Origin of the sequence: Vibrio hibernica, from assembly GCF_015223435.1 — a bacterium.
GTDB lineage: Bacteria > Pseudomonadota > Gammaproteobacteria > Enterobacterales > Vibrionaceae > Vibrio > Vibrio hibernica.
On sequence record NZ_VHKO01000012.1, the window covers coordinates 1 to 57,671 of the forward strand.

Below are 57,671 nucleotides of genomic sequence, written 5' to 3' on the forward strand. Positions count from 1 at the left end.
ATCTCGAATTAATGATAATTTTCACGTTCTAAAATCTGCAACTTCAAGTTAATTGGGTATATGCACTGCCACGTTAGGATTGATGTTGGCTTCAATAAGTACACTTACAATTGCGGATGAAGGTATCAGAACCAATACCAAAGTACCCTCTTATACAAATAATTCTGATATTAAAATTGGTGGGGCATTTGATCGAGGCACTAGCGTTACCGCTCAGTTTAATAATCAAATTAACCTTTCTATTGGCAGTGATGGTATCGCGAGTGATTATATTTTCTTAACCGGTAAATTTAGTCCTCAATTGCCTTTTACTTGGTATGCATCAGTGGGGGGATTTTATGATTGGGATGAGACCTGTCACGATGATTGTGGTAGATATGATAGTAATGGTAATCGGCACCATGATTCTGATCATGACTACGGTATACGTGCACCTTTTGGGCTTGATTGGAACTTTGCTAGCCGTTGGGACACTTATATACAGTTGGCTCCTGCTATTAATATACCTGATGATTTTGATCTGGAATTTCAAGGAGCGATTGGCATTCGCTATGCCTTACAAAACCTTGAGATGATCATCAGATAAAAAAGCCCATTAACTTCTGTGAAGTTAATGGGCTTTCAAGTTTTTATTATCTATTTACTGTTCATTGCTCTTCGAATGCAAAGGGCAGCGCCGCCCCAGGTAATTCCAAGACCAACGATCATCATAATGATTGCACCTGTAGTCATATTAGGCCTCTTTTGATTTTTTAGAATTAATAACGATAGCAATAACTAGCATGGCACCAATTAAGCCCCAGCCTAGTGTCAGTAGATCTGATATCTCGTAGCCACCATAACCATCAGTTACAGTTGTAATGATTTTATTGGCGAGGATAATCGCAATCATTATTGGGCTTAAGAAGCGAATACATAGATCAAACCAAACCCCAATAGTCACTTCAGAAATTTTATTTGCGTACTCACGGATATCAGCTAATTTAAATAACCAGCCAACTAGTAACAACTCAATCAAGCAACTTGCTAACAGAGCGATATTATTGATAAAGAAGTCAACTAAATCTAATAGTAATAAACCACCGTTTGTTGCAAATGAAAGAGAAACTAATAAACCAACACCACAGACTATCGAGGCGGCTTTTTTGCGTGACCATTTTAACTTATCGATAAATGCTGACGTGACGGCTTCAATGATGGAAATATGCGAACTAAGGCCTGCAACCACTAATGCTAAGAAAAATAGTGGGCCTAAAATGTAAGGAGCAGGCAACAAATTAATGGCAGCAGGAATGGTTACGAATGCAAGCCCAACACCTGCACTGACTACATCAGTTAATGCTTTACCTTGCTCTTGAGCCATATAACCCAGTACAGAGAAAATCAAAATACCTGCAACAATTGAGAAACCACAGTTAATTAAAACCGTCATTAAAGCATTGTTACTGATGTCGGACTTTTCTGGTAGGTAGCTCGAATAAGCGAGCATGATGGCAAAACCAACCGATAGGGTAAAGAAAATTTGCCCATAAGCCGCTGCCCATACGGTAGGATCGGTTAATTTGCTGAAATCAGGTTCAAATAAATAGTTCAAACCGTCTAATGCACCAGGTAAGAAAATCATACGACCGATAAGAGCAATCACCATGATAAATAATACAGGCATCATAATTTTACCTGCGCGCTCAATGCCACCTTTAATACCACTGAAAATAGCTGAAAAGGTAATGCCCCAAGCGACAATCATAGGAATCGCAATGTGCCATTGGATGCTACCTAGTTTACTTGGGCTGTTGTCTGAACCTAGCTGTAGGTATTCGCCAAAGAAATAAGCGTTAGGATCGGTGCCCCAACCTTGATTAACGGCAAGGCCTACATAAGATATTGCCCAGCCAATTATAGCGATGTAGTAAACACCAATCACCGCTGCAATCATTACTTGAAACCAACCAAGCCATTCAAATTTAGAATTGATTTTAGACAGCGTCTTTGGTGCCGCGCCACGGAATTTGTGGCCCATGGTGAATTCTAAAATCATAAAAGGAATACCAGCGGTGAGCATGGCAAAAAGGTAGGGGATAAAGAAAGCACCGCCGCCATTTTCATACGCCATGTATGGAAAGCGCCAAATATTTCCTAGGCCGATGGCTGAACCAACTGCTGCTAGAACAAAGCCCGTACGTGAGCCCCATTGTTCTCGTTTCATATTTACATCCTCTGTAACTGTATCCGTCCAAGTTATTTATCCATTTTTTTTGGATTTTTATTCTATTATAGAGCTAACTTTTTAGATTATTATGCTGATAGTGTGAAAGTGTCGTACAAGAAAGTGGTGTTATTCACTTTACCCTAAGATAAGGGTATCGGTAGAGGGAAAGTAACGCAATAGGTAACAACAGTGCTGGGGTTTTCTTGCCGTAAAGTATCGTACTTGATATTTTTATCATTATGTTATGATTAACTGCTTGCTTGCTTGCTTGCTGGTGGGTAGTGTTATTATCTGTTTTTTTGTTTATTGTCATTATTTATATGATGTGAAAGTTCGTGATCTATATGTTGTTTAAATGTTCAGTTTTTTGATGTGTGACGATATTTTGTGCTAAATTATTAAATGTCCTGCATATTAGAATTTCCATTGTTTTTACCTTTAGGAGTATTATTATGAGTTGTGATTTTAAAATTGCCTTATCTATTATTGGCAGCATTATAGTTGTCTTAGCTGCGTTCGTGACTATCGTAACTATTTATTAGATTATTAGATTATTAGATTATTAGATTATTAGATTATTAGATTATTAGATTATGTAAACTGTTGGAGGTTATGTGAATAACAGTGGGATTGTGACAAATGAAAATACTTCTGTTGATCATGACATCTTAAACAAATACTCAAAGGGAAAACATGCTTTAGTTGCCCAGGGTGGGGGACAAAAAGGTATTTTTACTACTGGAGTATTAGACAGTTTTCTTGCTGCTTCTGTTGATCCATTTGATGTGTTTTATGGTACTTCAGCGGGCGCTTTAAATATTACCTCTTTTCTTGCAAGACAGGTCGGTTTAGGTAAAGCCTTTATTACCGATTTAACTACCACACCTGATTTTTTCCGTTTATTTGCCCATGTTCGAAATAAGCAAAGGCTTAACCTTGATTGGGCTTTTGAACAGCTTCATTCTCCACCTTATTGGTTAGACATGGATGTAGCTCGTTATTCTCTCGGTGAACGAGATGCTTTTGCTGCAGTGACAAACATTACTGATTTACATGATGAATATTTACCTATTATGGTAACCGACTGGCTTGATGTGCTAAGAGCGACATGTGCAATTCCCGGTCTTTATCGTAAAGAAGTACAAATCAATGGGAATCGATATATTGATGGCGGTGTGTCGGCATCTATTCCTGCACAAGAAGCATGGCGACAAGGTGCACGTTTGATTAGTGTTATTAGGACGGAACCTATTGGGTTACCAATAGAAGTCGAAGATGAAACGACAGAGACATTTTTAAATCGTGTTGGCTTGAATCATCATTTTGAAGCTCTGCAAGATAGAATTGTTAAACGTACCGCTGGTTGGAGGCAAGATTTAAGTAGTTTTGTTCAACAAAGAATTGAGAAATCATTACAAGTGATTACGGATAAACATAAGCCGTTATTAAATGGTGGTCGATGGCTCTTTGGTGGAAGTGATGTTTATCGTTTGTGCCATTTAATGGGTGATCAATTTGATGCAGGTTTAATGGATATGCTTTTAGTGCATCACCAAACTTATTCGATGACACATAACTTCATGATCAATCCACCGGATGATTGCTACGTATTACAAATTGCCCCAGAGCAACCTTTAAAAGCGTCATCACTGTTAAGCAAGCTTGATGATTTAGAACATGATTATCAAATGGGGATACAAGCTGGAATTAAATATGTTGAATTGCTTTCTAGCTTAAAGAATAAACCGGAGATGATTCATCCATCAGCCTATATTCGCTCGAATAAACGTTGGTTAGATACTAAGTAATTACCAGTTATGAGCCAATGCCGTTGGTTTTTAATCAATGGCATTGGCGTTCACTAAAGTATTTTATTATATTCAGACGATTTATTATTCGACTTCAATAATCCTCATGCAGTTAGTTGACCCGACTAAATCCATCACATCCCCTTGGGTAATAATGACAATATCGCCCTTAGTTAATAAGTGCTTGTCTTTAAGTGTTTGAATTGCTTGATTGGCAGACGGTAGACCAGATCCGGCATCATTATCGAAATAAACAGGTGTAACACCACGATAAAGTGCAGCACGGTTTAATGTGCTTTCGTTACGAGATAAAGCAAAAATCGGTAGGCCAGAACTTAAACGAGACATCATTAACGCCGTACGACCAGATTCTGTTAATGAAATCATGGCAGTAATCCCTTCCATGTGGTTGGCAGAATACATGGTTGCCATTGCGATGGTTTCTTCAGCCGAGGCAAACTTGCGATCTAGGCGATAATTAGAAACATTGATGGACGGCATCTTTTCTGCACCAACACAGACTTCTGCCATGGATTTCACTGTCTCAACAGGAAATTGTCCAGCCGCGGTTTCTGCAGATAACATCACTGCATCGGTACCATCTAAAACCGCATTGGCCACATCCATTACTTCTGCTCGAGTGGGCATTGGGCTATTAATCATAGACTCCATCATTTGAGTGGCTGTGATCACATTGCGATTTAAGCTACGAGCACGACGTATTAACTGCTTTTGAACGCCAACAAGCTCAGGGTCACCAATCTCTACCCCAAGATCGCCACGGGCAACCATCACCACATCAGAGGCAAGAATAATATCGTCCATTGCAGCCTCACTGGCGACAGTTTCAGCGCGTTCTACCTTTGCCACCAATTTGGCTTCTAAGCCAGCATCACGTGCTAAACGGCGAGCATAATTCATATCTTCGCCATTACGAGGGAAGGAAATGGCAAGGTAATCAACTTTAATTTTTGCGGCGGTGAGAATATCTTGTTTGTCTTTTTCGGTTAAGGCATCAGCAGATAGACCACCGCCTTTTTTATTGATCCCCTTATTATTTGATAAAGGGCCTGCAACGGTTACTTCTGTATGAATTTTAGTTCCTTCAACAGACAGAACTTTAAGCTGTACTCGACCATCATCAAGCAACAATATGTCACCTGAATAGACGTCGTTAGGTAGTTCTTTATAGTCTACGCCTACAGAATGTTGGTCGCCTTGCCCTTTTTCAAGTTCGCTGTCTAAAGTGAATTTGTCACCAATGCTAAGCTGAATTTTTCCATCTTTAAATGTGGACACCCTAATTTTAGGGCCCTGTAAGTCACCTAAAATAGCAACATGGATACCGAGTTTTGCGGCGATAGTACGGACTTTTTCAGCTCGAATAATGTGATCTTCAGCTGAGCCATGTGAAAAGTTCATTCGTACGACACTAGCACCTGCTTTAATAATATCTTCGAGCACATTATCTTTATCTGTCGCAGGCCCTAAAGTGGTCACGATTTTAGTACGTCTCAATTTTATTGACATGAAAACTCCATTTTTTGGTTACTCGATTAATCATAAACGTCAGTGATACTTAAGCTTAAGTTATCATTAAATAGCGGCTTGTTTATGAGTAAATGTCTATTTTGTGGTTTACGCAGCATAGTCATATCAGACTTATATTATGTTAATTGTAAGCGTTAGCGTGGCAGTCAATAATGGGTATTATGATGTCCATTTAGCATTTTGTTTCGTTAAAATAGGTTATAACCGTGATATCTATCACGCTCCTCTACCATCAGGCTTCACAATTACTTCGCAGTGTAAAAAAATTGCATTCTAAACTTTATTAGGAGTACGTTATGTACATGGCTCAACCTGGTCATATTGATCAAATAAAGCAAGTAAACAGTGGGCGTGTATATAAATTAATCGATCAGTATGGACCTATCTCACGTATTGATTTGTCAAAACTTAGCGGCCTTGCGCCGGCCAGTATTACTAAAATTTCACGTGAACTGATGGATGGGCACTTAATACATGAAACGGTAGTGCAAGAAACGACCAGTCGAGGACGACCAGCGGTTGGGTTGCAAACTAATAATGAAGGATGGCAATTTCTTTCTATCCGGTTAGGAAAGGGATATTTAATTATTGCTTTACATGGATTGGGTGCAGAGGTCTTAGTTGAGCATCGTGTGATCATAGAAGAGCGAGATCAAGTTTCGCTGCTTAAAAGAATACTCCTTGAAATCGAACAATTTTTTTCAACATTTTCAGATCAAGTAGAGCGTGTGACCAGTATTGCTTTAACCTTACCTGCATTAGTCGATTTCTCTCAAGGTATGGTTATTCAGATGCCTTTTTATCACATTGAGAAACTGGCCTTGGGTCCTGCGATTTATGAAAAAACGGGGCTTCCAGTTTTTATTGCGAATGATCTGAGCGCATGGGCCTTAGCTGAAATGTTATTTGGATATTCTCAGGAAGTCGATAATTCACTGTTGCTTAGTAACTTTCAAGGCGTGAGTGTTGGCGTCATTGTAAATGGTCGTCTTATTTATAATCGCTTTGGTAATATTGGTGAGTTGGGTCATATGCAAATTGATCCCAATGGAGGCATGTGCCATTGCGGTAAAAAAGGCTGCTTAGATACGGTAGCATCGGCTGAATCGGTCTGTGAGTTTGTCATTGAAGCATTAAATGCTGGCGTAACATCCACCTTGGATATTAATAACATTACGATTGAAACGATTTGCAGTGCCGCATTGAGTGATGACGCATTGGCGGTGCAAGTCATTGAACAGTTAGGCCGAGATCTTGGCAAAGGTATCGCGATGATGGTTAATATTTTCAGCCCCGAGAAAATCTTATTGGGCGGAGCTTTAAATCAAGCCAAATCAATTCTCTACCCAGTGATCCTTGATACATTGAGGAAACAAACACTTTACCCAGAACATCGAGAAATCCCATTAGCCGAAAGCTGTTTCTATACTCAAACCACAATGCCTGGCGCTGCACTGATTAAACAGGCTCTATATAATGGCGATTTATTATTAAAGGTAAATGAAGGGTAATCATCATTCGATCTAATTCTTATTAGTTCTGATCAAAAAAACAACCACGACAGTCATTACTGCCGTGGTTGTTTTGTCTTAAGAGTAAAAACCTAAGTTGCTTAGATTACTTAGGTTGAGCGTCAATACATTGTCCTTGTACGGCTACGCATTCATTAGACATTAAATATAAATAAAGCGGCATGATTTCTGCGGGTGTTTTTAATAAATGAGCATCTTCTGCTGGGTAAGCAGAAGCACGCATTTTGGTACGAGTTGCACCGGGATTAATTGCGTTCACTCTGACATTGGTATCGGTCAACTCGTCAGCTAAGGTTTTCATCATACCTTCGGTAGCAAACTTAGAAATAGCATAGCTTGCCCAATAAGCCTTACCAACATGCCCAACCGTTGAAGAGGTAAATACAATGCGGCCATGCTCTGAAATAAGTATTAAGGGTAAAACAGCTTGAGTCATTAGTAGCTGCGCTTTCACGTTAATTTGCATGACTTCATCAAAAGTAGATTCTTCAATTTGTTCAAATGGAGTCAGGACGCCCAACATACCGGCGTTGTGTAAGATGCCATCTAGTCTGCCAAATTGTTGCTTAATGGTGGATGCCATATCAATGTAGTGCTGTTTAGTTGCTCCTTGCATATCAAGAGGAATGATTGCGGCTTGAGGATAACCTTTTGCTTCAATTTCATCATACACAGCTTCTAATTTGGCTACGGTTCTCCCTAGTAGAATTACGGTGGCGCCAGATTGGGCATAATGCAAAGCGGCTTCTTTCCCAATACCATCACCAGCTCCAGTGACTAAAATGACTTTATTGACGAGCGTATTGGCAGAGACGTTATAATTCACGAAGTTTTCCTTATGGCAGATCTTTTATCTCGGGCGAGATACATTGAATTGTGAAAATAGGGGGTGTCTAGCCCTATTTAAGTTTATCTATATTTAAGTGTGGTTAGATGCGTTCTTTGCGCTTTATTTTAGGCAGACGCTGCACCTTAAGTTGTTTCGGTATACAATACACCAATTGATTGTATATGAGGAAATGACATTGGAATTTTTGTTGGATTACGGATTGTTTTTAGCCAAGATTGTGACATTTGTTGTTGCGGTAATTGCATTGATTATTGGCATTAAAATGTTAGGTGGTAAAGGAGCAAACTCAACTGGTGCGCTCAAAGTTACGGACTTATGTGAAAAGATTGATAATACAATTTCACAATTGGAAGCGCATATACATGATGAAGCTTATTTAAAAGCTCGTCATAAAAGTGAAGTGAAAGCCGAAAAAGAAAAGCTTAAACAAGAAGCTAAACAAGCGAAAAAAGCCGCTAAATCAGGAGAACTAACCAGCCAACGTAAACCGCATTTATTTGTCTTGGATTTTAATGGCAGCATCGATGCCAAAGAAGTGAGTAGCTTACGAGAAGAGATTACGGCTATTTTATCTGTCGCTAAATCTGACGATGAAGTATTACTGAGACTCGAAACTGGTGGCGGAATGGTGCATGGTTATGGTTTAGCATCCTCTCAGCTTGATCGCTTAAAGAAAGCGAATATACCGTTGACCATTTCAGTTGATAAAGTTGCCGCAAGTGGTGGTTATATGATGGCGTGTGTGGCCGATAAAATTGTTTCGGCACCTTTTGCTATTGTGGGATCTATCGGTGTTATTGCTCAAATTCCTAATTTTCATAAAGTGTTAAAGAAAAATGATATTGAATTTGAACAATTAACGGCGGGTGAATATAAGCGTACGCTGACCATGTTTGGTGAAAACAGTGATAAAGCTCGTGAAAAATTCAAGCTTGAGTTAGAAGAGACGCATGTATTATTTAAAGATTTTATTCATGAACATCGCCCAGATCTAGACTTAGAAAAAGTCGCGACAGGTGAGCACTGGTTTGGTTCTAAAGCACTTGAACTAGGCTTAGTAGATGAGATTAAAACATCTGATGATTTGATTGTTGAAGCGACAAAAGAGAAAGCAGTCTTAGCATTGCATTATGTAAAAAAGAAAAAATTATCAGATAAGTTTGCAGGTACCGCGGCGAAAACGGTAGATAATGTTTTTTTGAAATTATTATCACGTGGTCAAAGGCCGATTATTTAATCTACCTCCTTAGAGTTAAACTGATTTATATCAACCTTTATGTAATTAAGCCCACTCTATAGTGGGCTTTTTTATAAAATAAAATATCGCACTTTCATGTTTTTGTGCCATCTTTATTTCGTATTATTTGTTTTCCATACAAATTTATGGTCATTTATAATGAAAGTGCAAAAAAAGAAGACTGTTACTGGTCGACATAAAGGCTTGAATTCAAATACGGCAAAGAGCAAGATCGATGCTTACCCATCTGTTTGTATCAAAATGTTACGAGAGAGAAATGGAAAACAATCAATTTGAATCATTAATGCCAGCAGAGATGGCACAAAAAGCCGCAGAAGCTGGCGCTTATAAAGTAAAGAAGCCATTTTTTAAAACCTTTATGCTTGCCATTACTGCAGGTATGCATATTGGGATTGCCTTTATTTTCTACACCACAGTAACAAGTGGCACTCAAGATGTTGCGCCTGGATTGTCACACCTTGTCGGTGGCATTGCGTTTAGTCTTGGTTTGATTTTAGTGGTTGTGACGGGGAGTGAACTATTCACTAGTTCGACCTTGACTGTCGTGGCAAAAGCAAGTGGTTTGATTACATGGGGTCAGTTACTTAAAAATTGGATTCAAGTGTATTTTGGTAATTTTGTTGGGTGCTTAATTCTGGTTGGTATTATGCTTGTCGCTCAACAATATATGAGTGATAACGGTGGAATTGGCTTGAATGCTATGCACATTGCACAACATAAAATGCACCATAGTTTTGCTTCAGCGGTTGCTCTTGGCACCATGGCTAATTTATTAGTTTGTATTGGTGTTTGGATGTCTTATGCAGGGCGTACTGTGACCGATAAAATGCTTATTTTGATTTTACCCGTTGCCATGTTTGTTTCTTCAGGTTTTGAGCATAGCATCGCCAATATGTTTCAAATCCCATTTGCGATTGGTATTAAAACGTTTGCACCGGATAGTTTTTGGCAAATGACAGGTGCCACTGCAAGCCAGTTTGCTGATTTGAATATGATGGACTTTCTTATTAATAACCTAATTCCGGTTACTATTGGCAATATTATTGGTGGTAGTGTGTTTGTCGGTATTTGGTTCTGGTCTATTTTTTTGCGTAAGTATAAATAAAGAACAAATCGGCATTAGATCTAATATTAAAATGCCCAATTGATTTGAAGAGCCCCCAATCGTTAGAAGTGTAACGTTGGGGGCATTTTTTGTCTTAAATTCGTAACCGTTCACCGGGAGTGTATTGACAAGCATTCTGGAGTATGCCTCAGAGCATTTTAATGCTTATTCTCTGGCATTTAGAAAAGTTTTAATGCCCGTACGTTATAAAAACACATAATTCCTTACTTTTCACCGTTGTCAAGCCCCTCCCGGTGAACGCTTACTTAAATTCTATTCTTTACTATTTTGTAACGATGATTATTTTGTCGTAATCAGTGCACTGTGTGTTCTAACGTAAATTCTTTTGAAAGATGCAATGCGAGATATTTGAACATATTAAATACCGCTGTGCTTTTGGCCGTCGGTAAGCCTTGAACATCTAAAAAATACTCACCTTTAAAAATTAATACGTCATCTTTTTCTGTCACTGAAGTGGCTCGCATACCTTCAATATAATTGTCATTTTCTTGGATTACTTGGTTTGCGATAAGAAGAAGATTGAATTCTGAAATGCTTTTTTTCTCAGTCATAATAAACCTGTCTGTAGATTGGAGATGATGAATATCAAACCTTAGTTGTTCTAGTGTAAAACGAAAGATTTATGAAGTTAAATTAAATTTGGCGGTAAATATTGAGCCAGATCATCGTTTAGTGTATTGAAAGGAAAGTGGCTTTTTTGTTTAGTTGTCGAGCATTTAGTACGAAAAATGAAAAAACAGGTTGATCTTATTCAAAACTCACTCGATAGTAAAAAAAGAAGCAGTTTTATAAAAGTGCATGCAGATAATAAAAAATGCAGCCGATGAGGATGTTTAGAATTAGTTATGGGTAAATCTCTTGTTATCGTGGAGTCACCAGCCAAAGCAAAGACGATCAATAAATATCTTGGAAAAGATTTTGTAGTGAAGTCGAGCGTTGGGCATGTTCGTGACTTGCCAACTGCCGGTCAGAGCAGTGGTAAAAAAGCAGCGGCTATCTCAACCAAAGGTATGAGCCCAGAAGACAAAGCTCGTATCAAAAAAGAGAAAGATAAAACCGCACTGATTAGAAAAATGGGTATTAATCCTTTTAATGGCTGGGAAGCGAATTATCAGATCCTGCCAGGTAAAGAAAAGGTGGTTGCTGAATTACAAAAGCTTGCCAAAGATGCCGATTGCATTTATCTCGCAACCGATTTGGATCGCGAAGGAGAGGCCATCGCGTGGCACCTTCGTGAGCTCATCGGTGGTGATGATTCGCGATATAAACGAGTAGTATTTAACGAAATTACAAAAAATGCCATTCAGCAAGCGTTTGAGACTCCAGGCGAGCTCAACATTGATGGTGTTAATGCTCAGCAGACTCGTCGTTTTCTCGATCGCGTTGTTGGCTTTATGGTTTCACCGTTACTTTGGAAAAAAGTGGCACGAGGCTTATCGGCAGGTCGTGTTCAATCGGTAGCCGTAAAATTGCTGGTGGAACGTGAGCGTGAAATCAACGCATTTATTCCTGAAGAATTTTGGGATATTCATGCTGATACAAAAACTCAGGATAAAACGGATTTTCGTTTATTAGTCGCGCAAAAAGATGGCGTGTCATTTAAACCCGTTAATGAAGCCGAAGCAAAATCAGCTTTATCGGTATTAGAAAAAGCGAAATACGAAGTCTGTAAACGTGAAGATCGTCCAACGTCAAGTAAGCCATCTGCGCCTTATATCACGTCTACATTGCAACAAGCTGCCAGTACTCGTTTAGGTTATGGTGTGAAAAAGACCATGATGCTAGCTCAGAGGCTCTATGAGGGCGGTTACATCACTTACATGCGTACTGACTCAACTAATTTGAGTTCAGAGGCTGTAGAAGCTTGTCGCGGGTTTATTCAATCTGAATTCGGTGATGTTTACCTTCCGGAAAAAGCACTGACTTATGGTAGTAAAGCAGGCGCACAAGAAGCGCACGAAGCAATACGTCCTTCAAGTGTTGATGTCAAAACTGATGATCTGCAAGGTATGGAAGCCGATGCGCATAAATTATATTCATTAATTTGGAATCAATTTGTTGCATGTCAAATGATGCCTGCAAAATATGACTCGACTACGGTTAGTGTCAAAGCCGATGAGTACACACTCAAAGCGAAAGGCCGTATTCTAAAATTTGATGGTTGGACTCGTGTTCAACGCCCAATGGGTAAAAATGAAGATCTGATCCTGCCTGCGGTTAGTGTTGGTGACACATTAGCCTTGCAACAACTCGATCCTAAACAGCACTTTACTAAGCCGCCAGCCCGTTTTACCGAAGCCGCATTGGTAAAAGAATTGGAGAAAAAAGGTATTGGTCGTCCTTCGACTTATGCTTCTATTATTTCAACGATTCAGGATCGTGGTTATGTCAAAGTCGATCAGCGCCGTTTCTATGCTGAAAAAATGGGTGAAATTGTTACAGACCGGTTAGACGGTAGTTTCAATGACTTAATGAACTACGACTTTACTGCACGGATGGAAGCAAAACTAGATTCGATTGCCGAAGGCTCAATTACTTGGACCCAAGTACTGGATGACTTCTTCAATGACTTTACCACCGATCTTGATAAAGCTGATTTGGATGAATCTGAAGGTGGCATGACACCAAATAAGATCGTTGAAACCAACATTGAATGCCCAACTTGTTCTCGTCCAATGGGAATTCGTACCGCATCAACGGGTGTATTCCTCGGTTGCTCTGGTTATGCTTTACCTCCGAAAGAGCGTTGTAAGACAACGATCAATTTAGGTGATGAAGACGGTATTATTAACGTTCTTGAAGAAGATGTTGAGACGGCTGCACTTCGTGCGAAAAAACGTTGTCCGATCTGTGAAACCGCGATGGATGCGTATTTAATCGACGATACGCGTAAAATGCATGTTTGTGGTAATAATCCAAACTGTGATGGTTATGTGGTCGAATTTGGTGAGTTTAAGCCAAAAGGTTATGACGGTCCATTGGTTGAATGCGACAAATGTGGTTCAGATATGGTGCTGAAAAATGGCCGTTTTGGTAAATATATGGGTTGTACCAGTGAAGACTGTAAAAATACCCGTAAGATTTTACGTAATGGCGATGTTGCTCCACCGAAAGAAGATCCTGTGCATTTCCCAGAACTGCCTTGTTCAAATTCGGATGCTTACTTTGTGTTACGTGATGGCGCATCTGGCTTATTTATGGCCGCGAGCAATTTCCCTAAATCCCGTGAAACTCGAGCACCACTTGTGGCGGAAATGGCTGAATACAAAGATCGTATTTCGCCTAAGTTCCAATACTTAGCCAGTGCACCAGTGGCGGATCCTGATGGATTACCAACCGTGGTACGTTTTAGTCGAAAATCGAAAGAGCATTATGTTCGCTCTGAAGTAGATGCAAAACCAACCGGATGGACCGCTTTGTATGATAACGGCAAGTGGGAAATCACAGACAAACGTAAAAAGCCTAAGAAAGAATCTGAATAAAGTTATATTCTTTAGCTAGAAACAAAAGAAACCCCAGCGATTTAGTTATCACTGGGGTTTCTTTATTCGGTAGTGCTAATTGGGATAGTATTATTGGTTGTTAATATTCAGGCAGCACAAAATTTTCAGCGAGTTTTTTAATCTCTAGATCATTCATTACCACAATTTTTTCCATTGTTTCTCGCGTGAGATGTGGGCAGAAATGTTCGATGAAATCATAAGTATGTCGTTGTAAGAAAATATTGCGGCTAAAGCATATCCATGCGCTGCAAGATGGAAGTTCATCAATATCAATAGTCACAATATTATCATCATGGATATTATTGGCGGCAACAGATGCCACAATACCAACACCAAAGTTCAAGTCGACGTATTTTAAGATCACATCAACATCCATAACGGTCATAAAATAATGGGGTGACAAGCCTCGTTCTGAAAAGGCTTTTTCTTGCACTAACTTACCGGTTGAACCTGCTTCGTAACTGATTATTGGATATTTTGAAATGTCCTCTAAAGTGACTTTGGATTTAGTGGCCAACGGGTGATTTTTAGGAACAACCAGTGACATTCTCCACAAGTAAGCGGGTAAAATAATGGCGTTCGACTCCGGCTTGACATCTTGTGCGACAATAGAAAAATCAGAATGCCCTTTAGGGATTAAAGACCCATTTTTATCAGGCTGCACAGATCCAATATGGAAGGTGATTTGTGGGTAACGTTTGACAAATTTATTGACGGTATTGGGCAATATAAAGCGAGCGATAGTATTGGTTGTATAAATATTCAAACAACCATTATCAGGGTTCACAAATGTTTTCGATATTTCGAGAATTTTACTTTCAATTTCGAGCATCTTCTCCACTTCATTTAAAATCAACTTTCCTTCTGGAGTGATGGAGTTTAAATGTTTACCTTTACGCTCGAAAATCTTTAAACCTAACTCAGACTCAAGTAAACCTATTTGTTTGCTCACTCCTGGCTGAGTGGTAAATAAGCTTTGAGATGCCAATGAGATATTTAAATCGTTTTTTACGATAGCACTTAAATATTTAAGCTGTTGTAATTTCATCCGTCATTCCTATCATCCATATATGCTCATCTTACTTGAAAGTACAGCTTTGCAATGCTGATACTCTCCGAGCACATATTCACCTATTTTGAAGATAATACTTTAATAATTTTAAGATGCTTGATTATTGAGTCTCTGGCAAGTGAAATCATGACTTAATATTGGCCGGATAGTTATTACTTATTAGATTTTAGTGGATTACCACTATGAAATCGGAAGTTTTTATCAGGGCGTTGTATTAATTGAGCCTCATGCTGACCTATCAGGGCTACTCGTTCGCTAATATCACCATCAGCAATGCTCTCAGCAAGATTCAAATAATCTTGATAATGGCGAGCTTCTGAACGTAATAGTGAAACATAAAAGCTGTTTAGTTCTTTATCCAAAAATGGCGCTAATTTTGCGAAGCGCTCGCATGATCTTGCTTCAATATAAGCTCCGATAATGAGCTTATCAATTAATGCTTCAGGTTCGTAGTGACGAACCATACTCATTAGTCCTTTAGCATATGTACCAGCAGTCATATTTTGGTATGGAATATCTCGATCTTTCATTATTTCGAGTACTTGCTCAAAATGATGAAATTCTTCTTTGATGAGTCTGACCATTTTATCGACTAAATCTTGTCCATATGGTGTGTTCTTTTTGACGGTTAAATTAGATGACTGCATGATGCTTTTTTCTGGGAAACTTATATTTCGAATCCACTTATAAACATAATCTTCATAAGGCTTCGCCCATAGTATAATGATGGCTGCACTTTCTTGGGTTACCGCATACTTTCGGAGCAAAAACATTGCCGTTTGCGCCGCTTTTAGCTCGCAGTTACAATGATCAATCAGCAGAGAGCGAAGCTGCTCTGGTTGCTTCGCTTTTTCAATCCAAGCATCAGGTGTTGCACATTGTAAGAATGAGTTAATAGGAGCGAGGAGTTGGTGTAGCATAATAGCGATAAGCCTATTCAAAATACTGGATGGCGTGATGTTATCACAGCGTACTCTGGTTTTGTAACGAGGCTTTCTTTGCTTATTCGGTAGTGGTTTTAATGCCTTTAGAGCTAGTCCGGTATTATTGGTTATTAAGTAAGGCGGTATTTTAGCGTGGATAGTCAACTATCTAATCAATTTATGGATCTGGATTGCTTCTTACAAAAAACATCAAACCTATGGCGATTTGAACCGTTTCAACAAAGCATCCATTTAGATTTACCGTGGCAACAGACTCATCCTGACTTGTGTCAATTGTTAAATGGATTAACGAAAAAGGATATTCTTCGACTTAAGCAGAATACCACCGATCTTATCGTGTTACTGACACCTTATATTCCGGAGTTAGATTCTGTAGTCACTTTATGCCAATTGGATCCCTTAAACTCCGAAGAACTAGTGTTGCCTCAAGGTTTTGATGTCGGTATTCCTGGCCGTAAATGGCAACAAATTTGTACTATGGGGATGGCGGCGTTAAAAGTGGAATTGGCTGATGATTCGGGTGAATGGCTTGAATGGTGTGCAGGTAAAGGTTATTTGGGACAAGTGATATCGCAACAATCCCAACGTCCTGTTACCAGCTTAGAATGGCAGCACTCACTTTGTCATTCAGGACAAGTACTAGCCGATAAGCGCCAATTAATGATGAATTTTGTGCAAGGAGATGCACTATCTGAAAAAGTGAAGTTAATAATGAAGCCGAATCAGCATGCCGTTGCTTTGCACGCATGTGGTGATTTGCATGCTCATTTAATTGAATTAGCTCGAGATGTTGGTTTGTCTGCTTTGACAATTTCGCCTTGTTGTTATCACTTAACTCAATTCGATACTTATCAAGCTTTATCGGCAGAGGGCAAAAAATCCTCTTTGCAATTATCTAAAAATGAATTGCGGATCCCCCTGCAAGAAACAGTGACAGGCGGACAAAGGGTACAATTGCACCGACGGCAAGAAATGACATATCGTTTAGCGGTTGATTGTTTACGGCAAGAAGATTTGGGAGAGCGGCAATATACGCCGTTACCTAGTATTAAAAAATCCGAATTAAGTTTAGGTTTTGCGCATTTCTGCAACTGGGCTAATCAACAACCCTCATTTCAGAAAAAACAGCTGGATTTATCATTGGGTGATTTGGGGGTTTACTTAGCCAAGGGGGAGAAAAGGTTTATTCACATGGAGAGAATGAGTCTGGTTCAGCAAGTATTTCGTCGGGCATTAGAAATGTGGTTGGTGTATGACAAAGCATTAAGATTAGAACAAGATGGGTACCGTGTGAGTTTGAGTCTATTTTGCACACGTGAAATTACCCCTAGAAATATTCTCATACAAGCACAAAAACTAAATAGGTAGTCATTCACCTGATTTTATTTTTTATGGCGACACCAAAATCGGGTCGTTAATTGTGTTTGTGTCCTTATTATATGGTTTTTATTGGTTTATCTGTCTATTTTTAGGTTATTCATTGGATAAAAATGAAGTATAGTAGTGTTTCAGTGATATTTGATACTGAGAGTACCTTTTGTATTTGGAACTTAGCTTTCAGCACTTTAGGTCGAGAGATAAGACAATAGAAATCAAAATAAAGTACATTTTGCAGGGACGTAATTAAGGTGGAATTAATGTCAGATAATTATAAAAAACCGTCCAAGGATTTGGATCGGATTGATCGTAACATTTTAAATGAATTACAAAAAGATGGTCGCATTTCAAATGTGGAGCTGTCTAAAAGGGTAGGGCTCTCTCCTACACCATGTTTAGAGCGTGTTCGTCGCTTAGAACGTCAAGGTTATATTACCGGCTATACGGCTTTGCTTAACCCGCAGTACCTTGATGCTTCGCTACTCGTTTTTGTAGAAATTACATTAAATCGTGGTGCTCCGGATGTATTTGAGCAATTTAACACAGCCGTACAAAAGTTGGATGATATCCAAGAGTGCCATTTAGTTTCAGGTGATTTTGATTACCTATTGAAAACGCGTGTATCGGATATGAGCGCTTATCGTAAGTTACTTGGCGATACTCTTCTTCGCCTTCCGGGGGTAAATGACACTCGTACTTATGTTGTGATGGAAGAAGTAAAACAATCTAGTCAACTTGTGATTCAAACCCGATAAAACAAAATTTGTACGATTGTTGTCAGGATGTGTTCAAATCTGCGTCTTGGCGACCTTTGACTATAGGTTTTTTTTCTTGTTTCGGGTATTGTTAGCAGGTGTTGTCTACCGAGCGGCTTAGGCCGCTCGTCGTATTTTAGGACCACCGAGTTCATTATGTTTATCAGTTTTTCATATTGGTTTATTTCGTGAAAATATTATAAATAACGCTATGCAAACCAAAGAATAAAAACACATTACTTATAAACGTGATTTTCAGTTAACGCTCGGAATAGGGGCAAATTTTGTTTACGTATAGCAAAAAAATTTTCAAGCAAAACAAAGCAAAAACCGTGACGATCATTAAAGCTAAAGAAACGAAGCAAAGGTTTCGCCTTAATGGATCTCAACGCCTAAAAGAGGGCGGTTTTATTCTTGGTTTACTAGTGGCTATCTTGATGATGGTATCACTTTTCTCATTTGATCCAGCCGATCCATCATGGTCGCAAACGGCTTGGGGTGGTGTTGTCCACAATGCTGGTGGTTATATCGGAGCGTGGATTGCAGATACTCTATTTTTTACTTTTGGCTCTTTTGCTTATCCTTTGCCTTTTATTATTTTGGGGGCTAGTTGGGCGTTTTTCCGATCGCGTGATGAAGACGAATCGATTGATTTATTGTTGTGGGGAACACGATTATTAGGTTTAGTCGTTATGCTGCTGACCAGTTGTGGGCTTGCCGATATTAACTTTGATGATATTTGGTACTTTTCTTCAGGTGGTGTAGTGGGTGACGTATTGACGTCTTTGGCTATGCCTGCTCTTAACAATCTTGGTTCGACCTTAGTTTTCATGTTCTTATGGGGTGCGGGTTTTACTCTTCTTACGGGTATTTCATGGTTAACGATTGTGGAAAGCTTAGGCCGAGGATCATTGCGTATTTGCCAGCGTTTATTTAATCGTGCACGTGGCGAAGAAACTGCTGTGGTTTCTTCCGCCGGTTTCCAGAAAAAAGAATTAGCATCTCTGAAGTTTGATGATGTTGAAGAACAAGATTTATCATTACAGCTAGGTGCTATTGATGATGTAAATGAAGACGATGTTGCTGAATTACCTGAACAGCAGAAAGAGAAAAAATCACCACGTTTTAATATTCACTTTCCACGTAAAGCTTCGAAAAAACAGCAGAGCACACACCAAGACCCCGTGATGTCAGCAAGCCATTCAATTGATCCAACGGATGAAGAGCTGAATGATCCCCTATTTTCTGCGCCATCGGCTCCAACTCCGGTAGCTAATATGGCAGCGTCTGAACAATCTAATGCATCTACTCAGTCTCAACATCGTTATCAAAATCCGAACGCTACTATTGCCGAACTGGATCAACAAGCTGAGATGGAAGGGGATTTTGTTCCTCAAGAATCGCTTTCGAAGAAGTTGGTATTGCAGCCATTAGTAGAGCAAAACTCTTTTGAGCAAGAAGCAATCGCACCCATTGAAGTACCAACTCAAATATCAACGCCCTCGTTGTCGTCTGAATCTTTTATCTCAGATCCTTCGGTTTCTGAAGCGTTGACGATGAATAGCCAGTCGATATCGACGGAACATTTGGATGTTGATGAAGATAGCAGCGCGCCATCATTTGGAAATATGGACGTAGATCTTGATCCTGAATCGACAGTTTCATTTAATACATCTGTCGTTGATCCGGAAGTTGATAGCCAGCCGAAGGTGAGTGAGAAAATAGCCGTCAGTCAAGAAGTCCCTACTATTAATCACCCAGAAACAAGTATTAGCAAATCTGAGCCTGAAAAGCCGAATGATACTGATGCAGCCGCTTTCCAAAATATAGTGGCAGCAGCTCAAGCGAAAAAGATGGTGTCACAGAACCCATTTTTAATTCAATCGGATCATAATCTGCCAGTACCAACCTCACCAATGCCGACACTGGAATTGTTATATCATCCAGAAAAGCGTGAGAGCCATATTGACCGTGATGCATTGGAAAATATCGCACGCTTAGTTGAATCTAAGTTAGCCGATTATAAAATTGAAGCACGAGTAGTGGATATCTTCCCCGGTCCAGTGATTACTCGTTTTGAACTCGATCTTGCACCTGGTGTAAAAGTGAGCCGCATTTCTGGTTTATCGATGGACTTAGCCCGTTCACTATCAGCGATGGCAGTGCGCGTCGTAGAGGTTATTCCCGGTAAACCTTATGTTGGGCTTGAATTGCCAAATATGAGTCGAGAAACCGTCTATTTATCGGATGTGATTAACTCTGATCAATTCCAAAATAACAAATCACCAACGGCGGTTGTATTAGGTCAGGATATTGCAGGTGAAGCCGTGGTGGCTGATCTGGCTAAAATGCCACACGTATTAGTCGCTGGCACAACGGGTTCGGGTAAATCAGTTGGCGTTAACGTCATGATTTTAAGCATTTTGTATAAGGCCACTCCAGAAGATGTTCGCTTTATCATGATCGATCCGAAAATGCTGGAATTGTCTATTTATGAAGGTATTCCTCATTTACTTTCAGAAGTTGTGACTGACATGAAAGATGCATCTAATGCTTTGCGTTGGTGTGTTGGCGAAATGGAACGTCGTTATAAATTATTATCTGCTGTTGGAGTACGTAACCTTAAAGGCTACAACGAGAAACTTAAAATGGCAGCAGCGGCGGGACATCCAATTCATGATCCACTGTGGAAGCCCGGTGACAGCATGGATGAAATGCCACCACTATTAGAAAAATTGCCATCGATTGTGGTGATTGTGGATGAATTTGCTGACTTGATCATGGTTGTGGGTAAAAAAGTAGAAGAGTTAATTGCTCGACTGGCACAAAAAGCGCGTGCAGCCGGTATTCACTTAGTGCTTGCCACACAACGACCATCGGTAGATGTCATTACCGGTTTGATTAAAGCCAATATTCCAGCTCGTGTTGCATTTACCGTTTCAACCAAAACCGATTCACGCACTATTTTAGATCAAAGTGGCGCGGAGTCATTATTGGGTATGGGTGACATGCTCTACTTACCACCAGGTTCAAATCATACCGTGCGTATTCATGGGGCCTTTGCTTCAGATGATGATGTTCATGCGGTTGTTAATGATTGGAAAGCACGTGGTAGACCCGTTTATATTGATGAAATTATTCATGGTGAACCAACAGCTGAGAGCTTACTTCCTGGGGAACAGTTAGAAGGCGAAGAAGAAATGGATCCACTCTACGATCAAGTAGTAGAGTTTGTGACCGATTCTCGTCGAGGTTCTGTTTCTGGAGTGCAACGTCGATTTAAAATTGGTTATAACCGTGCAGCACGTATTATTGAGCAATTAGAAGCTCAAGGTATTGTGAGCTCTCCGGGCCATAATGGTAATCGTGAAGTAATTGCGCCACCACCAGTGAAGCAGTTCGACTAATATATACCCCAAGTCATTGAGTTACAGTCAACAAAGCTGCTGCTTCAAATAAGACAGGTATAGCCTTCGTATTTGAAGCTATCAATATAGCGTCAAATTACGTTAGATAAAAAGGATTTAACAATGAAAAAATGGTTAAGCGTATTCTTATTTTCGACAGTAATAAGTTTGTTAAGCCCTGGCGCTTTTGCTAATGGTAAAGATGAGCTGAGTTCTCGTTTGAGTTTAAATAAAGGCTTTAGTGCTGATTTTTCTCAAAAAGTCACCAGCCCTGAGGGTGAAGTATTAATGGAAGGTGAGGGGAACGCGCAAATCTCTCGTCCGAGTCTGTTCCGTTGGGAAACCAAAACGCCAGATGAAACGATATTAGTTTCTGATGGGAAAAGTGTCTGGTATTACAGCCCATTTGTTTCTCAAGTGACGATTTTAAGCCAAGAGCAAGCGACGGCACAAACGCCTTTTGTCTTGCTGACACGCAATAAAGCCAGTGATTGGGCGCAATATGATGTGACTCAAAATAAAGATACGTTCACTTTGAAACCAACAGCATCAGATACCACCGTTGGGACATTCCAAATTCAAATTGATAGTAAAGGTGTAGTAAAAGCATTCAATGTGATTGAGCAAGATGGGCAAACAAGTGAGTTTGTATTTCAAAACGTTAAGCTCAAAATACCAAGTAAATCTCGTTTTACTTTTCAAGTGCCGAAAGGTGTAGAGGTCGATGACCAACGCTAAGGGTTCAAATATTAATAACGGCTTGAAGTGCAAATTAAGTACTGCAATAAAGTGGGTATCCTAAGATTATGAGCAATTTTAGTTTAGACTTTTTTTCGGATGATGATTTTCGCCCGTTAGCAGCGCGTATGCGACCAATGACAGTCGAGCAATATTATGGGCAACAGCATATTCTTGGGCTTAATAAGCCGCTTCGTCGAGCTTTAGAGGCTGGACATATTCATTCCATGATTCTATGGGGTCCCCCAGGTACTGGTAAAACGACGCTTGCAGAAGTGGCTGCTAATTATGCTAATGCAGAAGTTGAGCGTCTTTCTGCTGTGACCTCAGGTGTGAAAGATATTCGCCTTGCAATTGAAAAAGCGCGTGAACATAAGTTATCAGGTCGTAAAACGATTTTATTTGTGGATGAAGTGCATCGCTTTAATAAAAGCCAGCAAGATGCATTCCTTCCTCATATCGAAGATGGCACTATCACTTTTATTGGCGCAACGACTGAAAATCCTTCCTTTGAATTAAATAATGCATTGTTGTCTCGCGCAAGAGTTTACAAATTAACCGCCCTAGATTCGTCAGATATTTTAAATGTTCTCAACCAAGCAATCCAAGATCCAGACCGTGGCTTAGGTAATATTCCTGCGCAATTTGAAGGTGAAATATTAGAACGATTAGTTGAACTGGTGAATGGCGACGCTCGCATGTCGTTAAATTATCTTGAGCTGATTTATGATCTTGCAGAAGAAAATGAAAAAGGCATCAAAATTATTACTTTGGCGTTACTGGCTGAAGTTGCAGGAGAGAAGGTTGCCCGCTTCGATAATAAAGGTGATATGTGGTATGACTTAATTTCAGCGGTGCATAAATCGATTCGAGGCTCAAATCCCGATGCCGCGTTGTATTGGTCAGCGCGTATGATGGCCGCAGGCTGTGACCCTTTATATATCGTACGCCGATTACTGGCTATTGCCTCTGAAGATATTGGGAATGCGGATCCAAGAGCGATGCAAATTGCGATTTCTGCATGGGATTGTTTTACTCGAATAGGGCCGGCAGAAGGGGAACGCGCGATAGCTCAAGCGATTGTGTACTTAGCGTGTGCGCCTAAAAGTAATGCGGTTTACACGGCTTGGAAGCAAGCTCTGCAAGATGCGCATAATCAACCTGAATATGATGTTCCTTTGCATTTACGCAATGCGCCAACCAGTTTGATGAAAGATTTAGGTTACGGCGTAGAATATCGTTATGCTCATGATGAGCCGGGAGCTTATGCGGCAGGTGAAAACTATTTCCCTCCTGAAATGGCGCAAACTCGTTACTATCAGCCAAGCAATCGAGGCTTAGAAGCGAAAATAGGCGACAAGCTAGAATATTTGGCTAATTTAGATATAAAAAGCCCACAAAAGCGCTATCAAAAGTAGTGCTTTTTGGGTATCGTTTTAGCCTGTAATTTTATCATTTTTCAATAAGCAGTGTTTTGCTGCTTTTTCACACTTAGACCAACAGGATTAGCAATGCTTGATTCTAAATTATTTCGAACAGAGCTGGATGAAACAGCTGAAAAACTAGCTCGTCGTGGTTTCACTTTAGATGTAGAAACTCTTCGTAGCCTTGAAGAACAACGTAAGTCTTTACAAACGAAGACTGAAGATTTACAAGCACTGCGTAATTCCCGTTCGAAATCCATTGGTCAAGCAAAAGCAAAAGGCGATCACGAAGAAGCTGAGCGTATCATGTTGGAAATTGGTACTTTAGGCGCCGATCTTGACGAAGCAAAAGCCGCATTGATTGAGCTTCAAGCTCAGATTGATGGTATTACTTCGGCGATTCCCAATATTGCCCATGATTCCGTTCCTCAAGGTAACGATGAAGAAGATAATGTTGAGATCGCTCGTTGGGGTGAACCCAAATCGTATGACTTTGAGCTAAAAGATCATGTTGATTTAGGTGAAATGGGCGACGGCCTTGATTTTGCTAGTGCAGTAAAAATTACCGGTTCTCGCTTCATCGTTATGAAAGGCCAGTTTGCTCGTTTGCATCGTGCGATTGCTCAATTTATGCTTGATCTTCATACCGAAGAGCATGGTTATACGGAAATGTATGTGCCATACCTCGTGAATCCCGACAGCTTATATGGCACGGGTCAAATGCCTAAATTTGCTGAAGACTTATTTCATACTCGCCCATTAACTGAGCAAGTTAGTGATGAGCCATTAAAAACGTTATCTTTGATCCCAACGGCAGAAGTGCCAGTGACCAATATGATGCGTGATACTATTACGGATGAAACTGAACTGCCAATTAAGATGACAGCTCATACGCCATGTTTCCGCTCAGAAGCAGGATCTTATGGCCGTGATACTCGTGGTCTGATCCGTATGCACCAATTTGATAAAGTAGAATTGGTTCAAATTGTAAAACCAGAAGACTCTATGAATGCCTTAGAAGAGTTGACTGGTCATGCAGAGAAAGTACTTCAATTACTAGAACTTCCATATCGTAAAGTGGTGTTATGTACTGGCGATATGGGTTTTGGTGCAGCGAAAACTTACGATTTAGAAGTATGGGTTCCAGCGCAAGAAACGTATCGTGAGATTTCATCTTGCTCGAACTGCTGGGATTTCCAAGCTCGCCGTATGCAAGCACGTTTCCGCCGTAAAGGTGAGAAAAAACCAGAATTGGTGCATACACTGAATGGTTCTGGACTTGCGGTTGGTCGAACTATGGTTGCTATCCTTGAGAACTACCAACAAGCTGATGGACGTATTGAAATCCCACATGTATTACGTTCATATATGAATGGGGCAACTCATATCGGTGGATAAAATTAGCAGACATGCCGATTAGGCAAGTTAAAATAAAAACCGAAGCATAATCTGCTTCGGTTTTGTGTTTTTGATAGCATCTAATTAGGCTTTAAAGGAAGCTTACTTCTCTGTAGATTCCGATTTTTTTGCGGTCTTTGTTTTTTCTACCAGTTTCACTTTAGGCTGAATGTAGGTATGGGATACATCCACAATAGCGTCATCATCAATAAAAGTACGTCCAATCAACACTGGGAACTCTAATTGGTTACGATCGACTAAAGTAAAATCAGATTTCGTTTTATGGTCGCCAATTTGAACGGCAAGAGCCACGACAGGACGAGGTTCGGATGCTTTACTTGTACTCGCTTGTTTGACTTTTACCCAACGTTTTACTGGCATAGTGAACTGTTTAGAGGTCGCACCATCGTGTGAGAGTTTAAAGTCGACCATCAACTTACCATTTTTCTTGTAAGTATGGATATCAACCGCACTAATAGAAGAGGTGGTTGCACCAGTATCAATACGTGCTTTGACGTTATGATTAATATCGGCGATATATATCCATTCGACCTCGCCTAGAATTAAACTACCATTCTTTATATGTGTGGCTATTTCAATATCTTGCGCGGTAACCGTACTAACAGGTTGAACTTTTTCAGCCGCAATGGCTGAAAAGGAACAAGAAAATAAAGTGACTATTAGCCATTTGAACATAGTGGGAAACCTTTTGATGTCATTATAATAAAACTGGCTAAATTTTAGCATAAAGATCACCCGACATGCGTGATATGCTGGGCTTCTTTGTCAATTTTCTGTCGTTAAAAAACAATCATCTTTCTCTAATGCACTTTCAATCGCGTGCAATAACTGATCAATATGTTCGGGCTTTGAGATATAAGGCGGCATAATATAAATCAACCTACCAAATGGCCGTATCCAGACACCATGCTCCACAAAATACGCTTGGATGAGTTCCATATTGACTGGAACATGCGTTTCTACTACTCCAATAGCGCCAAGCCAACGAACGGATTTGACTCTATTATAGGATTTAAATCGTGGCAGTTTTTCTGAAAAAATGGTTTCAATATCTAAAACTTGTTTTTTCCACTCTTCAGTTTTTATTAAATCCAAACTCGCGGTTGCCACCGCACATGCTAAAGGGTTAGCCATAAAGGTTGGACCATGCATAAAGCAACCGGCTTCACTATTACAGACTAAATCGGCTACTTTCTTGCTGGTAACTGTAGCAGAAAGTGTCATATAACCACTCGTAAGCGCTTTACCTATACATAAAATATCAGGTTGGATATTGGCATGCTCACAAGCAAATAATTTTCCGGTACGACCAAACCCAGTGGCAATTTCATCCACAATTAAAAGAATTTCATATTGATCGCATAATTGGCGAACCCCTTGTAGAAACTGCGGGTGATAGATCCTCATACCACCAGCTCCTTGCACGATAGGCTCTAAAATAACAGCCGCTAGTTCTTGATGATGCAATGCTATTTTCTGTTCAAAATCGAAAAGATCATCGGGGTTAAACTCAGGCCATCTGCCATCTTGAATTTGATGATTTTCGGGGGACTTAGCAAAGATATGTTCAGGTAAAAATCCTTTATACATTTGATGCATAGAGTTATTGGGATCGGTCACTGACATAGCTGCAAATGTATCTCCATGATAACCGTGTTCTAGTGTTAGGAACTTGGATCGAAGAGGAATATTACTCGCTATTCTTTGCTTTGATTCTTTGCCATACCAATATTGCAGTGCCATTTTTAGTGCCACCTCGACAGAGACTGATCCTGAATCGGCTAAAAAAACGTGCTCAAGATTGGATGGTACTAATGACAAAATATTTTTACACAGACTAATAGCTGGCTGATGGGTTAAGCCACCAAACATGATGTGTGACATTTTATCGATTTGTTGATGCGCCGCTTGATTGAGTTGAGGGTGGTTATAACCATGTATTGCTGACCACCAAGAAGACATTCCATCCACTAGATTTTTACCATTTTCTAATTGAATCATCACGCCACTGGCTTGGGTGACAGGGTAGCAAGGCAGGGGGTTTAGCGTGGAAGTATAAGGGTGCCAGATATGCTGTTGATCAAACTCAGTGTCTATTGGAATTGATTTGTTTGATTTATGATTCATTGTAAACCTGTTGATAAATTTAAAGTTGACAGTGTATCCTCTGTGAGTAGACTAGCCAAGCTTTAACAAGTGCTAACGCTATGGCATTCATCAAAATAATAAGGAACTCACCGTGGAAGCTCGTCATTACTGGACAGTTCAACAAGTACAAACGCTTATTGATAAACCTTTTATGGATTTGTTGTTTGAAGCCCAACAAGTGCATCGTCAATATCAACAGACCAATCATGTGCAAGTAAGTACATTGCTTTCGATCAAAACGGGTGCTTGTCCTGAAGACTGTAAATATTGTCCACAAAGTGCGCATTATCGTACTGATGTTGAAAAAGAGCGCTTAATGGAAGTGGAGCGAGTATTGGATGCGGCGCAAAAGGCGAAGCACTCAGGTTCAACACGGTTCTGCATGGGGGCTGCTTGGAAGAACCCTAAGCAAAGAGATATGCCATATTTAACGGACATGATTAAAGGCGTGAAAGACCTAGGCTTGGAAACATGCATGACGCTTGGCATGTTAACGCCAGCTCAAGCCACTGAGCTTTCTGATGCAGGTTTGGATTATTATAATCATAACTTGGACACTTCTCCTGAGTTTTACGGCAAAATAATTACCACTCGAACTTATCAAGATCGCTTAGATACGCTTTCTCATGTCCGTGATGCGGGAATGAAAATTTGTTCTGGTGGCATTATTGGCATGGGAGAAAGTGTTTCTGATCGTGCCGGTTTACTCGTTGAGCTTGCGAACTTACCCACTCAGCCAGAAAGTGTGCCGATTAATATGTTGGTGAAGGTTAAAGGAACCCCAATGGAGAATGTTGAGGATGTTGAACCGTTTGATTTTATCCGCTTGATTGCGATAGCGCGGATCATGATGCCTCAATCAGCAGTTCGTCTTTCTGCTGGGCGTGAAAATATGAATGAACAAATGCAAGCCTTGTGTTTTATGGCCGGTGCGAATTCGATTTTTTATGGTTGTAAGCTATTAACTACGCCAAATCCTGAAGAAGATACTGATTTGCAATTATTTGAAAAACTAGGAATTAACCGTCAACAAGTTCATCAAAAACCTGATGATGTTCAAGAGAGTGATTTGCTGGATCAAGTAATCGAACAAGTTGTGGCTCGGCCGACAGCAGATGATATTTTCTACCAAGCATAAGGCCTGAAATTATGTTTGAACAAAGAATAGCTCAGCAGTTACAAGGGCGACAACAAGCAGGGTTATCCCGTAGTTTACATACTCTTAACATGGGAAGTAATGCGCAATTAATGAATGAGAAACACCAGTCATTTGTGAACTTTTCGAGTAATGATTATTTAGGGTTGTCTCAAGATCCTGAATTATGCCAAGCCTGGCAACAAGGCTTAGCAAAGTATGGCTGTGGAAGTGGAGCATCTCCTTTAGTGACTGGTTTTAGTTCTGCACATGCCAACTTAGAAGCAAAGCTGTGCGAATGGCTCGGATTTGAAAGAGCGGTTTTATTTAGTTCGGGCTTTAGTGCCAACCAAGCCATGTTGTTTGCTTTGCTGCAATCAGGCGATGTATTGATTCAAGATAAGCTTAATCACGCTTCATTAATCGAGGCTGGTTTATTATCTGCAGCAGAGATGGTTCGTTTTAAACATAATGACGTGCATCAACTTAATCAACAGTTACAAAAGACCGCTAATGATCATAAATCGGCGTTAGTGGTAACGGAAGGCGTATTTAGCATGGATGGCGATCAATCGGATCTAGCATCTATCCATCAAATTTGTCTGAATCACCAATCATGGCTTGCTGTCGATGATGCTCATGGGATTGGCGTATTAGGAGACGCAGGCGCAGGCGCAGGCAGTTGTGCTGCAATGGGCATTAAACCTAATATTCTGGTTGTTACCTTTGGCAAAGCATTTGGTCTATCAGGTGCTGCCATTTTATGTGACCGTAATACGGGAGATTACTTGACTCAGTTTTCCCGTCATCATGTTTATTCTACGTCAATCCCACCATCACAAGCATTCGCGTTATCTCATGCAATTGAGATGATCCAAACGCAGCAGTGGCGTCGAGATAAGCTTCTAGATCTCAATAGTTATTATCAAGAAGGATTAGAGAATATCGCTGGATATGTCGCGACTAAAACTACGATTAAACCTTTTATCTGTGGATCGAATGATAAGGTTATGCATTTCTCTGATCAGTTAAAGCAACACGGTTTTTGGGTTGGCGCGATTCGTCCGCCGACAGTAGCGAAAAATAGTGCTCGATTACGCATAACACTCACCGCGAACCATAGTGTTGAACAAATCATGCAATTAACGTCTTTGCTCTCTGAGATCGTTGAAGTTTTTGATCAATATACAACGAGAGAGGTGGTGTAATGCAGGCCCCAACGATGTTATTACCAACAGTTGAACAAAGTCTCATCGATAAACAAGCGATCGCACAAGCATTCAGTAAAGCCGCGTGTACCTATGATCAACATGCGGCATTTCAACGGGATGTTGGACAAAGACTGATGGATAAATTACCCCAAGATCTTACCGGATTATCGGTATTAGATTTAGGTTGTGGAACGGGCTATTTTACTGCGCAATTAGCACAACGCGGAGCAAAAGTGACCGCATTTGATTTATCTGATTCTATGCTTGAACAATGTCGTAAACGTTGTACTTCACTCTCACTCTCAGTTTCAGTTTCAGTTTCATATCAACAAGGTGATGCTGAAATACCGCCATTTGCAAATAATAGTTTCGATATTGTATTTTCAAACCTGGCGATTCAATGGTGCCGTGATTTAACGCGTTTATTTAAAACAGTCGTGAATTTATTAATCCCAGAAGGTCGGTTTTATTTCTCTTCTCTTCTTGATGGATCTTTGTATGAGCTACAACAATCTTGGGCTCAAGTTGATGAAAATCAACATGTGAATCAATTTCATTCACGTGATGAGATAAACGTTGCGTTAGCTCAAGCATCCATCAAACCCTACCACGTAGACTCCGTTAAAATTCAAGTTTGGTATGCTTCTGCTTTTGAATTAATGAAAGATTTAAAAGGCATTGGTGCAACGTACGTTCCAGGTAGGGCTTATGGCCTAACCAAGCGTCGGGCGCTGCTGGGTGTCGAACAAGCATATCGACAGTATTGCAATCCATTAGGTCAGTTTCCCGCGACCTATCAAGTTTGTTTAGGACTTATTGTAAAATGATTAATTCAGTATTTATTGCCGGCACGGATACCGATGTTGGTAAAACGATGGTATCTCAAGCATTATTACGTGCTTTTTCAGAACAGGGGCTTTCAACATCAGGTTATAAGCCTGTCGCTTCTGGTTCTGAAATGACAGAGCAAGGTATGAGAAACTCAGATGCGTTGCACTTACAGTCAGCATCCACTGTTGGGTTAGAGTATGACGTGGTAAATCCATACACCTTAGCTATACCAGCATCGCCGCATTTTGCTGCGCGAACAGAAGGGGTTGTGATTGAATTTGACACCCTATCATTGACGTTAACTCAGCATAAATCAGCAGCCGATATTGTTGTTGTTGAAGGTGCTGGTGGTTGGCGAGTACCTGTATCTGAACACGAATATTTATCCACGTGGGTTCAACAAGAAAAATTACCCGTTATTCTAGTTGTGGGGGTAAAACTAGGTTGTTTGAACCATGCGATATTAACAGTTGAAGCGATTGAAAGTGATGGTTTAGAAGTCGTCGGGTGGGTTGCTAATCGAATTAATCCAGGCACAGAGCACTATGCAGAGAATATTCGTATGTTGGAATTAAAAATAAAAGCGCCAAAATTAGGGGAGATTCCATATTTACCTAGCTCAAAACATAAAGATGCGAATAAATATTTAGATGTTTCTAGCTTGATAGAGTAATCAATTACATGCTTCAATAATATTCATCACATAGACAAGCGCCGCTCTAAAAGAGCAGCGCTTTGCTGTTATTGGATTCGGATATTTAGAAGAGCTTAGTTAAGTGTTATTTTTTTAGAACGATACCAGGAATAATCACTTTAGATTCTTCTTCTTTTTTGTCTTTGATACCTAGATGCTCTTTGGCTTCTTCTTCCGAAAGCCCTAAGTGGCAAGATAATAAATCAATCGCCATCTGGTAGTTTGCTTTCTCTTCCATTGTTCTCGTTCCTATTTATTGATCTTATTTTCCTACAAAATAATCGCCTCAGAGTAAAAGGGCAATACGACCAAAGTCTAAAGCCAAAATAATTATCATTGTTAATGTGGTGTTAAGCTGATGAATGATCAGGTATTTATAATTAAAGTAAACAAAGACATTAAATGTTTCAATTTAACACTTAACCTACATGTGAAAATCTACGATTATGTATAGCTATAAACGATAGCTTCTTATTACGGAGATAAAAATGAAGCGAGTGATGTTATTTTTAGCAACCAACTTAGCGGTAGTGTTAGTTCTAAGTGTTGTTCTAAATATTGTATATGCCGTAACTGGAATGCAACCGGGTAGTTTGTCTGGCTTATTAGTCATGGCTGCAATATTTGGTTTTGGTGGTTCATTTATCTCTTTGCTAATGTCGAAAAAAATGGCATTGCGGTCAGTTGGCGGGCAAGTCATTGAACAGCCACGTAACGAAACTGAGCATTGGTTAATTCAAACGGTTAGTCGTCAGGCGCAACAGGTTGGGGTTGGAATGCCAACAGTGGCTATTTATGATTCACCTGATATTAATGCGTTTGCGACAGGTGCTAAAAAAGATGACTCGTTAGTTGCGGTTTCAACCGGCTTGTTACACAACATGACCCGCGAAGAAGCAGAAGCAGTATTAGCACATGAAATGAGCCACATTGCCAATGGTGATATGGTCACCATGACGCTTATGCAAGGTGTTGTGAATACGTTCGTTATTTTTTTATCCCGTATGATTGCCAATATGCTGAGTTCTCGTAATAGCGAAGAAGGCGGCGGTTCTAATATGATGAGTTACTTTATCATTTCAATGGTATTGGAATTAGTGTTTGGTTTCTTAGCGAGTTTTATTACGATGTGGTACAGCCGCCACCGTGAATTTCATGCGGATGCAGGCGCAGCGCAATTAGTCGGAAAAGAGAAGATGATTGCGGCTTTAGAGCGTTTGAAGATGAGCCATGAACCGCAACTTGAAGGCTCGATGATGGCGTTCGGTATCAATGGTAAGCGTACGATGATGGAATTATTGATGAGTCATCCTCCACTTGATAAACGTATCGATGCATTAAGAAATCAACAATAATCGATTACATACCAAATAGTATTTATGCTTAATCGATATGAAAAGGCTTAGCTCTTAGATAAAAATGAGACTAAGCCTTTTTTGATATTTTGAAAAGTGACTAGATAGGGATCAGGATTATTGAACTTGTGGCTTTTCGGGATTAATCGTTTACGTTTAACCTGATTTTTCTCTCCAGATCTTTTTTAACTATTTCGATAGCTTGAAGTGCAACTTGTGAATCGATCTCATTATTTTCGAGTAAATAAATTAAATCGACTGCCAGTTTTATCTCGGTCGATGCTGAATTCAAGGGGCTTTCGATGGGAGCATCTTGCTCAGTATTTGTATTCAATTCGTTAGACATAATCATTACTTGGGTTATGTTGTTCTCGGTAAGTTATTTGCCTTTCAATCTTTAATGTTGCGGCTTTACATCGATCTAAACGTTGTTCTGCAGCCATTAAATCTTGCTGTGCTTGCGTTTGATTATGTTGCCCGCACTGATTTAAAGCAGCCGTTTTTTGGCGAACCAAATCAGAAAGCCGAGTCTCCCATTCTTGATGTTGAGATAAGTCTTGATATAGCTCACTGATAGCTTTTCTATAATAGCTACTGTGTTTAATTTCAGTATTACGGATTTTTTGAGTGGCTAACTCCCGCTGTATCGCCGCTAGTTGAGATAATAACAGTTGAGTTAAATACTCGGCTCGTAATGCGGTTAACCGTTTTGCCGTTTTCTCTTTTAGTATCGTGTCATAAGTGGCAAGAGTTTCTGCTACGCAAGGAGCCAACAAGCGAGCACGACAACGAAATAAGTGTTCATCAAATAACGCCTGATGATGCTCACCTTTTTGTTTGTCTCGTTCTTTTGCTTGTATCGACAATTGTTCTAATTTTGCTGCAATGTCGCTGAATGTATTCATAAACACCTTTTTGGCGACTTAAATTGTTAGAACCACACTTGGTCAGCACGCTTAATCGCTATCACATAAATTCTAGAGATATTTCATCCTTGAAGTGATGAATTGCTGCGAGTTGACTTACTAGTCAATCAATTAATACTCCACTTTGCGAGAAAATGGCGGTAATGAATCTAATAATGCTTTGCCATAACGCTTGGTAACAATGCGGCGATCAAGTAACACGACTCTACCAGAATCTTGCTCTTTACGCAGCAGTCGCCCGACAGATTGGATCAGTTTTTTACTGGCTTCAGGAACGGATATTTGCAAAAACGGATTGCCGCCTTTATGGCTGATATATTCCGAATGCGCTTCTTCCACCGGAGAAGTAGGAACGCCAAATGGTATTTTTGTAATAATCAGATTTTCCAAAAGATTGCCGGGTAAATCTAACCCTTCTGAAAAACTGCCGGTGCCAAATAGCACGCTAGTTTGACCAAACTGGCAATAGGCGCTGTGTTTTTTTAGGATTTCACCTCGAGAAGCTTTGCCTTGGACCTGTAAATTCCATTTATTTTTAATGGCTATTTTATTAAGAGCTTCAGTGACTTTATTCATTTGCCAATAAGATGAGAACAACACCAAGTTTGCTTTTTTTTCTTCAATATACTGAGGGAGAAGTTCAATTAAGTATTCTGTGAAATCGGGGTGCTGAGGTTCTAATTTAAGTTTTGGGATCAATAATTCTGCATTATTGGCATAGTCGAAAGGAGATGCCAACGCTAGAAATTGAGTAGCATCTTCCGGCCTTAAACTGATCCCAGCTTGAATAGCAAAGTATTGAAATGAATTCAACGCGCGCATGGTGGCAGAAACTAAAACTCCACCATGACACCGGCTCCATAACTGCTGATCAAGTCTCCAACCAATTTCTAATGGTGAAACGTTAACGGTAAAATCGTTATCACGCTCAGAGCTTACTTCTAACCACCGTGCCAGTGGTGCACCTTTTTCATGGTTAGGTTCGGCCATTAAGCTCCACACTTTGGCTAAGTTTTCTAATCGCTGTAAAAAGAAACCAGCTTCAGCCAATGCAGGTTCCGCGAGTCGATTGGATAGTTCACCATCTTTTACTCTTTCTGTAATTAAATCGATTATTTTTGCCATGGCTTTATTGGCTTTTTGAGTTAACAGCTTCAAGCCCTTTGATTCTTCTTCGAGCCATTGCGGTAGCTCGCCATGCTCAAAACGGTAAATGTTATCTTTGAATTGTTCCGCATTAAACTGTTGGCTTAATTGAGTCAGTGAGGGGATCAGTTGCTGAATAGCATCGGTTAATTCATTTTGAAAGCGGGCACTGCGTTTGAGATCAGTCAGACCCACAAATTTAGATACCGCCTTATTGAGTGTTTCAAGCCAACTGGCGGCACCTTTTAAACTTGCGGCGGCAGAAGCATGTTCGCGTGCAACCTGTGGCAGGTGATGTGCTTCATCAAAAATATAAATACTTTGTTCAGGTTCTGGCAAAATTACGCCGCCGCCTAAATCAATATCGGCCATTACTAAACTGTGATTGGCAATAATCACATCTACTTTATCTAAATTGGCACGCGATTTTTGGAAAGGACAATCGCGATGTGATGGCATGGAATTATTACAGCTGTGTTTATCACTGGCGATGACTTTCCAAAGTTCATCAGGAACCGTCGCTGGCCAACTGTCTCTGTCGCCATCCCATTTATTATTGCTGATGGCTTTATATAAGGATTGCAGTAATTCGATGTCTTTCGTTTTAGGTTTAGATTCAAACATGCCTAGCTGCGCACCGCCGGATTCTGGTGCATTTTCACCACTCGCAAGTGCTAATTTTTCCAGGCAGCAATAACGTTGGCGGCCTTTGGCTAATAAAAAGCTAAAGGGCGTTTCTGTAAGGCGGCGATAAAGTGGTATGTCTTTATGAACTAGTTGTTCTTGCAGAGCGACAGTGGCAGTCGAAATAATGATTTTCTTTTGACTAAACTGCGCAAAAGGAACGGTCGCCATTAAATAAGCAAGGGACTTACCGATACCCGTTCCGGCTTCGGCCACGATCATTCGATTGGAGTCGTGGTAATTACCCGATAAGGTTTTTGCTATTTCAGCGACTAGATAATTCTGCGCCCGACGAGGGATGAAACCATCAAGTTGGTGGGTCAGATTTTGATAGCTTTGTTTTATGGCTTTTTGGATGGTTGGCGACAGCATAACTAACTCTCATAAAGGAACGCGGAGATAGTAGCATAAACAGCGGTAAGTCATATCAATAGTGTATTTTGTGAAGGTGAGCACAGTGAAGAGGAAGGTTTTTTTACGTTGTTCATTCATGCTTTAGTGATCATTAAATACGATGTTTTATTAGGTTGCGCATAAATTTAAGTAGAAGTCTTATCTTTATCTAATGAAAACAGGAGCTTTATCACAAAAATAGATTGAACTTTACCAAGTGATTCAATTTTGAACATTGCTCACATGGTTTTATACAAACATATCGATAATCCATCACTTTTCAGTTCATTCAACTTGTTAGTTTGTATTTTATGTTTTTATATTCTGATTTTATGCTGTGTTTTTATGATCTGTGTTGACATTGAAGTGCTCTACACTTTGAATGTAATGGCTTGTAATTTTACCTATATATTTGTTTTATAAGTGTTTTTATTAATTTTATGTTTGATTTATTTTTTTTTATAATATTTGACAGTTTCATGGAACTTTAGCAATCTTGTGGTGCGAATCAGATGTATCGCCTGTTGGTTGGATTGACCGATGAGCATAAAAAATAAATAAAGGAATCCCAAAGGGAATTTCACATTAATTAAAGGCAGTGGATTATTATGAAAAAAACGCTTCTATCGTTAGCTATCGCAGCAACAGCAGTCGCTGGTTCTGTAAATGCAGCAGAAATTTACAATCAAGATGGTGGTTCAATTGATTTTTATGGTCAATTACGTACTGAAATGAAATTTTTAGATGCAGATGATTATTCTGCTGACCTTGATACTGGTTCTTCTCGTACTGGTGTAAATGCTGCATATAATGTAGCTGAAGGATTCGATGTAATCGCAAACCTTGAGCTTGGTGTAAATACTGATGATGATGTAAATGTCCGTAACCACCTTTTTGGTTTCGCTACTGATTACGGCACAGTCACTTTTGGTAAATCATTAATTTCATCTGATGATGTTGGTGGTACTGATTATTCTTACTTCTTCGGTGGTTCAGGTAACCTTTACGATACACTTAATGGTGCTTGGAACGACTCACGTATCAAATATCAGTTGGATTTAGGTAATTGGTGGGTGAATGCAACTTATGGCTTGAATGATGATTCGGGTACAAATACCGCAAATGGTGATTTGGCCGAAGCTTTTGTCGGGGCTAAATATGGTGATTTAGCTTTCCATTTTGGTGGAGGTAAAAACCGTGTACATGCACTAGCAGTGAAGGTGCCTGGTTCTAACCCTGAACGAACAGTTAATATGGATGTTTCCAATACATATTATGAAGCAACTGCTATGTATGATATTTTGGAAAATTTACAAGTAAGTGGTACTTACTATGGTTCTGAGCTAAAAAATGAAGATGGCAGCGGTAAAATTGAGTCAAATGCTGCTTCTGTTGGTGCGTATTGGACATTCATGGAAAAAACCTCATTATATGCAGGGTATGAGTACACGAAAAGTAAGGCAAAAGATGTTAGCGATGAAAGCGTTGATCTTACTAATACATTCGTAGGTCTTGAATATAAATTCTCTAACTGGGCACGAGTATTTGCTGAAGCTGGTTTCCAAGATGGTGAAACTCTTGGTTTTACTGATGTAAATAATATTGGCACAGGTGCTTATTCTGCTGATAGTGAAACAAACTTTGGTCTTGGTGCACGTTTCTACTGGTAATCCAATTACTTAATAACATTAAAAGCTCGGTATTGTACCGGGTTTTTTTTGACTTGAATTTGATGAGTAGAATCACGTTAGTTCCTTTCTTGTTAGAAAAAAGAGAAACAAATATTCTACGAGATTCGGTTTTCAGGTAATATTTATAGTTCTATCGTTATGGTATTTAATGTTAATAAAGAAAAGGAATAGTAATGAAACGATTGGTTATTTCAGCTATAGGTTGCTTGGGGTTATTGGTTAGCCATGTGTCATTTGCAGAAGTGAAAATTGTTATTCCAGATAGTATTAACCTGTTAGTAGTGAATTCCTTAAAGCCTCATACGGAAGGAGGTGGTTTCTTTGGTGATAAAATCTTAGTGCTTCCTGATGGTGAAAATCAAATTGTTTTTAAATTTCAGCCTAGTGTGGACCAAAATGATACAGTGAGAAAGGCTTATAGTGATGTTGTAGTTGCTAAGTTTACTGCTACTGATAAAGAATTAACCTTTGAATTACCGACTTACCGAGATTTGAACCAAGCCCGCCAAGAGATCAAAACCTTTGAATGGTCATTAGTGGATGCCGATAAACAGTCGATTAAGATCGCGCAAGATAAATTGGATGCAGGTGGCGTACAATTTGGCCGTAACTTCATTCAAGATATTACCGATTATAATCAGCGCGGTGGTATTGCTGCGATTTCCGTGGGCACAACTATGACACTTAAATCGTTACCAAAAACCGGTAGCGGAGCATCATCTGAAAATACCGCACAATTACAAATGTGGTATTTAAAAGCCTCACCAAGTGAGCGGAAAGAATTTCAAAAATGGTTAATTGACCAGAATTGATTTTTATCGCGCATGGGCTCGATTTTGTATCAGGCGATCTTAGGATCGCTTTTTTATTGCAGTTAATTTAACTTGCAACCGTTTGCTATTTTTCGCTGTATTGATGATATTGAAAACTCTCGCTACAATTTACAATCCTGTCCTCACATTACACAATATATAGACCGATTATGAAATTCCCCGGCCAACGTAAATCCAAACATTATTTTCCTGTTCATGCCCGCGATCCTTTAGTGACTCAAGCGCAAGAAAGCAAAAGAATGACGTGTACGCATATTATTGGTATTGATCAAACTTTAGTCGATATTGAAGCGAAAGTAAGCGATGATCTTATTGAAAAATACCAACTGAGCAAAGGTCATTCATTAGTCTTAGATGATATTCGAGCCGAAGATTTATATAATGAATTGAAAGAAATGGATTTAATTACTGATGAATTTGCCGGTGGGACAATTGGAAATACGCTGCATAATTATTCGGTACTCGCGGATGATAAATCAACGTTATTGGGGGTAATGAGCAAGAATATTAAAATTGGTAGCTATGGTTATCGATATATTTGCAATACCTCAAGTCGTATGGATTTAAACTATTTACAAGGTGTGGATGGGGCGATTGGCCGTTGCTTTGCCTTGATCAGCGATAATGGTGAAAGAACTTTTGCGATTAGTGAAGGGAAAATGAACCAACTTTTGCCCTCTAGTATCCCAGAATCTATTTTTCCTGATGCATCTGCTTTGGTCTTAACTGCTTATCTTGTACGTTGTAAACCGGGCGATCCAATGCCAGCAGCCACAATGCAGGCGATTGAATACGCTAAAAAGCATCATGTACCCGTTGTTTTAACGTTAGGCACGAAATATGTGATTCAAGATGATCCTGAGTATTGGCGTGACTTTGTCCAGCAGCATGTGTCTGTTTTAGCCATGAATGAAGAAGAGGCGCAAGCATTAACAAACGAAAAAGATCCACTATTAGCATCCGATAAAGCATTAGATTGGGTTGATTTGGTTTTATGTACCGCGGGACCAGTTGGACTATATATGGCCGGTTATACTGAAGAAGATGCAAAGCGCGAAACCAGTCTGCCTTTACTGCCGGGTGCGATTGCGGAATTTAATCGTTATGAATTTAGCCGTCCAACACGTCACCTTGAATGTGAAAATCCGATCAAAGTGTATTCACATATTGCGCCTTATATGGGTGGGCCAGAGAAGATTATGAACACCAATGGTGCAGGAGATGCCGCTTTATCGGCTATTTTGCATGATATGGCTGCTAATAAATATCATAGAGAAAATATTCCTAACTCAAGTAAGCATGAATATTCTTACCTAACGTATTCTTCATTTTCTCAAGTATGTAAATATGCGAATCGAGTAAGTTATGAGGTATTAACGCAACATTCCCCACGCTTGTCTCGAGGGTTACCTGAAAAAGAAGATAGTCTAGAAGAAGCGTATTGGGAGCGGTAATATCTACGGCTAATATTTATCAGGTGTCTATAAGTGCTTTATTTATAGGCATTAAATAAAAGAGTAAATACAAAAAAGGATGGCTAAATTAGCCATCCTTTTTTGTTAATATATGACGTTTTTATTTGATTAAAAATGTATCAATTGATTTTCCAGCATCTAAGGCTTCTTGAATTTGAGAGGGTGTACGTCCTTGACCTGTCCAAGTTTTACGCACGCCATTTAGCATATATTCATATTTAGCCGGGCGAGGTTCACGTTTTTTGCGTGACTTAGTCTTTACTTCTGTTCCATTCATTGCAGCAATCAGATCTTCAAGGTTGATGCCATCTTTTGCAATCATGTCGGCATATTCAGCGAGTTTTGCATCACGTTGAGCTTGTTGTGCTAGTTCTTCTTCTTCAATTTCTTTTCTTTCTTCGTAAACAGTTGAAAGTTTTTCAATTAGCTCTTCTAATTCTTGTAATGTGAATTCTTCACGAGTAAAAGCACGAAGACTGCGGATATTAAGAAGCGCCGATTTTTTGATTTCTGACATGAGATTTCCTATATGAACTGTATTTAATTTAATAACGTGAATTCGTCAAACACTATTAATATATACATAGTAGCGCTGTTTATTTTATAAGTGAAATAGTATTTTAATCAATTAGTATTAAATATTGTGATAACTAAATTTAGACTTAGTTCAATAATATTTCAAATTATTTTATATATTGTTTTAAATCAATGTTTAGGAAGTCATTGATGAAATCGTAATTTTAGTCATTTATCTTGCCATTTTAATTTTGATCATTACAATACATCGGATCTTTCCTTATCGAACCATTATATACCCTAGTTTTACGGGGTTTATTGGGTCGATATAGTGAAAAGATGTAGAGGTGCAAATTTCATCAGTAACTTATATTAGGGTGATTCCAGTGAGTATAAGTGAAAGGGATCTTTGCCGAAGTAGGTATAAAATAATCGCTATATCATTTATTTTATTATGGTTTATCTCAACCACTTACTGGGGATACATCAAATAGGTGTATCACTGCCATAGTTTGTATTTGGATGCGTTGGTATCAGTATCTAAGTATGTTTTTTACCGTACTATGGAGCGCTACTGTAGGCAAATCTCACCTATGATTTGTTTATTGTTAAAATGTTGTATTGTTTGAATATCTTCAAAGAATATCTTTTTCTGCAGTAGATCTCTGACCAATTTTGGTTTTTAAGATCATGAACTTGATAGATTTTACTTCTTCACCTGAGTCGTTACTTCCTCCTATCGTTGCTTTAACCATGGCTATTTTGACCCGCCGAGTTTTACTCTCTCTCGGTCTTGGTATCTTGCTGGGTGGAATATTATTAGCTGATTATTCTTTATTAAATACTTTTTCTTATATCAGTGGCAAAGTCCTTGCCGTGTTTATTTCTGATGGTGGCATTAACTCGTGGAATATGAGTATTGTCGCCTTCTTAATTATATTGGGTATGACAACAGCACTGTTGACCTTATCAGGTGGAACTTATGCATTTGCTGAATGGGCACAAACTCGCATCAAAAGTAAACGTGGTGCGAAACTATTGGCTGCATGGCTTGGTGTGTTTATCTTCATCGATGATTATTTTAATAGTCTGGCAGTTGGCGCTATCGCTCGTCCTGTAACGGATCGTTATTATGTTTCGCGTTCAAAACTTGCTTATATTTTAGATTCAACAGCTGCGCCAATGTGTGTATTGATGCCGGCTTCAAGTTGGGGGGCTTACATCATGACCGTGGTCAGTGGCATTCTAGTGTCTCACGGTATTACTGAATATTCTGCATTAGGGGCTTATGTCCGTCTCATTCCGATGAATTTCTATGCCATTTTTGCACTTGCTATGGTCTTTGCTGTTGTTTGGTTTCAGTTAGATATTGGTCCAATGCGTCGTGAGGAAATTAAAGCTTCACAAGGATTGGGCTTTGATGACAAAGATGGTATTCGTGATTTAACCGAAGAGTCTGATATTGAAGAAAGTAAAACAGGTTCAGTTTCTGACCTTATACTGCCTATCGTTGGACTAATTGTTGCAACCATGTTTTTTATTGTCTATTTGGGTGCTTTAGCATTAGAAGCGAATGGACAAGCATTTAATATATTTAAAGCATTTGAAAATACTGATGTAGGCATGTCACTTTGCTATGGCGCTTTGGTTGGGCTTGCTATTGCATTGTATACTGTTTGGAAGCAGCGTTTAGCGGTTAAAGATGTATCCCATACTTTATGGATTGGTGCTAAATCAATGTTTGGTGCGATCTTGATTTTGATATTCGCATGGACAATAGGCTCTGTTATTAAAGACATGGGCACAGGAGCTTATCTTTCTACCTTGGTTGAAGGTAACATCGACGATCATTGGTTGCCGGTTATTTTATTCTTATTATCTGGCGTGATGGCATTTTCGACAGGAACTTCGTGGGGGACTTTTGGAATCATGTTACCAATAGCGGGCGACATGGCAGGAGCAACGGATTTAGCGTTAATGTTGCCAATGTTAAGCGCGGTACTGGCAGGCTCGGTATTTGGCGATCATTGCTCACCAATTTCAGACACAACGATTCTGTCGTCTACGGGGGCGCGTTGTGATCACATTGATCATGTTTCAACTCAACTGCCGTACGCATTAGTAACAGCATTTATCTCTGCAGTTGGCTTTCTTGTTCTAGGTTTAACCATGAATGTATGGCTTGGGCTAGCGGCATCGACTGCAACCTTTATTGTGGCTTGCCTAGTACTTTCAATGATATCGAGATCAAGGGTGGCTGCGGTATACGCTAGATAAGTAACCTTGTAAAAAATAATTCAATTAATAGTTGAAAAAAACACGCAGCTTCGATAATGTGAAGCCCATACAAACTGATAAGAAAGTGAAAACTTATGCGTACATTTGATATGAACATTCATCATCACCATCATCCTGTTATATCTTGCGGGTGAGTGTATGCATCCGGAAGATATCTCTTCCGGTGCTGAATCAGTAACAGATTCAAACCCTCGGAAGAGTATTCTCTCCGGGGGTTTTTTCATTTTGGACGTTTTATTAATAACGTTAATAAAACAAATTTACAGGGATAGAAAAATGCAAAACAAACGATTAAGAATTGCGATTCAAAAGAAAGGCCGTTTAAGTAAAGAGTGTCAGATTCTGCTTAAAAAATGTGGTGTGAAATTTAATATCGCTGGTGAGCGTTTAGTTGTCCACAGTGAAAATATGCCAATCGATTTATTACTCGTTCGTGATGATGATATTCCAGGTTTAATCATGGATGGTGTGGTTGATTTAGGTTTTATTGGTGAGAATGAATTAGAAGAAGTTCGCCTTGATCGTAAAGCATCGGGAGAGCCTTGTACTTTTAATGCATTGCGTCGCTTAGATTTTGGCGGATGCCGTTTGTCTATCGCGATTGATAAAGAGCAATCTTACAACGGTCCACAAGATTTAGCCGGAATGCGAATTGCGAGTTCATACCCACATTTGCTGAAAAGCTATATGGATGAGCAAGGCATCAACTTTAGTACTTGCATGTTAACGGGATCGGTTGAAGTAGCTCCACGTGCCGGTCTTGCCGATGCCATTGCCGATTTAGTTTCTACTGGTGCAACGCTTGAAGCGAATGGCTTAAAAGAAGTTGAGGTGATTTTCCGTTCAAAAGCAACATTAATTCAACGTATTGGTGATTTCTCAGAAAAACAAAATAGCTTGATTGAGAAACTTCTCACCCGTATGCAAGGTGTGATTCAAGCGAAAGAGTCTAAATACATCATGCTTCATGCGCCATCAGATAAGCTTGAACAAATCAAAAAACTGCTACCGGGAGCCGAAGATCCTACGGTTCTGCCTCTTTCTCAAGAAAAAAACCGCGTTGCCGTTCATTTAGTTAGTACTGAGAATCTGTTCTGGGAAACGATGGAAGGTTTGAAAGCATTAGGCGCAAGCTCAATTCTAGTATTGCCAATTGAGAAAATGATGGAGTAAGCCTTATGAAAACCGTGGTTTGGCAATCATTAAGTGAAGAGCAACAAGATAGTGTACTTGAGCGTCCTGCGATCAGTAATGGTGCAAATGTTACCGATATCGTGACGGGCGTATTAAAGCAAGTTCAGCAAGAGGGCGATGTTGCTCTGAAAGCGCTCACTGAAAAATTTGATAAAGTAGTACCTGAATCGATTCGAGTTTCAGCGGCAGAAATTGAAGCGGCTTCGAATCGTTTATCAGATAAAATGAAACAAGCATTGCAACAAGCGCATAAAAATATTTCAATGTTTCATCAAGCGCAAAAAGCCCAACCGTTACGCGTTGAGACACAACCAGGTGTGGTGTGCGAACTCGTTACTCGTTCTATTAACAAGGTGGGTTTGTATATTCCCGGTGGCAGCGCGCCATTACCTTCAACGGTATTAATGCTTGGCGTTCCGGCTCAAATTGCCGGTTGTCGTAAAGTGGTGTTGTGTTCGCCACCGCCAATCGCGGATGAAATTCTGTACGTGGCCAAGCTATGTAATATTGATGAAGTCTACAATGTTGGTGGCGCTCAAGCGGTCGCTGCGATGGCTTATGGTACGGAGACGGTGGCAAAGGTTGATAAAATTTTTGGCCCAGGCAACGCCTTTGTGACCGAAGCAAAACGCCAAGTCAGTAATGATTTTCGCGGAGCAGCGATTGATATGCCTGCGGGTCCTTCTGAAGTGTTAGTGATTGCGGATGAAACCGCAGATGCAGATTTCGTTGCGGCTGATTTACTCTCTCAAGCTGAACATGGTCCTGACTCTCAAGTGGTATTACTAACACCATCTTCAGTGATTGCCGATCAAGTAGCGGAGGCATTACAAAAGCAACTTAAACTACTTTCCCGCGTAGATATTGCGGAACAAGCTCTAGGGTCAAGTGTTATTGTGATCACTGAGTCACTAACTCAATGTGTCACAATTTCGAACGCCTACGGCCCAGAACACTTGATCGTTCAAACTAAAAACCCACGTGAACTATTACCTTTGTTAGACAATGCTGGTTCTATTTTCTTAGGCCAATGGTCGCCAGAATCGGTTGGTGATTACGCCTCAGGGACTAACCATGTATTACCAACGTATGGTTACACTCGTACTTATTCGAGTTTAGGCTTAGCGGATTTTTCGAAACGTATGACAATTCAAGAATTATCTCAGCAGGGTTTGCAAGGCTTGGCCGATACAGTGGTAACCATGGCGGAAGCGGAAGGCTTAGATGCGCATAAGCGTGCGGTGACGATTCGTATGGAAAAGCTTAGTCGTATGGATAAATTAACTAATCAAGCCAATGGATGAGTAAGAGGATCACATGGAAAAGTTAGCTCGTAAGCAAGTTCAAGCGTTAACCCCTTATTTATCAGCTCGCCGCATTGGTGGCAGTGGTGATGTGTGGCTTAATGCCAATGAATCACCATTTGATAATGAATATAAAACCAATTTTTCTCGTTTAAATCGCTATAGCGAATGCCAACCCAAAGCATTAATTGATGGTTATGCCGCTTATGCAGGGTTAGCGCCTGAGCAGGTGTTAACTTCACGCGGAGCAGATGAAGGTATCGAGCTTTTAATTCGCGCTTTTTGTGAACCCAATGAAGATGCGATTTTATATTGTCCGCCGACTTATGGAATGTATGCGATCAGCGCTGAAACGTCAGGTGTCGAACGTAAAGTCGTTCCATTGACACCTGAATGGCAACTCGATTTAGAGGCCATTCAGGCTAATCTTGCTAATGTGAAATTAGTGTTTGTATGCAGTCCCAATAATCCAACGGGCAATCTAATCAAGCGTGAAGACATCATTAGTTTGCTTGATATGACGCAAGACAAAGCCATCGTAGTGATGGATGAAGCTTATATTGATTTTTGTCCTGAAGCCTCAACCGTTGACTTGCTAGCCCAATACCCTAACTTGGCGATTTTGCGCACCATGTCGAAAGCCTTTGCATTAGCTGGGCTACGTTGTGGTTTTACGTTGGCCAATCCGTCTATTATTGATGTGTTGTCGAAAGTGATAGCGCCTTATCCTGTCCCTGTTCCAGTTTCAGATATTGCGACTCAAGCATTATCTGCTGCAGGTCTTGCTCGTATGCGATATCAAGTGTTGGATTTAAGTGCCAATCGAGCTTATCTACAAGCGGGGTTAGGAATGCTTGAAGGTGTGGAAGTATTTGATGGATGGGGCAACTACTTATTAGTTAAATTTATCGATGGTGACGCTGTTTTTAAAGCGGCGTGGAACAACGGTATTATTTTGCGTAATTCTCCGATTAAAGATTGTGTGAGAATCAGTATTGGCAACCGGGATGAGTGTGAGAAAACCCTCAGTTTTATTCGAAATGCAGTAACTACTATTAATTCGGTTGCTAATTAAGCAACCGAGAGCTCTGAGAAGGAAATCGATGTGAGCCAAGCTAATAAAATTCTTTTTATCGATCGGGATGGCACCTTAATTGTTGAGCCACCGGTTGATTTTCAAGTGGATCGTTTAGATAAACTGAAATTTGAACCCAACGTTATTCCCGTTCTGCTAAAGCTACAAGATGTTGGTTATCGTCTAGTCATGGTAACGAATCAAGATGGTTTAGGTACCGACAGTTACCCGCAAGCCGATTTTGATGCCCCGCATGACATGATGATGGATATTTTTAGCTCACAAGGTGTGAAGTTTGATGATGTTCTGATTTGCCCGCACTTTGAAGCGGATAATTGTTCTTGCCGTAAGCCAAAATTAGGTCTGGTTAAAGATTATCTACAGTCAGGTCGAGTGGACTTTAAAACATCGGCGGTCATAGGCGATCGTGCAACGGATTTACAACTTGCAGAAAATATGGCTATTCGCGGGATTCAATACCATCCTAAAAGCATGAACTGGTTAGATATCTTAAAAGATCTTACTGTTAATGCACGCAAAGCAACCGTTATTCGTACCACGAAAGAAACCGATATTAAAATTTCGGTGAATTTAGATGAGCAGGGTGGCAGTAAAATTTCAACCGGGATGGGTTTTTTTGATCACATGCTCGATCAAATTGCCACTCATGGTGGATTCCAACTCGTTGTTGAAGTGCAAGGCGATTTGCACATTGATGATCATCATACGATTGAAGATACGGCACTCGCGTTGGGCCAAGCGCTGAAAGAAGCCTTAGGTGATAAACGTGGAATTGGTCGTTTTGGTTTTAGTTTGCCAATGGATGAATGCTTAGCACAATGTGGCTTGGATTTATCGGGTCGTCCGTATTTGAAATTTGAGGCCGAATTTAGCCGTGAACAAGTCGGTGATCTTTCAACCGAAATGGTGGTGCACTTTTTCCGCTCTCTGACTGATACCTTGGCTTGTACACTACACTTGTCTTCCACTGGCCATAATGATCACCACATTATTGAAAGTCTGTTTAAAGCCTTTGGTCGTACATTACGCCAAGCGATCAAAGTTGAAGGTAATGAATTACCAAGTAGTAAAGGGGTGTTGTGATGAGTGAAACACTCGAATCACCGCAAAGCGAATCTACTCAACAGCAAAAAGTCGTCATTATTGATACTGGCTGTGCCAATGTGTCTTCGGTTCGATTTGCCATTGAACGTTTAGGTTATGCAGTCACTATCTCAAAAGATCCTCAAGTGGTTCTTGCCGCAGATAAGCTATTTCTACCTGGTGTCGGTACTGCTTCAGAAGCGATGAAAAATCTTGAAGAACGTAACTTGATCGAATTAGTAAAGAAAGTTGAAAAGCCGTTATTGGGCATTTGTTTAGGGATGCAATTATTGGGCAAACTTTCTGAAGAAAAAGGTCAGCAAGGCTCGCAGGAAAGTAGTCAGGAAGTTCCTTGCCTTGGCTTGTGTGATGGAGAAGTCCGTTTAATGGAAACTGGCGATCTGCCATTACCACACATGGGGTGGAATACACTTCGCTCTGTTGATGGGCATCCTTTATTTAAAGATATTGCCGCGGATAGTTATTTTTACTTTGTGCACAGTTATGCCATGCAAGTGGGCGATTACACCATTGCCAGTTGTGAGTACGGCAATCCGTTCACCGCAGCTGTCCAACGCGGTAATTATTATGGGGTGCAATTTCACCCAGAACGTTCATCGAAAGTAGGATCGAAATTAATCCAAAACTTTCTTGAATTATAAAGGGATTTAACAGTGATCATTCCTGCATTAGATTTAATTGATGGCCAAGTAGTGCGCTTGTTTCAAGGCGACTATGGGCAAAAAACAGAATATAAAGTGGATCCGGCTGAGCAATTTAATTTGTATCATCAAGCCGGTGCTAATTGGCTGCATCTAGTTGATCTGACTGGCGCTAAAGATACCAACGCACGTCAACTTGATTTGATTGCCAAACTGTTGGCAAGCACTCCGGCTAATATTCAAATTGGCGGCGGTGTACGCAGTGAGCAAGACGTGGTGGGTTTATTGGAAGCCGGTGCACAACGTGTCGTGGTTGGCTCTACCGCGGTGAAACAACCTGAACTGGTAAAAAGTTGGATGACAACTTACGGCGCAGAAAAAATTGTCTTAGCGTTAGATATTAATATTGATATACAAGGTGTACGTAAAGTCGCAATATCGGGCTGGCAAGAAGATTCTGGCGTGACGATTGAAGCCCTGATTGATGATTATCTAACGGTTGGCTTGAAGCATGTATTGTGTACCGATATTTCGCGTGATGGCACATTAGCGGGTTCGAATGTTGAGTTATATATCAATCTTTGCAAGCAATACCCACAAGTACAATTTCAATCTTCTGGTGGTATCGGTAGTTTAGATGATATTGCCGCGCTGAAAGGAACTGGAGTCGCTGGCGTGATTGTTGGCCGAGCATTACTTGATGGTAAATTTACAGCTGAGGAGGCATTCTCATGTTGGCAAAGCGAATAATTCCTTGTCTTGATGTCCGTGATGGCCAAGTGGTCAAAGGCGTACAGTTTCGTAACCATGAAATCATTGGTGATATTGTACCCTTAGCGCAACGTTATGCGGAAGAAGGCGCAGATGAACTGGTTTTTTATGATATTACCGCCTCAAGTGATGGCCGAGTAGTGGATAAAAGTTGGGTAGCGCGTGTCGCAGAAGTGATTGATATTCCTTTTTGTGTCGCGGGTGGGATTAAATCTGCCGAAGATGCCGCGCGGATTTTAGAGTTTGGCGCAGATAAAGTCTCTATTAATTCGCCTGCATTGGCTAACCCTGAACTTATCACTGAATTGGCCGATAAGTTTGGCGTTCAATGTATTGTGGTCGGTATTGATTCTTACTTTGATAGTGAAACGGGCAAATATCAGGTTTACCAATTTACGGGTGATGAAGCACGTACTAAAGCGACCAAATGGGAAACGCGTGATTGGGTCATTGAAGTACAAAAACGTGGCGCAGGCGAAATCGTATTAAATATGATGAACCAAGATGGCGTACGAAATGGCTATGATTTAGACCAATTAAACATGGTGCGTGAAGTGTGCCATGTACCTTTGATTGCTTCTGGTGGTGCCGGTGAAATGGTGCACTTTAAAGATGCGTATGAAAAAGCCAATGTAGATGGCGCTTTAGCCGCATCGGTATTTCATAAACAAGTGATCAATATTGGTGAATTGAAGCAATATTTGAAAAATGAAGGCGTGGAGATACGTTTATGAGTGAATCAGTAAATCAAAACGAACAAAGCGCATTTCAAGCGTCTGATTATGAGGCTTTAACTGGCCGTATCAATTGGGAAAAAGTCGAAGGGCTCGTTCCTGTTGTGGTGCAAGATTTTCAATCAAGCCAAGTATTGATGCTGGGTTATATGAACCAAGATGCGTTGCAAAAAACGGCGCAAACGGGCTTAGTAACGTTTTATTCAAGAACCAAGCAACGCTTATGGACCAAAGGTGAAGAGTCGGGCAATTCATTAAATGTGGTGAATGTGGCTCTCGATTGTGACCAAGATACATTACTGATAAAAGTGAATCCGATTGGACCGACTTGCCATACTGGAACGACAACCTGTTTTGATAATGATCAAAAAGAAGAGAGCCAATTGGTGTGGCTTCATCAACTTGAGCAGTTACTGGCTGCCCGCAAGAGTGCCGACCCCGAGTCTTCTTATACTGCCAGTTTGTATGCCCGTGGCACCAAACGTATTTCGCAGAAAGTGGGCGAAGAGGGCGTTGAAGTCGCGCTTGCGGCAACGTCGGGTGATAAGGCGGAATTAATCTGTGAATCAGCTGATTTGATGTATCACTTGTTTGTTTTATTGCAAGACCAAGGTTTGTCGTTTAATGATGTCATTAATAAATTAAAAGAGCGTCATTAACCTGAACTCTGGATAAGGAAGATTATAACTTATTAATTTATAGTCTTTTTTAATCATTTGCAGAACAGCGCAGGGATTTTAGATGCATAACTAGGAAAAATTATGAGTCAATAGTTGGTCTATTGCGTTAATTTTAACGAAGTTAGGCGCTAAAAGAACAAGTTGTTTAACTTAAATTATCCAGAGTTCAGGTTCATGTAAACGCTTAAAAACGAAATTAAAGAATCGCTTACCGCCTATTGGTTGTAAGCGATTTTTTTTGACTTTGCTTTTATTATCCGTTTGTGCAGTATTTTGTTGAAAATTTAATAAGCAATGCTTACTATATCTGTAAATTTAGTCGAAATGCAGAATATATTTGAATTACTTATGCCTAAAATACTTGGAACACAGCTTTCAATTGAAATAGGTGAATTCATGAGTTATTGAGATAGAAGGTTTTATGACCAGAGCACCTATTGGATATTTACTCTCTGATGTATCACGTTTGGTACGCAAAGAATTTCAGAAAGACCCATCGATGGGACAAATGACACTTGCTAAAGCAAGGACGCTGGGTCTGATATCGAGACATGAAGGCATTAAACAAGTTGAATTGGCTGAATTACTTGAAATTAAGCCAATGACGTTAGGAAGAATTATCGATCAGCTCGTTGAAGATGGATTGATTGAGCGCCGAGCTAATCCGTGCGATCGAAGAGCGTACTTGATTTATTTATTACCTGTAGCTCAATCTGAATTAGAACGAATTAAATCAGCCAGCTTTCGAGTGTGGGGGCGAGCTCTTGAAGGTTTGTCGGAGCAGGAAATAGAAGCTTTCAACCAAGTGTTAGAACGTATACGCAACAATTTGTCCTCTTATTAAACTTTGGAATTATTTATTTATGGCTAACCAACCAACGAATACTGACTCAACGGGTCTTGAATTAAACAAAGATCATAAGGTTGACATGGCATCTACGTTGCCTCCTAGGAAACCGAAGAAGAAAACAAAACGTATCATCTTTCTTTTTGTTATTCCCCTTTTATTAATCATCGTCAGTGGCTTTATCTATTTGCATGGCGGTCGTTATGTTGAGACTGATAATGCTTATGTGAAAGCCAATAAAACACCGATTAGTTCAGAAGTTTCTGGCCGCGTGATAGCCGTGCCTGTTATTGAAAACCAACACGTTAATGCTGGCGATTTATTAGTTAACATTGATCCTAAGCCCTATCAATATGCCGTTGATCGCGCAAAAGCTAATTTAGATGATATTCGCACTGACCTTGAAACGACCAAAGCAGAATATCAAAGTAAATTAGCGAACATTGATGTTGCAAAAAGCCAACTAAATTACGCGCGTAAAGAAGAAAAACGCCAATATGATCTGCGTAAAAAGAACTATGCATCGGTTGCAGAATATGATTCGGCGCATCAAAAGACGCTGTTATTTGAACTACAGATCAATATGTTGAATAAACAATTAGACCAAGTGGCTGAAAGTTTAGGTGGTGATCCCCAAGCACCAGTTGAACTTCATCCCAAATACCATTTAGCCCAAGCAGAATTAGAACAAGCACAGAACGATCTTAACAACGTCAATGTCTATGCACCTGCGGCTGGAATCGTCTCGAAAGTCCTTGAAAAAGGTCAGTATATTTCTCCTAATACAACCACCATGTTACTGATTGCTGATGACAACTTATGGATCGAAGCTAACTTCACTGAGAAGGAAATGTCGAATGTCCAAGTTGGTCAAAAGGTAGAGATTGAAGTGGATTATGCTTCTGATTACCAATGGACGGGTCATGTAAAAAGTATCAGCCCTGCTACGGGCTCGGAGTATTCAGTTATTCCAGCTCAAAATGCTACCGGCAATTGGGTAAAAGTAACTCAGCGTTTACCGGTTCGTATTCATATCGATGCACAAAAAGATGCACCGAAATTACGTGCGGGCATGAGTGCAATAGTCACGGTCGATACAGAGCATGTACGTCACCTTTCCCTTTAAATTTAGAATGAGTAAGGGATCGAAATGAATCAGATTGCAGCTAATCAATCGGAAAAAGATGAAAGCTCGAAAAGGCTATTAATTACGTTTTCCGTCATGCTTGCCACTATTATGCAAGCATTGGATACCACCATTGCTAATGTTGCTTTACCGCATATGCAAGGTGCGATGGGGGCGACTCAAGATCAAATTTCGTGGGTATTAACCTCTTATATCGTTGCGTCAGCCATTGTCATGCCATTAACCGGTTTTGTGGCGGCAAAAATTGGTCGTAAGCGATTATTTATCTACTCAGTTATTGGTTTTACGATTGCATCTGCATTGTGTGGCGCGGCTCAGTCGTTGGACCAGATTATTTTATTTCGCTTACTGCAAGGTATATTTGGCGCGAGCTTAGTGCCGCTTTCGCAAGCCGTATTGTTGGATACCTATCCTAAAGAGCAGCATGGTACGGCAATGGCGATGTGGGGTATGGGCGTTATGGTTGGGCCGATACTGGGGCCTTCACTTGGCGGCTGGTTAACCGAATATTATAATTGGCGTTGGGTATTTTATATTAATATCCCATTTGGGGCATTGGCATGGTTTGGGATCGCCGCGTATGTGAAAGAAACCAGCATTGAAGCGAAAAGAAAATTTGATATCTTTGGTTTTGCGCTAATTGGTATTGCGATTGGCTCATTACAATTATTTTTAGACCGAGGTGAATCTCAAAATTGGTTTTCAAGTATGGAAATCGTGATTGAAGCAGCTTTGGCTGGGTTGGCTTTTTATATGTTCCTTGTTCACATGTTTACAGCCAAAAAACCTTTCTTAGATCCCATCATGTTTAAAGATAGGAATTTCGTTGTTGGTTTGATTGTCGGTTTTATGATGGGGGTTGTGCTACTGGCAACCATGGCATTATTGCCGCCATTTATGCAAGGTTTGATGGGATACCCAGTATTAGATGTTGGTTTCCTACTGACCCCGCGAGGCTTTGGCACTATGGCTGGTATGATGATTGTTGGCCGCTTAGCCAGAAAAGTTGATTTGCGTTATTTAATGGTGGTTGGAGTATTATTGATGATTCTCTCGCTCTGGGAAATGACACTTTTCACCGCAGAAGTCAGCTCTTGGGATATTGTTCGAACTGGTGTAATACAAGGTTTAGGTTTGGGTTTAGTCTTTGTACCATTATCCACCATGGCTTTCTCGACGTTAGCACCTAACTTTAGGACCGAAGGTACGGCATTATTTAGTTTGATCCGTAATATAGGCAGCAGTATCGGGATCTCGGTTGTGACTACGTATTTAGCACACCGAGTGCAGATTAACCATGAAACCTTTGCGCAGTATATAACCTCATTCAGTTTGCCGTTAAAAATGGCTTCGGAGCATGGTATGTATGATATTTCCACTCAGGTTGGATTAATGTCTATTGATGCAGAGGTAAACCGACAAGCGGCTATTTTAGGGTATTTACAAGATTATCGCTTGATGATGTTTGTGTGCTTTATTATGTTGCCATTGTTGTTTTTACTCAAGCGAGCTAAAGATTAATAGCTTCATCCATTAAAAATAAAAGGCCTAATATCAAATGAGATATTAAGCCTTTTATTTTATGTTCGTTTTATTTATCACCTTGATGATATTCAAATTACTTGAGACGTATCTTATATCAGTCTATTTGGTTTTTTAGCCACAACACTTTTTGAATTTTTTGCCACTCCCGCAAATGCAAGGGTCATTACGACCAATTTTTAAGCTTTCGATAGTTTGCGAAAGTCTAGGATCAGTAAGTGTTGGTTCTGGTGGCATAAAACCATCAATGTATGTCCAAAGCCCGTCTTCTTTCACAAAACGCGAATGTTCATGTAAACAGACCTCTTGTTCATCCTCTTTGAAATAAGCTTTAAATTCTACATAGCCTTGATCATTATCAACAGCGCTCGTGCTTAACACTTCTAACCGACACCATTGGCTTTCAATTGAATCAATAATCGCAGTACGTTGTTCTTCAGCATGACAAGAGGAATGATAAGTCTCGACAACAAAATCAGCCAGTTTTAGCTCATGGGCAGAGTAACGTGCCCGCATGAGTTGTTCAGGCTGCTTTGCTTGCGTGCGATCGTTATGAATAGGCTGACAGCATTGTGAGTAGGTAAGGTTACTACAACAAGTGCAAAGCATAGAATATCTCTTCTTTTAGGGCTATTTATGTTGGGGAGGTCATTTATTGCTAATAAATTGACGTGTTTGTAATGACGTTGATTCTGGCGTACAAACTAAAACGGAGCCTTGTTCATACCAATCGCCTAATACAATACGAGTGGCAGTGCCATCATTAGTTTCAAGGCTATGAACAAAAGGGCGATGAGTATGCCCATGGATCATTTGAGTGACATGATAAGACTCTAGAACTCGTACCACTTCACTTGGCGTGACATCCATAATGTTCATTTGTTTGGTTTGTTTGACTTGTTTGGCTTTATTTTGAACGTGAGACACAATCTTTTGACGAATAAATAATGGAATACGTTTAAATAAGAATTGCAGCCAAGGTTGATGAACTTTAGCCCTGAAATTTTGATAGTTTTCATCTAATGTGCATAAGGTATCACCATGCAATATGACGGTTGGCTTACCATAAAGATCAACTAAGCAAACATCATCTAACAGTATGATTCCAGTTTGTCGGCAAAATGCTTTTCCGAGTAAGAAATCCCTATTTCCCTGAATGAAATAACAAGCGACACCTTGTTGAGTTAATGTCGAAAAAGCCTCTTTAATGGTTTGGCTAAATAGAGAATTATCATCATCACCAATCCAAAATTCAAATAAATCGCCTAAAACATATAAAGATTCGGCTTGTGGAGCTTCGGTTTGCATAAAGTGCAGGAAGCAAGCCGTAATATCTGGGCGTAGAGGTGAAAGATGTAAGTCTGCAATAAAAAGCGTTGTCATTTGGCTTCGATCATCATTTAGTGGGGAGCGACTTGAGTCATTACTAGGGTAGGGCAAAAGGAGTGAAAGATAAACAATAGTAATGATAGGCACATAAAAGGGAGAACACTGTCTCCCTTTTTTGTGGGTAACTCTGAAGAATTACGCTTCGATTGTTGTACCAGTAATCAATACGTCTTCTAGTGGAACATCTTGATGCATACCGTAAGAACCCGTGTTTACATTTTTGATTTTTTCTACGATATCCATACCTTCAACTACTTCGGCAAATACGCAGTAACCCCAGCCATTCATTGATTCAGATTTAAAATCAAGGAAAGTATTATCGTTTACGTTAATAAAAAACTGTGAACTCGCTGAATGCGGTTCCATAGTACGAGCCATCGCTAGCGTGCCTGTTTTATTGCTTAGGCCATTGCTTGCTTCATTTTGAATCGTTGCACGAGTGGTCTTCTCTTTAAGGCCAGATGTCATGCCGCCACCTTGAACCATAAACCCATCAATAACACGGTGAAAAAGAGTATTGTCGTAGAAACCATCTTGGCAATATTGTAAGAAGTTAGCACTGGTTAATGGCGCTTTTTCTTCGTTAAGTTGGATTTTGATATCACCGAAATTAGTATGAAGGATGATCATGGTGTAGTCCTTTCTATATTGAGTTTAATGAGGTTGAGATGGCGCAATTTTATAGTAACTTTAGGTGAAAGCAACTGTAAGACTCATCGGATGAAGGTTTGCTTAGATGAATGCTTAATAAAACAGCAGATAAGGGAATGAAACTATGTATGGTTATCGACTTACTTTTCTCTTTGAGTATAATTAAGGATTCGAATGTTTCCCCAACAAATAGATAGAGATCATGTTAAAAATTTATAATACATTGACCCGACAAAAAGAGGAATTCAAACCCATTCATGCTGGCAAAATTTGCATGTATGTTTGTGGGGTAACGATTTATGATCTCTGTCATATTGGCCATGGGCGTACTTTTGTGTCTTTTGATGTTGTTTCTCGTTATTTACGTTTCTTGGGGTATGACCTCAATTTTGTCCGTAATATTACTGACATCGACGATAAAATTATTAAGCGTGCGGCTGAAAATAATGAAAGCTGTGATGTTTTAACCGAGCGCTTAATTGGCGAAATGTATACTGACTTTGATGCGCTAAATATCAAGCGACCGGATATTGAACCACGCGCCACACATTATATTAAAGAAATCATTGAACTAGTCGAAAAGCTGATTGAACGCGGTTTTGCTTATGTGGCAAGCAATGGCGATGTGATGTTTGAAGTGAAAAAATTCGAACAATACGGGAAACTATCAGGGCAAGATCTTGACCAGCTTCAAGCCGGTGCGCGTGTCGATATTGAAAGTGCGAAACGTAGTCCTATGGATTTTGTGGTTTGGAAAATGTCGAAACCGGGTGAACCGACGTGGGAGTCACCTTGGGGGCCAGGTCGTCCTGGTTGGCATATTGAATGTTCAGCCATGAACTCATCTATTTTAGGTAATCACTTTGATATTCATGGCGGTGGTTCTGATCTACAATTTCCGCATCATGAAAATGAAATTGCTCAATCGTGCTGTGCACACGACACACCCTATGTGAATACGTGGATGCACAGTGGCATGGTGATGATTGATCGAGAGAAAATGTCGAAATCATTAGGCAATTTTTTTACGATTCGTGATGTATTAAAGCATTATGATTCTGAAACTGTGCGCTACTTTCTTATGTCAGGACATTATCGTAGTCAATTGAATTACAGCGAAGAAAACCTCAACCAAGCTCGTGCTTCTCTTGAGCGTTTATATACCTCTCTACGTGGATTGGATTTCTCGGTTGCTCCTGCTGGTGGCGAAGAGTTTGTCGCTCGTTTTAGCGCGGCAATGAACGATGATTTCAATACACCAGAAGCTTATTCGGTGTTGTTTGATATGGCGCGTGAGATTAATCGCTTAAAAACCATTGATATCTCAAAAGCTTCTAAATTGGGTGCATTAATGCGTGAGTTGGCCGATGTGATTGGTATTTTATATCAAACGCCAGAAAGTTTTTTACAAGGCGAGGCAAGTTCAGATGATGAAACGGCTGAAATTGAAGCTTTGATTAAACTGCGTAATGATTCTCGTGCATCTAAAGATTGGGCTAATGCTGATCTCGCTCGCGATAAATTAAATGAATTAGGTATTGAACTGGAAGATGGCTCGGAAGGGACGACGTGGCGTCGTAAGTAGTTTTGTATATTTTTAATAGAAGGCTGGTCGTTAACCAGCCTTTTTTATAACGCTATATTTTAATAATAACTTTAAATATTACATAGGTATTTTTCGTGGCTCAGATGTATTTTTACTACTCGGCAATGAATGCGGGTAAGTCGACTACTTTACTCCAATCTTCTTTTAACTATCGTGAACGTGGTATGAATGCGGTAATTTTTACGGCTGAAATAGACAACCGAAATGGTGTGGGCATCGTCAGTTCACGTATTGGTTTACAGTCTGATGCACATTTATATAATTCGACAACCGATATGTTTGATGCGATTAATACCTTACATCAAGATGAAAAAATTCATTGTATCATGATTGATGAATGTCAGTTTTTGTCGAAACAACAAGTCTATCAATTAACTGAGGTCGTGGATAAGTTACATGTGCCTGTTCTTTGTTATGGTTTACGCAGTGACTTTTTAGGTGAGCTTTTTGAGGGTAGCCAATATTTATTGGCGTGGGCAGATAAACTGATTGAACTTAAAACGATTTGTCATTGTGGCCGCAAAGCTAATATGGTGGTGCGTTTAGATGAAAGTGGTCGAGCCATTGCCGAAGGTGACCAAGTGGCCATTGGTGGTAATGATCGCTATGAATCGGTTTGCCGAGTGCATTATAAAGAAGCACTAGGAAAATAGATA

Annotated in this window: 51 protein-coding genes, 1 riboswitch and 1 other annotated feature; of the genes, 34 read left to right on the forward strand and 17 right to left on the reverse strand. The window is 40.0% G+C overall.

The window, feature by feature from the left end:
* Positions 1 to 82: 82 nt before the first annotated feature.
* A complete protein-coding gene (locus FH976_RS15860; protein ID WP_228767364.1) occupies positions 83 to 586 on the forward strand; it encodes a hypothetical protein in 504 nt (167 codons plus the stop codon).
* A 50-nt stretch (positions 587 to 636) separates the two neighbouring features.
* On the opposite strand, the gene FH976_RS06885 is transcribed toward FH976_RS15860, so the two are convergent.
* On the reverse strand, positions 637 to 732 hold the full coding sequence (locus FH976_RS06885) for a MetS family NSS transporter small subunit (RefSeq protein ID WP_194090162.1): 96 nt from the start codon (positions 730 to 732) through the stop codon (positions 637 to 639).
* A 1-nt stretch (position 733) separates the two neighbouring features.
* Positions 734 to 2,206, reverse strand: a complete 1,473-nt coding sequence (locus FH976_RS06890; protein ID WP_194090163.1) for a sodium-dependent transporter — start codon at positions 2,204 to 2,206, stop codon at positions 734 to 736.
* Positions 2,207 to 2,823: 617 nt separating this feature from the next.
* Between FH976_RS06890 and FH976_RS06895 the strand changes: the two genes are divergently transcribed.
* Positions 2,824 to 4,017: a patatin-like phospholipase family protein gene (locus tag FH976_RS06895; RefSeq protein WP_194090164.1), complete on the forward strand. Its 1,194-nt coding sequence runs from the start codon at positions 2,824 to 2,826 to the stop codon at positions 4,015 to 4,017.
* Between the two features lie 84 nt (positions 4,018 to 4,101).
* On the opposite strand, the gene pyk is transcribed toward FH976_RS06895, so the two are convergent.
* Positions 4,102 to 5,547 (reverse strand): pyruvate kinase, encoded by a 1,446-nt coding sequence (gene pyk / locus FH976_RS06900; protein ID WP_194090165.1) that lies wholly within the window; start codon positions 5,545 to 5,547, stop codon positions 4,102 to 4,104.
* 317 nt (positions 5,548 to 5,864) lie between these two features.
* Between pyk and mlc the strand changes: the two genes are divergently transcribed.
* Positions 5,865 to 7,079 (forward strand): sugar metabolism global transcriptional regulator Mlc, encoded by a 1,215-nt coding sequence (mlc, locus tag FH976_RS06905; protein ID WP_194090166.1) that lies wholly within the window; start codon positions 5,865 to 5,867, stop codon positions 7,077 to 7,079.
* A gap of 106 nt (positions 7,080 to 7,185) precedes the next feature.
* Here mlc and FH976_RS06910 read toward each other — a convergent pair whose 3' ends face one another.
* Complete coding sequence (locus FH976_RS06910; protein ID WP_194090167.1) at positions 7,186 to 7,926, reverse strand: YciK family oxidoreductase; 741 nt, start codon at positions 7,924 to 7,926, stop codon at positions 7,186 to 7,188.
* A gap of 199 nt (positions 7,927 to 8,125) precedes the next feature.
* Between FH976_RS06910 and sohB the strand changes: the two genes are divergently transcribed.
* Together sohB and focA are read left to right on the forward strand one after the other, a co-directional pair.
* Entirely contained in the window at positions 8,126 to 9,187 is a 1,062-nt protein-coding gene (gene sohB / locus FH976_RS06915) for a protease SohB (RefSeq protein WP_194090168.1), read from the forward strand.
* A 277-nt stretch (positions 9,188 to 9,464) separates the two neighbouring features.
* Positions 9,465 to 10,313, forward strand: a complete 849-nt coding sequence (focA, locus tag FH976_RS06920) for a formate transporter FocA (protein ID WP_194090169.1) — start codon at positions 9,465 to 9,467, stop codon at positions 10,311 to 10,313.
* A gap of 314 nt (positions 10,314 to 10,627) precedes the next feature.
* On the opposite strand, the gene FH976_RS06925 is transcribed toward focA, so the two are convergent.
* Positions 10,628 to 10,885: a YciN family protein gene (locus FH976_RS06925; protein WP_194090170.1), complete on the reverse strand. Its 258-nt coding sequence runs from the start codon at positions 10,883 to 10,885 to the stop codon at positions 10,628 to 10,630.
* Positions 10,886 to 11,179: 294 nt separating this feature from the next.
* On the opposite strand from FH976_RS06925, the gene topA reads away from it, so the two are divergent.
* A complete protein-coding gene (topA, locus tag FH976_RS06930) occupies positions 11,180 to 13,816 on the forward strand; it encodes a type I DNA topoisomerase (RefSeq protein WP_194090171.1) in 2,637 nt (878 codons plus the stop codon).
* A 100-nt stretch (positions 13,817 to 13,916) separates the two neighbouring features.
* Here the strand turns inward: topA and FH976_RS06935 are convergent, their stop codons facing one another.
* Both FH976_RS06935 and miaE read right to left on the reverse strand, forming a co-directional pair.
* A complete protein-coding gene (locus FH976_RS06935) occupies positions 13,917 to 14,885 on the reverse strand; it encodes a LysR substrate-binding domain-containing protein (RefSeq protein ID WP_194090172.1) in 969 nt (322 codons plus the stop codon).
* 176 nt (positions 14,886 to 15,061) lie between these two features.
* Complete coding sequence (gene miaE, locus FH976_RS06940) at positions 15,062 to 15,829, reverse strand: tRNA isopentenyl-2-thiomethyl-A-37 hydroxylase MiaE (RefSeq protein ID WP_194090173.1); 768 nt, start codon at positions 15,827 to 15,829, stop codon at positions 15,062 to 15,064.
* Positions 15,830 to 16,012: 183 nt separating this feature from the next.
* Between miaE and FH976_RS06945 the strand changes: the two genes are divergently transcribed.
* From FH976_RS06945 to serS, 6 genes are all read left to right on the forward strand, one after another.
* Positions 16,013 to 17,221 carry a methyltransferase gene (locus FH976_RS06945; RefSeq protein WP_194090224.1) on the forward strand — a complete coding sequence of 403 codons (1,209 nt, stop codon included), beginning with the start codon at positions 16,013 to 16,015 and terminating at the stop codon, positions 17,219 to 17,221.
* Positions 17,222 to 17,490: 269 nt separating this feature from the next.
* Positions 17,491 to 17,985, forward strand: a complete 495-nt coding sequence (lrp, locus tag FH976_RS06950) for a leucine-responsive transcriptional regulator Lrp (RefSeq protein ID WP_190329770.1) — start codon at positions 17,491 to 17,493, stop codon at positions 17,983 to 17,985.
* Between the two features lie 305 nt (positions 17,986 to 18,290).
* Positions 18,291 to 21,392 (forward strand): DNA translocase FtsK, encoded by a 3,102-nt coding sequence (locus FH976_RS06955; protein WP_194090225.1) that lies wholly within the window; start codon positions 18,291 to 18,293, stop codon positions 21,390 to 21,392.
* Positions 21,393 to 21,515: 123 nt separating this feature from the next.
* Positions 21,516 to 22,130, forward strand: coding sequence for an outer membrane lipoprotein chaperone LolA (gene lolA / locus FH976_RS06960; protein WP_194090174.1), 615 nt, complete (start codon positions 21,516 to 21,518; stop codon positions 22,128 to 22,130).
* Positions 22,131 to 22,198: 68 nt separating this feature from the next.
* Entirely contained in the window at positions 22,199 to 23,548 is a 1,350-nt protein-coding gene (locus FH976_RS06965; RefSeq protein WP_194090175.1) for a replication-associated recombination protein A, read from the forward strand.
* 93 nt (positions 23,549 to 23,641) lie between these two features.
* Positions 23,642 to 24,952, forward strand: coding sequence for a serine--tRNA ligase (serS, locus tag FH976_RS06970; RefSeq protein WP_194090176.1), 1,311 nt, complete (start codon positions 23,642 to 23,644; stop codon positions 24,950 to 24,952).
* A gap of 102 nt (positions 24,953 to 25,054) precedes the next feature.
* Here the strand turns inward: serS and FH976_RS06975 are convergent, their stop codons facing one another.
* Together FH976_RS06975 and bioA are read right to left on the reverse strand one after the other, a co-directional pair.
* Entirely contained in the window at positions 25,055 to 25,648 is a 594-nt protein-coding gene (locus tag FH976_RS06975) for an ATP-dependent zinc protease family protein (protein WP_194090177.1), read from the reverse strand.
* A gap of 90 nt (positions 25,649 to 25,738) precedes the next feature.
* Positions 25,739 to 27,070, reverse strand: coding sequence for an adenosylmethionine--8-amino-7-oxononanoate transaminase (bioA, locus tag FH976_RS06980; RefSeq protein ID WP_194090226.1), 1,332 nt, complete (start codon positions 27,068 to 27,070; stop codon positions 25,739 to 25,741).
* A gap of 142 nt (positions 27,071 to 27,212) precedes the next feature.
* Here bioA and bioB point away from each other — a divergent pair, with 142 nt between their 5' ends.
* From bioB to bioD, 4 genes are read left to right on the forward strand one after another with little or no spacing between them, the layout of a single operon-like run.
* Complete coding sequence (gene bioB, locus FH976_RS06985; RefSeq protein WP_194090178.1) at positions 27,213 to 28,259, forward strand: biotin synthase BioB; 1,047 nt, start codon at positions 27,213 to 27,215, stop codon at positions 28,257 to 28,259.
* An 11-nt stretch (positions 28,260 to 28,270) separates the two neighbouring features.
* Complete coding sequence (gene bioF, locus FH976_RS06990) at positions 28,271 to 29,464, forward strand: 8-amino-7-oxononanoate synthase (RefSeq protein WP_194090179.1); 1,194 nt, start codon at positions 28,271 to 28,273, stop codon at positions 29,462 to 29,464.
* Positions 29,464 to 30,294, forward strand: a complete 831-nt coding sequence (gene bioC / locus FH976_RS06995) for a malonyl-ACP O-methyltransferase BioC (protein ID WP_228767365.1) — start codon at positions 29,464 to 29,466, stop codon at positions 30,292 to 30,294. The genes bioF and bioC overlap by 1 nt, the downstream gene beginning before the upstream one ends.
* Complete coding sequence (gene bioD, locus FH976_RS07000; protein WP_194090180.1) at positions 30,291 to 30,971, forward strand: dethiobiotin synthase; 681 nt, start codon at positions 30,291 to 30,293, stop codon at positions 30,969 to 30,971. The genes bioC and bioD overlap by 4 nt, the downstream gene beginning before the upstream one ends.
* 106 nt (positions 30,972 to 31,077) lie before the next feature.
* Here bioD and FH976_RS07005 read toward each other — a convergent pair whose 3' ends face one another.
* Positions 31,078 to 31,230, reverse strand: a complete 153-nt coding sequence (locus tag FH976_RS07005; RefSeq protein WP_194090181.1) for a hypothetical protein — start codon at positions 31,228 to 31,230, stop codon at positions 31,078 to 31,080.
* Between the two features lie 250 nt (positions 31,231 to 31,480).
* On the opposite strand from FH976_RS07005, the gene htpX reads away from it, so the two are divergent.
* Positions 31,481 to 32,347, forward strand: coding sequence for a protease HtpX (gene htpX, locus FH976_RS07010; protein WP_194090182.1), 867 nt, complete (start codon positions 31,481 to 31,483; stop codon positions 32,345 to 32,347).
* A gap of 142 nt (positions 32,348 to 32,489) precedes the next feature.
* On the opposite strand, the gene rsmS is transcribed toward htpX, so the two are convergent.
* The 3 genes from rsmS to dinG all read right to left on the reverse strand — a co-directional run bounded on the left by rsmS (position 32,490) and on the right by dinG (position 35,475).
* On the reverse strand, positions 32,490 to 32,693 hold the full coding sequence (gene rsmS, locus FH976_RS07015) for a pleiotropic regulatory protein RsmS (protein ID WP_194090183.1): 204 nt from the start codon (positions 32,691 to 32,693) through the stop codon (positions 32,490 to 32,492).
* Positions 32,686 to 33,252 carry a primosomal replication protein gene (locus tag FH976_RS07020; protein WP_194090184.1) on the reverse strand — a complete coding sequence of 189 codons (567 nt, stop codon included), beginning with the start codon at positions 33,250 to 33,252 and terminating at the stop codon, positions 32,686 to 32,688. The genes rsmS and FH976_RS07020 overlap by 8 nt, the downstream gene beginning before the upstream one ends.
* 132 nt (positions 33,253 to 33,384) lie before the next feature.
* Complete coding sequence (gene dinG / locus FH976_RS07025) at positions 33,385 to 35,475, reverse strand: ATP-dependent DNA helicase DinG (RefSeq protein WP_194090185.1); 2,091 nt, start codon at positions 35,473 to 35,475, stop codon at positions 33,385 to 33,387.
* Between the two features lie 629 nt (positions 35,476 to 36,104).
* Here dinG and FH976_RS07030 point away from each other — a divergent pair.
* The 3 genes from FH976_RS07030 to FH976_RS07040 all read left to right on the forward strand — a co-directional run bounded on the left by FH976_RS07030 (position 36,105) and on the right by FH976_RS07040 (position 39,474).
* A complete protein-coding gene (locus tag FH976_RS07030; protein WP_194090186.1) occupies positions 36,105 to 37,166 on the forward strand; it encodes a porin in 1,062 nt (353 codons plus the stop codon).
* A 194-nt stretch (positions 37,167 to 37,360) separates the two neighbouring features.
* The gene (locus FH976_RS07035; protein WP_194090187.1) at positions 37,361 to 37,999 is read left to right on the forward strand and encodes a DUF2057 family protein; all 639 of its coding nucleotides are present in this window, start codon (positions 37,361 to 37,363) and stop codon (positions 37,997 to 37,999) included.
* Positions 38,000 to 38,169: 170 nt separating this feature from the next.
* Positions 38,170 to 39,474 (forward strand): inosine/guanosine kinase, encoded by a 1,305-nt coding sequence (locus FH976_RS07040; RefSeq protein WP_194090188.1) that lies wholly within the window; start codon positions 38,170 to 38,172, stop codon positions 39,472 to 39,474.
* Between the two features lie 121 nt (positions 39,475 to 39,595).
* Here the strand turns inward: FH976_RS07040 and FH976_RS07045 are convergent, their stop codons facing one another.
* Positions 39,596 to 40,012 carry an H-NS family histone-like protein gene (locus FH976_RS07045; protein ID WP_190329753.1) on the reverse strand — a complete coding sequence of 139 codons (417 nt, stop codon included), beginning with the start codon at positions 40,010 to 40,012 and terminating at the stop codon, positions 39,596 to 39,598.
* A gap of 333 nt (positions 40,013 to 40,345) precedes the next feature.
* Positions 40,346 to 40,593: riboswitch (Lysine riboswitch) on the forward strand.
* 108 nt (positions 40,594 to 40,701) lie between these two features.
* Here FH976_RS07045 and FH976_RS07050 point away from each other — a divergent pair.
* From FH976_RS07050 to FH976_RS07105, 12 genes are all read left to right on the forward strand, one after another.
* Positions 40,702 to 42,288, forward strand: coding sequence for a Na+/H+ antiporter NhaC family protein (locus FH976_RS07050; protein ID WP_194090189.1), 1,587 nt, complete (start codon positions 40,702 to 40,704; stop codon positions 42,286 to 42,288).
* 118 nt (positions 42,289 to 42,406) lie between these two features.
* Positions 42,407 to 42,530 (forward strand) — a sequence feature (His leader region).
* 55 nt (positions 42,531 to 42,585) lie between these two features.
* Positions 42,586 to 43,482 carry an ATP phosphoribosyltransferase gene (hisG, locus tag FH976_RS07055; protein ID WP_194090190.1) on the forward strand — a complete coding sequence of 299 codons (897 nt, stop codon included), beginning with the start codon at positions 42,586 to 42,588 and terminating at the stop codon, positions 43,480 to 43,482.
* Between the two features lie 5 nt (positions 43,483 to 43,487).
* Complete coding sequence (gene hisD, locus FH976_RS07060) at positions 43,488 to 44,807, forward strand: histidinol dehydrogenase (protein WP_194090191.1); 1,320 nt, start codon at positions 43,488 to 43,490, stop codon at positions 44,805 to 44,807.
* Positions 44,808 to 44,820: 13 nt separating this feature from the next.
* The gene (gene hisC / locus FH976_RS07065; protein ID WP_194090192.1) at positions 44,821 to 45,882 is read left to right on the forward strand and encodes a histidinol-phosphate transaminase; all 1,062 of its coding nucleotides are present in this window, start codon (positions 44,821 to 44,823) and stop codon (positions 45,880 to 45,882) included.
* A gap of 30 nt (positions 45,883 to 45,912) precedes the next feature.
* Positions 45,913 to 46,986 carry a bifunctional histidinol-phosphatase/imidazoleglycerol-phosphate dehydratase HisB gene (gene hisB / locus FH976_RS07070; RefSeq protein WP_194090193.1) on the forward strand — a complete coding sequence of 358 codons (1,074 nt, stop codon included), beginning with the start codon at positions 45,913 to 45,915 and terminating at the stop codon, positions 46,984 to 46,986.
* Positions 46,986 to 47,648, forward strand: a complete 663-nt coding sequence (gene hisH, locus FH976_RS07075) for an imidazole glycerol phosphate synthase subunit HisH (RefSeq protein WP_194090194.1) — start codon at positions 46,986 to 46,988, stop codon at positions 47,646 to 47,648. Before hisB ends, hisH begins: the two co-directional genes overlap by 1 nt.
* A gap of 12 nt (positions 47,649 to 47,660) precedes the next feature.
* Complete coding sequence (gene hisA / locus FH976_RS07080; protein ID WP_194090195.1) at positions 47,661 to 48,398, forward strand: 1-(5-phosphoribosyl)-5-[(5-phosphoribosylamino)methylideneamino]imidazole-4-carboxamide isomerase; 738 nt, start codon at positions 47,661 to 47,663, stop codon at positions 48,396 to 48,398.
* On the forward strand, positions 48,380 to 49,153 hold the full coding sequence (gene hisF / locus FH976_RS07085; protein WP_194090196.1) for an imidazole glycerol phosphate synthase subunit HisF: 774 nt from the start codon (positions 48,380 to 48,382) through the stop codon (positions 49,151 to 49,153). The genes hisA and hisF overlap by 19 nt, the downstream gene beginning before the upstream one ends.
* Positions 49,150 to 49,812: a bifunctional phosphoribosyl-AMP cyclohydrolase/phosphoribosyl-ATP diphosphatase HisIE gene (gene hisIE / locus FH976_RS07090; protein ID WP_194090197.1), complete on the forward strand. Its 663-nt coding sequence runs from the start codon at positions 49,150 to 49,152 to the stop codon at positions 49,810 to 49,812. Before hisF ends, hisIE begins: the two co-directional genes overlap by 4 nt.
* A gap of 442 nt (positions 49,813 to 50,254) precedes the next feature.
* Positions 50,255 to 50,677, forward strand: a complete 423-nt coding sequence (locus FH976_RS07095; RefSeq protein ID WP_194090198.1) for a MarR family winged helix-turn-helix transcriptional regulator — start codon at positions 50,255 to 50,257, stop codon at positions 50,675 to 50,677.
* 19 nt (positions 50,678 to 50,696) lie between these two features.
* Positions 50,697 to 51,806 carry an HlyD family secretion protein gene (locus FH976_RS07100; RefSeq protein ID WP_228767366.1) on the forward strand — a complete coding sequence of 370 codons (1,110 nt, stop codon included), beginning with the start codon at positions 50,697 to 50,699 and terminating at the stop codon, positions 51,804 to 51,806.
* 24 nt (positions 51,807 to 51,830) lie between these two features.
* On the forward strand, positions 51,831 to 53,348 hold the full coding sequence (locus FH976_RS07105) for a DHA2 family efflux MFS transporter permease subunit (RefSeq protein WP_194090199.1): 1,518 nt from the start codon (positions 51,831 to 51,833) through the stop codon (positions 53,346 to 53,348).
* A 135-nt stretch (positions 53,349 to 53,483) separates the two neighbouring features.
* Here the strand turns inward: FH976_RS07105 and FH976_RS07110 are convergent, their stop codons facing one another.
* The 3 genes from FH976_RS07110 to FH976_RS07120 all read right to left on the reverse strand — a co-directional run bounded on the left by FH976_RS07110 (position 53,484) and on the right by FH976_RS07120 (position 55,388).
* Positions 53,484 to 53,978 carry a YchJ family metal-binding protein gene (locus FH976_RS07110; protein ID WP_194090200.1) on the reverse strand — a complete coding sequence of 165 codons (495 nt, stop codon included), beginning with the start codon at positions 53,976 to 53,978 and terminating at the stop codon, positions 53,484 to 53,486.
* A gap of 39 nt (positions 53,979 to 54,017) precedes the next feature.
* The gene (lpxH, locus tag FH976_RS07115) at positions 54,018 to 54,752 is read right to left on the reverse strand and encodes a UDP-2,3-diacylglucosamine diphosphatase (protein WP_194090201.1); all 735 of its coding nucleotides are present in this window, start codon (positions 54,750 to 54,752) and stop codon (positions 54,018 to 54,020) included.
* A 141-nt stretch (positions 54,753 to 54,893) separates the two neighbouring features.
* The gene (locus tag FH976_RS07120; RefSeq protein ID WP_194090202.1) at positions 54,894 to 55,388 is read right to left on the reverse strand and encodes a peptidylprolyl isomerase; all 495 of its coding nucleotides are present in this window, start codon (positions 55,386 to 55,388) and stop codon (positions 54,894 to 54,896) included.
* A gap of 223 nt (positions 55,389 to 55,611) precedes the next feature.
* Here FH976_RS07120 and cysS point away from each other — a divergent pair, with 223 nt between their 5' ends.
* Together cysS and FH976_RS07130 are read left to right on the forward strand one after the other, a co-directional pair.
* Positions 55,612 to 56,994 carry a cysteine--tRNA ligase gene (gene cysS / locus FH976_RS07125; RefSeq protein ID WP_194090203.1) on the forward strand — a complete coding sequence of 461 codons (1,383 nt, stop codon included), beginning with the start codon at positions 55,612 to 55,614 and terminating at the stop codon, positions 56,992 to 56,994.
* A 95-nt stretch (positions 56,995 to 57,089) separates the two neighbouring features.
* Positions 57,090 to 57,668: a thymidine kinase gene (locus tag FH976_RS07130; protein ID WP_194090204.1), complete on the forward strand. Its 579-nt coding sequence runs from the start codon at positions 57,090 to 57,092 to the stop codon at positions 57,666 to 57,668.
* The last annotated feature ends 3 nt before the right edge of the window (positions 57,669 to 57,671 follow it).

Bases quoted from the DNA above. Each gene is read 5' to 3' on its own strand.
- miaE (WP_194090173.1), bottom strand. From the start codon at position 15,829: ATGCTACACCAACTCCTCGCTCCTATTAACTCATTCTTACAATGTGCA.
- FH976_RS07045 (WP_190329753.1), bottom strand. From the start codon at position 40,012: ATGTCAGAAATCAAAAAATCGGCGCTTCTTAATATCCGCAGTCTTCGT.
- FH976_RS07120 (WP_194090202.1), bottom strand. From the start codon at position 55,388: ATGATCATCCTTCATACTAATTTCGGTGATATCAAAATCCAACTTAAC.
- FH976_RS07005 (WP_194090181.1), bottom strand. From the start codon at position 31,230: ATGGAAGAGAAAGCAAACTACCAGATGGCGATTGATTTATTATCTTGC.
- FH976_RS07020 (WP_194090184.1), bottom strand. From the start codon at position 33,252: ATGAATACATTCAGCGACATTGCAGCAAAATTAGAACAATTGTCGATA.
- bioC (WP_228767365.1), top strand. From the start codon at position 29,464: ATGCAGGCCCCAACGATGTTATTACCAACAGTTGAACAAAGTCTCATC.
- bioD (WP_194090180.1), top strand. From the start codon at position 30,291: ATGATTAATTCAGTATTTATTGCCGGCACGGATACCGATGTTGGTAAA.
- lpxH (WP_194090201.1), bottom strand. From the start codon at position 54,752: ATGACAACGCTTTTTATTGCAGACTTACATCTTTCACCTCTACGCCCA.
- FH976_RS07110 (WP_194090200.1), bottom strand. From the start codon at position 53,978: ATGCTTTGCACTTGTTGTAGTAACCTTACCTACTCACAATGCTGTCAG.
- cysS (WP_194090203.1), top strand. From the start codon at position 55,612: ATGTTAAAAATTTATAATACATTGACCCGACAAAAAGAGGAATTCAAA.
- FH976_RS07030 (WP_194090186.1), top strand. From the start codon at position 36,105: ATGAAAAAAACGCTTCTATCGTTAGCTATCGCAGCAACAGCAGTCGCT.
- FH976_RS15860 (WP_228767364.1), top strand. From the start codon at position 83: ATGTTGGCTTCAATAAGTACACTTACAATTGCGGATGAAGGTATCAGA.
- FH976_RS06975 (WP_194090177.1), bottom strand. From the start codon at position 25,648: ATGTTCAAATGGCTAATAGTCACTTTATTTTCTTGTTCCTTTTCAGCC.
- rsmS (WP_194090183.1), bottom strand. From the start codon at position 32,693: ATGTCTAACGAATTGAATACAAATACTGAGCAAGATGCTCCCATCGAA.
- FH976_RS06965 (WP_194090175.1), top strand. From the start codon at position 22,199: ATGAGCAATTTTAGTTTAGACTTTTTTTCGGATGATGATTTTCGCCCG.
- FH976_RS07100 (WP_228767366.1), top strand. From the start codon at position 50,697: ATGGCTAACCAACCAACGAATACTGACTCAACGGGTCTTGAATTAAAC.
- lolA (WP_194090174.1), top strand. From the start codon at position 21,516: ATGAAAAAATGGTTAAGCGTATTCTTATTTTCGACAGTAATAAGTTTG.
- FH976_RS06935 (WP_194090172.1), bottom strand. From the start codon at position 14,885: ATGAAATTACAACAGCTTAAATATTTAAGTGCTATCGTAAAAAACGAT.
- FH976_RS07105 (WP_194090199.1), top strand. From the start codon at position 51,831: ATGAATCAGATTGCAGCTAATCAATCGGAAAAAGATGAAAGCTCGAAA.
- hisD (WP_194090191.1), top strand. From the start codon at position 43,488: ATGAAAACCGTGGTTTGGCAATCATTAAGTGAAGAGCAACAAGATAGT.
- serS (WP_194090176.1), top strand. From the start codon at position 23,642: ATGCTTGATTCTAAATTATTTCGAACAGAGCTGGATGAAACAGCTGAA.
- FH976_RS06925 (WP_194090170.1), bottom strand. From the start codon at position 10,885: ATGACTGAGAAAAAAAGCATTTCAGAATTCAATCTTCTTCTTATCGCA.
- hisF (WP_194090196.1), top strand. From the start codon at position 48,380: ATGTTGGCAAAGCGAATAATTCCTTGTCTTGATGTCCGTGATGGCCAA.
- hisC (WP_194090192.1), top strand. From the start codon at position 44,821: ATGGAAAAGTTAGCTCGTAAGCAAGTTCAAGCGTTAACCCCTTATTTA.
- FH976_RS07095 (WP_194090198.1), top strand. From the start codon at position 50,255: ATGACCAGAGCACCTATTGGATATTTACTCTCTGATGTATCACGTTTG.
- hisG (WP_194090190.1), top strand. From the start codon at position 42,586: ATGCAAAACAAACGATTAAGAATTGCGATTCAAAAGAAAGGCCGTTTA.
- pyk (WP_194090165.1), bottom strand. From the start codon at position 5,547: ATGTCAATAAAATTGAGACGTACTAAAATCGTGACCACTTTAGGGCCT.
- focA (WP_194090169.1), top strand. From the start codon at position 9,465: ATGGAAAACAATCAATTTGAATCATTAATGCCAGCAGAGATGGCACAA.
- bioF (WP_194090179.1), top strand. From the start codon at position 28,271: ATGTTTGAACAAAGAATAGCTCAGCAGTTACAAGGGCGACAACAAGCA.
- FH976_RS07050 (WP_194090189.1), top strand. From the start codon at position 40,702: ATGAACTTGATAGATTTTACTTCTTCACCTGAGTCGTTACTTCCTCCT.
- FH976_RS07040 (WP_194090188.1), top strand. From the start codon at position 38,170: ATGAAATTCCCCGGCCAACGTAAATCCAAACATTATTTTCCTGTTCAT.
- hisIE (WP_194090197.1), top strand. From the start codon at position 49,150: ATGAGTGAATCAGTAAATCAAAACGAACAAAGCGCATTTCAAGCGTCT.
- lrp (WP_190329770.1), top strand. From the start codon at position 17,491: ATGTCAGATAATTATAAAAAACCGTCCAAGGATTTGGATCGGATTGAT.
- FH976_RS07035 (WP_194090187.1), top strand. From the start codon at position 37,361: ATGAAACGATTGGTTATTTCAGCTATAGGTTGCTTGGGGTTATTGGTT.
- htpX (WP_194090182.1), top strand. From the start codon at position 31,481: ATGAAGCGAGTGATGTTATTTTTAGCAACCAACTTAGCGGTAGTGTTA.
- dinG (WP_194090185.1), bottom strand. From the start codon at position 35,475: ATGCTGTCGCCAACCATCCAAAAAGCCATAAAACAAAGCTATCAAAAT.
- FH976_RS06890 (WP_194090163.1), bottom strand. From the start codon at position 2,206: ATGAAACGAGAACAATGGGGCTCACGTACGGGCTTTGTTCTAGCAGCA.
- FH976_RS06885 (WP_194090162.1), bottom strand. From the start codon at position 732: ATGACTACAGGTGCAATCATTATGATGATCGTTGGTCTTGGAATTACC.
- FH976_RS06945 (WP_194090224.1), top strand. From the start codon at position 16,013: ATGGATCTGGATTGCTTCTTACAAAAAACATCAAACCTATGGCGATTT.
- mlc (WP_194090166.1), top strand. From the start codon at position 5,865: ATGTACATGGCTCAACCTGGTCATATTGATCAAATAAAGCAAGTAAAC.
- topA (WP_194090171.1), top strand. From the start codon at position 11,180: ATGGGTAAATCTCTTGTTATCGTGGAGTCACCAGCCAAAGCAAAGACG.
- hisH (WP_194090194.1), top strand. From the start codon at position 46,986: ATGAGTGAAACACTCGAATCACCGCAAAGCGAATCTACTCAACAGCAA.